Below are 57671 nucleotides of genomic sequence, written 5' to 3' on the forward strand. Positions count from 1 at the left end.
GTGGATCGGGGGCGGGGGAGGTGTGCGGCGTGGTCGGTCCGCTTGCCTTGCCGGCCGCCGGTTCGTTGGTTGGAGCGGGCTGGCTTGCGTTGCCGGCCGACGGTTGCTGACCGGAGAAAGGAGCACCACCGTCGCGGCCGGACGGGACTACACCCGGCTCGTCACCGGCTTCGGGAGTGCGGTCGGCAGGTAGTCAGCCGCCACCAGCTGGGGGCCTCCGTTGCCGGGCGGCGCCCGGAACGACAGCACCCACACCGAGCCCTTCTTGCTCGGCACCTTCTCGCCCCCGTCGACCGGCAGGCGCACGCCGTCCCGGACAGCCAGCCGCTCCACGAGGTCCGGGATCACCCCGCCCTGGCTGCACACCACGGGCGACCCACCCGCCGACACCAGCGCCAGCAGCCGGGCCAGTCCCGCCGCCCGGTCGTTCCAGTAGTGCTCCTCGGCCATCAGGTCCTCGTGCTCCACCGGGACCCCGAGGTCGTCCGCCAGGCCGCGCACCGTCTGCTCGCACCGCAACCGCGGCGCGGCCACCACCCGGTCCGGTCCGAACAGTGGCAGCAGCACCCGCAGCGCCGCCGCCTGGCGAAGGCCGCTCGGGGACAGCGGGCGCAGGTCGTCGTCGCCGCGCCACTCGTCCCGTTTCCCGGCCTTCGCGTGCCGCACGAGCAGCAGTGTCGTCAACCCCGCGGGCAGCGCCTCGAATTCGTCCAGCACCGACCGGTCGCCGTCGTACGTCAGCAGCCCCGCCGCCTCCGCGGGCGGGAGCCACCGCAGCTCGTCGACCTCCTCGTTGGGCTCGAAGGCGCCCGAGACGACCGCCGCGCTGTAGTAGTCGACGGTCTTCGGCCCGGCCTCCACCGTGTACCGCACCGTCTTCAGGTGCCGCCCCAGACGCGCCCGGAACCCGGTCTCCTCCGCGATCTCCCGCACCGCCGCGGCCGGGAGGGTCTCCCCGTCGTCGAGCTTCCCCTTCGGCAGCGACCAGTCGTCGTACCGCGGCCGGTGGGCCACCGCCACCTCGACCCCGCCCGGACCGGTCCGCCACAGCACCGCACCCGCGGCGCGGACACGAACAGAACTCACCCGTTGGCCCCGTGCTTCTTCAACAACTCGTTCTGGTGGTCGCGGACCTGCGAGGTGTCCGCGGGCGAGGGCTGCCACTCGCCGTTGTCGGTCAGCACCCAGCAGCGCGTCGCCGGGTCCAGCGCCGAATCCAGGATGTCGTCCAGTTGCCTGGTCAGTCGCACGTCCTTGACCTGCACCATCGCCTCGATCCGGCGGTCGAGGTTGCGGTGCATCATGTCCGCGCTGCCGATCCAGTAGGTGCGCCCGCCGAGGAAATGGAAGATGCGGGAATGCTCCAGGAACCGCCCGAGAATGGACCGGACGGAAATGTTCTCGGACAGTCCGGGCACGCCGGGTTTCAGGGCGCAAATACCCCGCACCACGATCTCCACCGGAACCCCTTCGGCGGAGGCCCGGTAGAGCGCGTCGATGATTTGCTCGTCGACCAGCGAGTTGCACTTGATGCGGATACCGGCTTCCGCGCCGGCGTGCTTGTGCTCGATCTCCTCGTCGACGAGCCGCAGGATGCCGCGCCGGATCCCGGCCGGCGAGGTGAGGATGTTGCGGTAGGTGTCCTGCCGCGAATACCCGGTCAGCACGTTGAACAGGTCGGTGATGTCCGCGCCGATGTCCGGGTCCGCGGTCAGCAGGCCGACGTCCTCGTACAACCGCGCCGTCTTCGGGTTGTAGTTGCCGGTGCCGATGTGGCAGTAGCGGCGGATGGTCGAGCCCTCCTGGCGCACCACCATCGCGACCTTGCAGTGCGTCTTGAGCCCGACGAGCCCGTAGACCACGTGCACCCCGGCCCGCTCCAGCGCGCGGGCCCAGGTGATGTTGGCCTCCTCGTCGAAGCGGGCCTTGATCTCCACCAGCGCCACGACCTGCTTGCCCGCCTCGGCGGCGTCGATCAGCGCGTTCACGACGGGGGAGTCACCGGAGGTGCGGTACAGCGTCTGCTTGATGGCCAGCACCTTGTCGTCCCTGGCGGCCTGCTCGATGAACCGCTGCACGCTCGTGGAGAACGAGTCGTAGGGGTGGTGCACGAGCACGTCGCCCTCGCGCAGGGTGGCGAAGACGCTCTTGGGCGTCTCGTGCTCACCGAACGCCGGGTGCGTGGCCGGGACGAAAGGGCGGTCCTTCAGTTCCTTGCGGTCCAAACTGGAAAGCTGCATCAGGCACGTCAGGTCCAGCAGGCCCGGCACCTCGACCACGTCGTGCGGGTCGACCTCCAGCTCCCGCAGCAGCAGGTCGAGCACGTGCTCGCTCATGTCGTTGGCGACCTCGAGCCGCACCGGCGGGCCGAACCGGCGCTGCGCCAGCTCCCGCTCCAGCGCCTGCAGCAGGTCCTCGTCGCGGTCCTCGTCCACGTCCACGTCGGCGTTGCGGGTCACCCGGAAAACGTGGTGCTCGGTGACCTCCATGCCGGTGAACAGCTCACCGAGGTGCGCGGCGATCAGTTCCTCCAGCGGCAGGAACGTCGCGACGCGGCTCTCCCGCTGCTGCTCGACGCGGATCAGGCGCGGCACGTTGTTCGGCACCTTGACCCGGGCGAACCGCTCGGTGCCCAGGTCCGGGTCCCGCACGGTGACGGCCAGGTTCAGCGACAGCCCGGAGATGTAGGGGAACGGGTGCGCCGGGTCGACCGCCAGCGGCGTGAGCACCGGGAAGATCTGCTCGGAGAAGTAGTCCGACAGGCGTGCCTGGTCGTCCGGCTCCAGATCGGCCCAGCACACGATCTGGATGTCGTGCTTGGCCAGCTCCGGGCGGACGTGCTCCTCGAACGCGGCGGTGTGCCGCTCGACCAGGTCCTGGTTGCGCTTGGCGATGTAGGCCAGCTGCTCGCGCGGGGTGAGCCCGTCGGCGCTGCGCACCGGCAGCCCGGTCTCGTCGCGGCGCTTCAGCCCGGCCACCCGGACCATGTAGAACTCGTCCAGATTGGACGCGAAGATGGCGAGGAACTTGGCCCGCTCCAGCAGCGGCTGGGAGGCGTCCTCGGCCAGCGCCAGCACCCGGGCGTTGAAGTCCTGCCACGACAGCTCGCGGTTGAAGTACCGGTCGTCGGGCAGGGACGCCGGCGGCAGGTCCGACGACGGGGTCACCGCCGGGGGCGCGGACGGGATGGCGCGGAATCTCGTGGGCGCGGCGGTCTCGCCGGACGCCGGTGGGGTCGTTGCCGGGGGAAGGGTCTCGTCGCTGCTCACACTGGCATTGTTCCTTACTTCGGGCCTGCCTGCCGATACGCCGAGTGAGAGATTGAGCAGTTCACCTGTGCTCTTGAGGACCACCCGGAGCAGTTCGCCCAGCGGCCGGGTGATGTTCACGCCACCTCCTGTGCGCAGAGCAACGCCCGGGTGCGGGCGCCCACGCCCAGCTCGCACGCCTCGTCCAGATCCGCCGGGGTGTCCACGTCCCGGCGCAGCGACGGCACGTCCAGCTCCAGCGGCACCGCGCCGGACCCGGCGTGCGCCGCGGCCGAACCCGGGCCGAACCGCGGATCCAGCGGCGCGCCGGGTGCCGACAGCAGCAGTGTCGTGCCGGTGCCCTCGGCGTCCGCGGTGAACGCCCGCCGCCCGCCCGCCGCGTCGAGCGCGGCGGCCAGGTCCGCGGGACGCAAAGCGGGCAGATCGGCTTGAATCGCTCCGACGACGCCGTCCGGGTCCCGCTCGCGCAGCAGCGCCTCGCCCTGCCGCAGCGCCGCGTTGAGGTCGGCCGGACCGTGCTCGCGGACGATCTCCACACCGGGGCGGCGCAGGCCGGACACCGCGGCCGGATCGGCGGCGACCACCAGCACGCGGCGCACCCCCGCCGCGGTGGCCGCGGCCAGGGTGTCCCAGGCCAGGGCCAGCACGAGCGCCGGGTGGTCGCGCTCGCCGACGGCTCCGCGCAGGCGGGACTTGCCCGCGCGGGGCGGCTTCAGCGGGACGATCAGGCCGGAGATTTCGGCGGGTACGGGCACGCCCCCATCTTTCCGCAATCGTGCACCTAGGATCAGCTACCGGCAGCACACACCACAGCAGGAGGAGTCTTGGCCGGTCGTGAGAAGGGCGGGTTCTGGGTCGGAGCCGCCGCGGTGCTGTTCTACCCGGTGAGCTGGATCGGCAGGCGGGTCTACACCGGCGCCGAGCGCATCCCGCGGGAGGGCCCGGCGCTGGTGGTCATGAACCACGTCTCGCACATGGACCCCGCCGTCGACGCGGTGTTCATCCACCGCCAGAAGCGCGTCCCGCGGTTCCTGGCCAAGGACAGCCTCGCCCGGACGCCGATCTTCGGCAAGATCCTGGTGGGCGCGGGCAGCATCCCGGTCTACCGCGGATCGGCGCAGGCCGGGGACAGCCTCCGCGCCGCGCACCAGGCGCTGCGGGAGGGCAAGGTCGTCGTCATCTACCCCGAGGGCACCATCACCAAGGACCCGAACGGCTGGCCGAAGCGGTCCCACACCGGGGTCGCGCGGCTGGCGCTGGACAACGACGTCCCGGTGATCCCGGTCGCGCGCTGGGGCACCCAGCAGATCCTGGACTTCTACCACAAGAAGGTGCGGCTCATCCCGCGCACGACCGTGACGCACAAGGTCGGCGACCCGGTCGACCTGTCCGCCTACCGCGGCAAGCCGCAGACCGGGCCGCTGCTGCGGGAGGTGACGGAACTGCTCATGGAGCGGGTCACCGAGCTGCTGGCCGAGGTCCGCGGCGAACAGCCGCCGGCGCGCAAGCCCGAGGTGGCGGACTGACGATGGTGCAGCGCATCACCGTGCTCGGCGCGGGTTCGTGGGGCACCGCGTTCGCCAAGGTGCTCGCCGACGCGGGCCGGGACGTGACGATGTGGGCCCGGCGAGCCGAGATGGCCGGGGAGATCCGCGACAAGCACAGCAACAGCGGATACCTCCCGGACATCGAGCTGCCCGCGAACCTGACGGCCACGCACGATCCGGCCGAGGCGCTGGCCGGTGCGGAGGCGGTCGTGCTGGCCGTGCCGAGCCAGAGCCTGCGCGCGAACCTCACCGGCTGGCGGGAGCTCCTGCCCTCCGGCGCGATCCTGGTCAGCCTCGCCAAGGGTGTCGAACTCGGCACGCTCAAGAGGATGAGCGAGGTGATCGCCGAGATCAGCGGGGTGTCCGGGAACGAGATCGTGGTGGTGTCCGGCCCGAACCTGGCGCGCGAGATCGCGCAGGGGCAGCCGGCCGCCGCGGTGCTCGCGTGCACCGACCACGACCGGGCGGTCGCGATCCAGCAGGCCAGCTTCAACTCCTACTTCCGGCCCTACACCAACACCGACGTGGTGGGCTGCGAGGTCGGTGGCGCGGCGAAGAACGTCATCGCGCTGAGCTGCGGCATGGCGGTCGGCATGGGCCTGGGCGCCAACACCACGGCCACGCTCATCACGCGCGGGCTGGCGGAGATCGCGCGCCGGGGCACGAAGCTGGGCGCCGACCCGCTGACCTTCGCCGGGCTCGCCGGGGTCGGCGACCTCGTGGCGACGTGTTCGTCCCCGCTGTCGCGCAACCGCACGTTCGGCGAGCGGCTGGGGCGGGGCGAGACGCTGGAGCAGGCGCAGGCCGCCGGCGGCGGCCAGGTCGCCGAGGGTGTGATGTCGTGCACGTCCATCCGGGAGCTGGCGCGCAAACACGGCGTCGACATGCCGATCACGGACGCGATGCACCGCGTGTGCCACGAGGGCGCCGACCCGCGGCAGGTGGGCGCCGAGCTGCTCGGGCGCAGGCAGAAACACGAGTGGTCCTAGTAGGTGGAACGGAGTTGACGCCCGCCCGGCCCGCTGGTTGGGTGGGCGCCATGACGACGCGTGGCCAGATGACCCGGCGGGATCTCCGCCGTGCGGCCGCGCTGTGTCCTTGTTGTTGTCGCTGACCCAGCCCAGCCTGCCGACAACCCCTTTTACTTCCGAGGACACCTGTTTTCATGTTCGCCGTTCCGGACAACACCATTGCCCTGACCGAAAAGCCCGTCCTGCGCCACCCGGTGCGCGTCGCGCTCGAGTTCGCCGCCGACCGCGACCGCTGGCGGCACCTGCTGCGCTACGACCCGGACACGCGGTTCTCCGCGCTCGTCGAAGCGCGTGCGGACGAGGAGATCTGGCTGATGGGCTGGCTGCCCGGCCAGCACACCGACCTGCACGACCACGGGCATTCGACGGGCGCGTTCACCGTCGTCAGCGGTCGGCTCACCGAAACCGTCGCGCGGCGCGGCGTGACCGAGGTGCACCCGTTGTCGGCGGGGCAGTCGCGGGTCTTCGGGCCCGGGTACGTGCACCAGGTGCGCAACGACGGCCCCGACCCGGCGATCAGCGTGCACGTCTACCGCAGCGGCGGCCGGGTCATGCGGCCGTACCACCTGGATCCGGTCGCCGGACCGGTGCGCGACTGACGTTTCGCCCCTTCGGGAAAGCTCGGCGAAGTGTCGCCGACGGTGCGGTCCCCGGACGGGTCGGTGACCGTCACGATCGCGCCGAACGGTGCGCTGCAACGCCTCGAACCCGGGCACCGCGCGTGCGACCTCGGCCCGGCTCACCGCGGCGATCATGCAGGCCGTGCGGGAGGGGCAGCGGCGGGCCGCGCGGACGGTCGCCGATTCGTTCGTGGTGATCGCCGGTGAGGGCGAATCCGCCGACGTGATCCGGAGTTTCCTGCCGCCGGTCGAGGACGAGCCGGAGGACTTCGCCCAGCCCGAGGCGGAAGCGACACCGCCGGTTCCGCGACGGCCGCGCCCGGGGACGGCCGGGGACGGCCGGGGTGGTCGGCGGGTGCGTCGGCGACATCGGCATCTTCGGGATGGCGGGGCAGATCTTCGGCGCCGGTGTGACGTTGTGGTGCGGCAAGGCCGAGGATCAGCTGAACACGTACTCGGGCACGATCACCGAGTTCGCGGACAACGTGCGCGAAGCCGCGAAGGCCCACGACGCGCACGACTCCGGGACCGCCGCCGGGTTGCTGGGATTCACGGCGTGAGCGAGTACCAGCCCGGGGACGTCGGCCTGCACACGGCCGGGATGGCGCTGGAGACGCTGGGGCTCGTGCTCGACCCGATCGGCGGTTACCTGGAGAACGCCGGGAAGTCGATGAAGGTCGCCGGTGGCCTGGTGGGCGCCTTCCGCGGCATCGTGCGCGACCTGATCGCCATGCTGCTGGCGACGATCATCAAGGGCGCGCTGATCGCGGCGGCGCTGGCGCCGGTGTCGTTCGGGGCGTCGATCGTGGTCTTCATCGGCACCACGATCGGCATGGTGGCGACCGCGCTGGGCAAGATCGGCGCGAAGATCGCCGAGCTGACCCGGAAGCTGGTGGACCTCGCCGGAGCCAAGCCCCCGTCGGCGAAGCCCGGTTCGAACGGCCCGGCGCCGGACCCCAAGACGCACCACTGCTTGTCCGAGCAGATGTCCCAGACGATCAAGGACGAGCTGTCCGAAATCGAGGGTGTCACGCCCGCGATGCTGGAGAGGTTCGACAAGATCAGCAACTTCTCGGTGGCGCAGCTGGGCACGCTGTTCGGCCCGGCGGGCGCCGAGAAGTTCGAGCAGGCGATCAAGTACCTGACGGACCCGTGGTTCGGCTACCGGGGCCTCGCCGGCAAGACGATCATCGACATGATCAAGGGCATCCCGACGAGCGTAGGCGACATCACCGGCGGCGACGAGTGATCCGCGCTCCCCCGCGGAGCACGGCGTCGGCGAGCCCCCGCGCTACCGGCCACGAGCACGCACGTGCGGCGGAATCGGCGCGCCCTCGGGCGTGTACGCGGCCGGCACCGGCTCGCCGAAGGTGGTCTGGACCGGCACCACCCCGGCCCAGATCTCGTGGCTGTCCATGTCCTCCGGATCGTCGATCGGCTCGCCCGCGCGGATCTTCACCGACGCCTCCGCCAGGTCCAGCGCCAGCACCGAAACCGACGCCAGCTCCTTCGCGTTCACCGCCCGCGCGTGGTCCCACGAGCCCGGCGTCAGGTGCTCGGTCACCACGTGCAGCCCGTGCATCTTCTCCTCGCCCGTCACCAGCCGCGCGGTTCCGTGCACCACCGCGCTGCGGTAGTTCATCGAGTGGTTGTTGAGCGAGCGCGCGTACACCAGACCGTCGACCAGCGTGACCGTCACACACACGTCGATGCCCCGCGCCGCCGCGCGCAGGTTCCCCGAACCGGTCGAGCCGTGGAAGTACAGCGTGTCGCCGTCGCGGCCGTACCCGGTGGGCACCACGACGGGCGAGCCGTTCAGCACCAGCCCGAGGTGGCAGATCAGGCCCTCGTCGAGCACCTCGTACAGGCGCTCGCGATCGGTGGCCGCGCGGTCCTTCTTGCGGGTCAGGGTACTGCGCGGGGTCGGCGAGAGTGTGGTCATGCCGTCAGCATGCGGCGTATAGTGGACTTCCAGTAGATCCACTTTCGGAGCAAAACGAAAGGCCACTTCGCGTGTCCCAGCCCGCCACCGCGCTGCCCGTCGCCCTCGACCGCGAGTCCGGGACCCCGCTGGCCGTGCAGCTCGCCGACGCCCTGCGCGACGCGGCCGCGACCGGGCACCTGCGCGGCGGCGACCGGCTGCCGTCCACCCGCGCCCTGGCCGCGCTGCTGGGCGTGAGCCGCACGGTCACCTCGGCCGCCTACGACCAGCTGCACGCCGAAGGCTGGATCACCGGGCGGCACGGCTCGGGCACCTACGTCACCACTTCACCACCGAGCGACCGGCCGGTCCACCGGGCGGTCCCGGGCGAGGTCGCCGAACCGGACGAGCTGCTCGACCTCACCCCGGGCACGCCGTGGGCGGCGGGCATCGACCGTGCCGCCTGGCGCCGGGCCTGGCGCGCCGCCGCCGACACCCCGCCGCTGACCCGCGCGCACCGCGCCGGCCTGCCGGAGTACCGGGCGGCGATCGCCGAGCACCTGCTGCGCCACCGCGGGCTGGCGGTCGGCACCGACTCCGTGCTGGCCACCGGCGGCACCACCGCCGCGGTGTTCGAGCTGGCCGGGGCCGTGTTCCGGGCCGGGGACACGGTCGCCGTCGAGGAGCCCGGCTACCAGCGCGCGGTGGAGGCGTTCCTGAGCGCCGGGCTGAAGGTCGTCGGGGTGCCGGTGGACGGCGAGGGCCTGCGCACCGACGCGATCCCGCCCGGCGTGCGCGGCGTCTACTGCTCGCCGGCGCACCAGTACCCGATGGGGTCGCGGCTCAACGCGGCCCGCCGGGTGGAGCTCGTCGAGCGGGCCCGCGCCGAGAACATGCTCGTCATCGAGGACGACTACGACGGTGAGCTGCGGTTCGACGTCGCCCCGCTGCCGCTGCTGGCCGCGCTCGCGCCGGACGTCGTGGTGCACCTGGGCACGACCAGCAAGATCCTCACGCCCACCCTCGGCGCCGGCTGGATGGTCGCGCCGGGCGCGGTGACGTCGTCGGTGCTGGGGCACCGCGACCGCACCGGAACCCGTCCGTCGCCGGCCGGGCAGCGCGTGCTGATCGAGCTCGCGCGGCACGGTGACCTGGGCCGTCACCTGCGGAAACTGCGCCGTGAGTTGTCCGAGCGGCGGGTGGTGCTGGTGTCGGCCTTGCGGGCGGCCGGGATTCCGGTGCTGGGCGACGACGCGGGCGCGCACCTGGTGGTGCCGTTCACGTCCGCCGAGGCCGAACGGGAGTGCCTCGCGGCGGGACGGATGCGCGGGATCCGTCTCGATGGTTTGGCCCGCCACTTCGCGGGAACGCCCACGGCGTATGGCGTGGCGATCGGTTACGCGGGCTGTTCGCGCGAGGCGCTGGGCGGCGCGCTGGACGAGCTGGTGGGCTTACTGCGCTGATCGGATCAGGGCAAGAGCCCGGTAGGGTGACGGCCCATGAGGAAGACGCGGGTGGCCGTGGTGTTCGGCGGCCGGAGCACCGAGCACACGATCTCGTGCCTGTCGGCGGGCAGCGTGCTGGCTCATCTGGACCGCGACCGCTTCGAGGTCGTGCCCATCGGGATCACCCGCGAGGGCGGCTGGGTGCTGGGCACCGCCGACCCGAAGACCCTCACGATCTCCGACCGGCGGCTGCCCTCCGTCGACGGCGGCCAGTCGCTGGTCCTCGCCGGGGACCCGACGCGGCGCGAGCTGGTCGTGACCGAGCCCGGCGCCGAGGCGCTCGGTGGTGTCGACGTCGTCTTCCCCGTGCTGCACGGCGCCTTCGGTGAGGACGGCACGCTGCAGGGGCTGCTGGAGCTGGCCGGGATCCCGTACGTGGGGCCGGGCGTGCTGGCCAGCGCGGTGGCGATGGACAAGGGCTACGCGAAGAAGCTCCTCGCCGCGGAGGGCCTGCCGGTCGGGCGTTACGTCGAGCTGCGCCGCGGACAGTCCACTCTGGACGAGGCGGACCGGGAACGGCTGGGGCTGCCGGTGTTCGTCAAGCCGTCGCGGGCGGGGTCGTCGATCGGGATCAGCAAGGTGACCGACTGGGCCGACCTGGACGCGGCGATCGCCCTGGCGCGCGAGACCGACCCGAAGGTGCTGGTCGAGGCGGCGGTGCCGGGGCGCGAGGTCGAGTGCGGCGTGCTGGAGTTCCCGGACGGCCGGGTGGAGGCGTCGCTGCCGGCCGAGGTGCGCGTGCTCTCCGACGACGAGTCCGCCTGGTACGACTTCGAGACGAAGTACATCGGCGAGGACGCGGAGCTGGACATCCCCGCCAAGTTGGACGATTCGGTCACCGAGAAGCTGCGCGCGCAGGCGGTGAAGGCGTTCCAGGCGCTCGACTGCCAGGGCCTGGCGCGGGTGGACTTCTTCGTGGGCCCGAACGGCGAACTGACGGTCAACGAGGTCAACACGATGCCCGGCTTCACGGCGACGTCGGCGTACCCGAAGATGTGGCAGGTCACCGGCGTGGATTACCGCACCCTGCTGACGACGCTGATCGACACCGCGCTGGCACGGGGCACCGGGCTGCGCTGAGGCCGCCGGCCGCTGCGCTCAGAAGCGCAGCGGCACAGTGCGCCGGTCGCGCACGGCCCGGACCGGGCTGCATCGGGGCGCGGCCGCTGGTCCTGGCGGAGCCGGGGACCGCGCCGCCACTTCCCGGCCGAGCCAGGGGCCCTGCGCTCAGAAGCGCAGCGGCACAGTGCGCCGGTCGCGCACGGCCCGGACCGGGCTGCATCGGGGCGCGGCCGCTGGTCCTGGCGGAGCCGGGGACCGCGCCGCCACTTCCCGGCCGAGCCAGGGGCCCTGCGCTCAGAAGCGCAGCGGCACCGCGGGCAGCGTGGCCGCCACCGTGTCCGAGATCTGCTGCAGCGGCCCGGTCCCCGCGGAGTCGGGCACCGTCAGCGCCACGTACACCGCCCGGTCGACCACGTACCACGTCGACGAGCCCGGGCCCTCCACCGGCAGCCACTGCACTCCGCTGACCACCCGCAACTGGCTCGTCGGCGTCAGCTCCGGTGGCTTGCCCAACCCGCAGCGCAGCACGATCGACTCCGGGGAGCCCCACGCGATCGTCGCCTCCGGGGCGGGTTCGGCGATCGTCCGGCGGGGTAGCGCGGTGCCCTTCGAGTCCAGCTGCGCCGGCATCGCCGGGATCAGCTGCGCGCACCCGGCCGAACCGGCCTGCGGGGCGTCCACCGGCACCAGCGCCAGCGGGCCCGCCTCGTCACCGGAGCCGCGCACCACCAGCCCGATGACCGCGACCCCGGCCGCCAGCACGACCACCACCACGGCCGCGACCACCAGCAGTGCCCGCGGCGGTGCCCCGGTCTCGGTGTCCGGCATCGCTTACAGGTGCACCACGGGGCAGGTCAGCGTGCGCGTGATGCCCTCGACACCCTGCACCTTCGCGACCACGAGCTGCCCGAGCTGGTCGACGTTGTCGGCTTCGGCGCGCACGATCACGTCGTAGGGGCCGGTCACATCCTCGGAACTGGTGACGCCGGGGATCCCGGCGATCTCCGCCGCGACCGCGGCGGCCTTGCCGACTTCGGTCTGGATGAGGATGTATGCGTGGACCACGGCGCGCCCCTTCGTCTCCGGCGTCGAACTCAAGGTAGGAACGTGGTGAGAACCTACCGCACGAACCACGAATTTAGGTCATCCGACTATCGAGCGACCGAGGTGACGCATGTCAACCCACCAGGCATCCGACTCCGGCACGGTCGCCGGAATGGGTGAGTTCGGCCTCATCCGCGCCGTGACCGAGAACCGAAGACAACCCGCGCCGACCCTCCTCGGACCCGGCGACGACGCCGCGGTCGTGGCCGCGCCCGACGGGCGGGTGGTCGCCACGACCGACGTCCTCGTCCAGGGCGTGCACTTCCGGCTGGACTGGTCCACTCCGGACCAGGTCGGGCGCAAGGCGGTGGCGGAGAACTTCGCCGACGTCGCCGCGATGGGCGCGGTGCCCACGGCCGTCCTCGTCGGGCTCGCCTGCCCGCCGGACACGCCCGCGAAGGTCGTCCGGGAACTCAGCGACGGCCTGTGGGCGGAAGCGCAGCGCGCCGGCGCCGGGGTCGTCGGCGGCGACATGGTGCGCGCCGACCAGCTCGTGGTGAGCATCACCGCGCTCGGTGACCTGCAGGGCCGCGCGCCGGTGACGCGTTCGGGCGCGCGGCCGGGGGACATCGTCGCGGTGTCCGGGCGGCTGGGCTGGGCCGCGGCCGGTCTGGCCACGCTCGGCCGCGGTTTCCGCTCGCCGGTCGCGGTCGTCAACGCCCAGCGCGCGCCCGAACCGGACTACGCCGCCGGCCCCGCGGCCGCGATCGCCGGGGCGACGGCGATGATCGACGTCTCGGACGGCCTGCTCGCCGACCTCGGCCACATCGCGGAGGCGTCCGGCGTGGGCATCGACGTGCTGACCGAGCACCTGGAGGTCGACCAGAAGCTGGTCGACGTGGGCACCGCGCTGGGCGCGGACCCGCTGACCTGGGTGCTGACCGGCGGCGAGGACCACGCGCTGGTCGCCACGTTCCCGTCGTTCGCCGACCTGCCCGAGGGCTGGCGGCGGATCGGCTCGGTCACGCTGGCCGATTCGGGCGTGACGGTCGACGGTGAGCAGTACCACGGCGAAAGTGGCTGGGAGCACTGGCGCTGACCCCGTTACGGTGACCCGTTATGGACCTTCGCGTGGTCGCCTACGACGATCCGGACGCGGTCGAGCTGATCGACGCCGTGCAGCAGGAGTACGTCGTGCGGTACGGCGAAACGGACGCCACCCCGGTCGATCCGGCCGAGTTCGCGCCGCCGCTGGGGTTGTTCGTCGTCGGCTACCTGGACGGGGAGCCGGTCGCCTGCGGTGGCTGGCGTGCCCGCGGTGACGACGAGGTCGAGCTGAAGCGCATGTACGTCGCCGATGCCGCTCGGGGCAAGGGTTTCGCCCGCGCGGTGCTGGCGGAGCTGGAGCGGACGGCGCTCGCGGCCGGGCGACGGCGGCTCGTGCTGGAGACCGGGCTGAAGCAGCCGGAGGCGATCGCGCTGTACCGGTCGGCCGGCTACACCGACGTTCCGGCGTTCGGCCACTACCGGGACGATCCGCTGTCGGTGTACCTGGGCAAGGACTTGGAGGATTCGAGTGGCGATCTACGCGCTGGGTGAGCTGACCCCGTCGATCCACCCGACGGCGTTCGTGCACCCGGACGCCACGGTGATCGGCGACGTGCGGATCGGGCCGGACGCGTCGGTGTGGCCGCAGGCCGTGCTGCGCGGGGACCACGGCTACATCGAGATCGGCGAGCGGTCCAACGTGCAGGACGGGTGCGTGCTGCACTGCACCGCCCAGGACCCGACGATCCTGGGCCCGTCGTCGGCGATCGGGCACGCGGTGCACGTGGAGGGCGCGCGGATCGGCACCGGTTGCCTCATCGCCTCGGGTTCGGTGGTGCTGAACGGCAGCGTGATCGAAGACGGCGCGATGGTCGGCGCCGGGGCGGTGCTGTCGTATTCGGCGCACGTGCCGTCCGGGCACATCGCGCTCGGGGTGCCGGCCAAGGTGCGGGAGAACACGTCGTTCGGGCCGGACAAGATCCAGCGCGTGGTGGACGGCTACGTCGAGCGGGCGCAATGGTTCCGCACCGCCCTGCGACGGCTGGATTAGGGACGGCCGATCAGGAGAGTTGCCGTGCGCGGGCCGGGGCGCCCGGGCCGGCCGCCTGAGCGGCGGCAGCGATTCGGCGCGGCGCCGCTCGGTGCCGGGCCCGGCCGCTTCGGGCGATGGTGCGGCCCGCCGGAACGGGAGCCGTGGCGGCGAGCGGGGCAGCGGCACGCCGCCCCTCGCCTGGGCTAGGGCGGTGTTTCCTGAACGAGGAAGCCACTCGTGATTGCCATGAGGTGGACGGTTGCCTCGTAGCGGCCGGCGAGCTTGTCGTACCGGGTGGCGTGACAGCGGCTTTTGGCCCTGTTCGATGGCCAGATGCAGCTTGGCGGTCCATCCACACCGCGAGCACCAGGCCGTGATCAGCCGGCTCGCGCTGCCCGACTCCGCTGGTGATCAGGCCGCCGCGTCCGCACGCGCTTGCAACGCCGCCAGGATCAGCCTCCACACTCCGGCGCGCTGCCAGCGCCGGAACAGGCCGTTCACGGCCAGGTCGGCTCGCCCCGTGGCCGCTCGACCTAGGGCAGCTTCCAGTCCACCGGCTCGGCGCCCTGCCGCTGCAGCAGCTCGTTCGCGCGGCTGAAGGGCTTCGACCCGAAGAAGCCGTTGCGGGCGGACAGCGGGCTCGGGTGCACCGACTCGATGCACGGCACCCCGCCGAGCAGCGGCTTCAGGCTGCGCGCGTTGCTGCCCCACAGGATCGCCACCATCGGCTTGCCGCGGGCGGCCAGCGCGCGGATCGCCTGCTCGGTGACCTCTTCCCAGCCCTTGCCCTTGTGCGAATTGGGCGAACCGGGGCGCACGGTCAGCGACCTGTTGAGCAGCAGCACGCCCTGTTCGGTCCACGGCGTGAGGTCACCGTTGGACGGCGCCGGGTAGCCGAGGTCGTCGCAGTACTCCTGGTAGATGTTGATCAGGCTCTTCGGCAGCGGCCGCACCTCCGGCGCCACCGCGAAGCTCAGCCCGATCGGGTGGCCCGGCGTCGGGTACGGGTCCTGGCCGACGATCAGCACCTTGACGTCGTCGAAGGGCTGCTGGAACGCCCGCAGCACGTGCTCGCCCGCCGGGAGATACTTGCGACCCGCGGCGATCTCCGCGCGCAGGAACTCACCCATCGCGGCGATCCGGTCGGCGACCGGGTCCAGCGCCTTCGCCCAGCCGGCCTCAACGACTTCGTGCAACGGTTTCGCAGCCACGGCGGCGTACTCTAGCGCCACCCCGGGCACGCGAAAACGGCGGATGCCGCAGGGCACCCGCCGTTTCCGATGAAGTCTGCAGCGATCAGCCGCGAACGACCTTGCCGGCCTTCAGGCACGAGGTGCAGACGTTCAGCCGCTTGCGCTGGGACACGCCGATCTTGGCGTGCACGGTCTGGATGTTCGGGTTCCAGCGGCGGTTGGTACGCCGGTGGGAGTGCGAGACGGACTTGCCGAAGCCCGGTCCCTTGCCACAGACGTCGCACACGGCAGCCACGTCGAACTCCTTTGACGATCAGGGAAGACAAAACACGCCCGGCGCGGGCCGGACACTCGGACCATAGTAAACGACGGTCCTTCGCCCTCCGGCGACCGGGTCGCTACCCTGGCCTGACCAGGGAGGAGGTCGGCGGTGCGGGCTCTGGACGAGCATGCCATCACAGCGTGGGCGGCGGCCTGCGTGCACAGCCTGGAGGTGCTGTGCCCGGCCATCAACGGCATCAACGTCTACCCGGTCGCCGACTCCGACACCGGCTCCAACCTGCTGCACACCATGTCCGGCGCGCACGCCCGCCTGATCGCCGAACCCGCCACGGACAGCGCGGCGACGGCACTGTCCGTGCTCGCCCGGGGCGCCGTCCTCGCCGCGCGCGGCAACTCCGGCGTGATCCTCTCGCAGGTCCTGCGCGGTCTCGCCGAAACCGCCGCCGCCGCGAGCGAGCTGGACGGGCCCACCCTGGCCAAGGCCCTGGCGAACGCGCACCGCACCGCCACCGACGCGGTCGCCCGCCCGGTCCAGGGCACGATGCTCAGCGTCCTGCAGGCCGTGGCCCAGGCGGTCACGCAGCCCGGTGACCTCGCCGACGTCGTCGCGATCGCCGCCAAGGCCGCTTCGGAAGCCCTCGAGCAGACCCCGCACCAGCTGCCGGTCCTCGCCGCGGCCGGGGTCGTGGACGCGGGCGCGCGCGGGCTCGTCGCGGTCTTCGACGCCCTGGCCGGCGTGGTCACCGGCACCGAGACCCAGATCGCGCACTCCTGCGAGGCGCACACCCGCGGCGAACCGGACGCCGAGCCGGCCCCCTACGCGTGGGAGGTCATGTACCTGCTGGACGGCGTCGCCGACGCGGACGTCCCGGTCCTGCGCCGGGCGCTGTCCGAACTGGGGGACAGCGTCACCGTGGCCGGGGACGGCAGCGGGGGACACGCCGTCCACGTGCACTGCGCGGACATCGGTGCCGCGATCGAGGCCGGTCTGCGGGCGGGCACGCCGAGCAACATCCGCGTCGAACCGCTGATCACACCGACCCCGATCGAACCGCCGTCCGGCCCGGACCGCGCGGTGGTCGCCGTCGTGCACGGCGAGGAGCTGGCCGCGCTGCTGCGGGAGGAGGGCGTCGCGGTGCTCGCGGTGCCCGACCACGCCACGCCGAGCGTCGAGGAGATGCTCGGCCTGATCACCGAGCGGGCGGCCGGTCACATCACCGTCCTCGCCGGCGGCGCGAGCCTGACCAGGGCCGCCGACGACGCCGCCGGCCACCCGATGATCGGCGACCGGGACGTGGTGGTCATCCCGTGCGCGTCGCCGGTCCAGGTGCTGTCCGCGCTGGCCGTGCACGACGTGCAGCGCCGCGCGAACGACGACGTCGTGGCCATGGCCGAGGCGGCCGCGGCAACGCGGCGTGGCGAGCTCGTGGTCGCCGCCGAGGAGTCGATAACCTGGGTGGGACGGGCCCACGCCGGTGACCTGATCGGTTTCGTCGACGGCGAGGTCGTGCTCGTCGAACCGGCCGGCGCCGAGCCCGCCGAGGCGGCGCTGGGTGTGCTGAACCGGATGCTGGCCGTCGGCGGCGAGCTGGTCACCGTGCTGACCGGGACCGAGGCGCCGCCGGGCCTGACCGACGAGCTGCGGGAGCGGTTGCGGGCGCAGCGACCGGAGGTGGAGTTCGTGGATTACCCCGGCGGCCAGGCCGACGCCGTGCTGCTGATCGGTGTGGAGTGAACGCGTGACCGGACTGCGTGACAAGCTGCCCCCGCTGCTGGGCGCCAGGACCGCGAAGGCGCTCGCCGAGTCGCTGGACATCCACACCGTCGCGGACCTGCTGCGGCACTACCCGCGCCGCTACGCCGAGCGCGGTGAGCTGACCGACATCGCCGGGCTGGAGATCGGCGAGCACGCGACCGTCATGGCGCGCGTGGAGAAGGTCAACATGCGCCGCATGCGCAACAAGCCGGGGCACATCCTGGAACTGGTCATCACCGACGGCCACCGCAGGCTGTCGTGCGCGTTCTTCGGCCGCCCGCACCAGCACGAGCGGCAGCTGCGGCTGGGTCGCACCGGGTTGTTCGCCGGCAAGGTCACCGCGTTCCGCAACACGCTCCAGCTCGCCAACCCCGAGTACCAGATGCTCGACGGCGACGACGACAGCGCGATGGACGACTTCGTGGGCGCGATCATCCCGGTCTACCCGGCCGCGGCCGGGATGCCGTCGTGGTCCATCGCGCGGTGCGTGCGCCAGGTGCTGGACACCCTGGAGCGCGAAGAGGACCCGATGCCGCGCGAGTTGCTCGACAGCCGCCAGCTCATGGACCTGTTCGACGCGCTGCACAACATCCACCGCCCCAAGGACCGCGACGCGCTGGAGGCCGCGCGGGACCGGCTGAAGTGGGACGAGGCCATGGCGGTGCAGCTGATCTTCGCGCAACGCCGGTACTCCGCGGTGTCCCGGCCGGCGCCCGCGTGCGCGCGCACGACGGACGGCCTGCTGGACGCCTTCGACCAGCGGCTGCCGTTCGAGCTGACCGAGGGCCAGCGCGCGGTGGGCGAGGACATCGCCGCCGACCTCGCCAGCGAGCACCCGATGAACCGGCTGCTGCAGGGCGAGGTCGGCAGCGGCAAGACGGTCGTCGCGCTGCGGGCGATGCTCCAGGTGGTCGACTCCGGCCGCCAGGCCGCGATGCTCGCGCCCACCGAGGTGCTCGCCGCGCAGCACGCCCGGTCGCTGCGCGAGATGCTCGGCGACCTGGGGCAGGCCGGTGAGCTGGGCGCCGCGGAGAACGCGACGAAGGTGACGCTGCTGACCGGGTCGATGTCGACGAAGGAACGCAAGCAGGCGCTGCTGGACACCGCCAGCGGCGGCCCGGGGATCGTCGTCGGCACGCACGCGCTGATCCAGGACACGGTGTCCTTCGCCGATCTGGGCCTGGTGGTGGTGGACGAGCAGCACCGGTTCGGCGTCGAGCAGCGGGACGCGCTGCGTTCCCGCGCGGCGAACGGCGGCAGCCCGCACGTGCTGGTCATGACCGCGACGCCGATCCCGCGCACGGTCGCGATGACGGTCTACGGCGACCTGGAAACCTCGGCGCTGCGGCACATGCCGGTCGGGCGGTCGCCGATCAAGACGAGCGTGGTGCCGGTCGCGGAGAAGCCGGCGTGGCTGGACCGGGCGTGGCAGCGGCTGGTCGAGGAGGTCCGCAAGGGCCACCAGGCGTACGTGGTGTGCCCGCGGATCGGGGACGAGCCGGCGTCGAACAACAGCGACCGCCGTCCGCCGCTGGCGGTGCTCGACGTCGCCGCCGAGCTGGAGAACGGGCCGCTGTCGGAGCTGCGCCTGGGGATTCTGCACGGCCGGATGCCGCCCGACGACAAGGACGCCGTGATGCGCGCGTTCGCGGCGGGCAAGCTGGACGTGCTGGTCGCGACCACGGTGATCGAGGTCGGCGTGAACGTGCCGAACGCGACGATGATGGTGATCATGGACGCCGACCGGTTCGGGGTCAGCCAGCTGCACCAGCTGCGTGGCCGGGTGGGCCGGGGCAGCGTGCCCGGGCTGTGCCTGCTGGTCACCGAGACGCTGGACGGCACCGCGACGCGCGAGCGACTGGCGGCGGTGGAGTCCACAACGGACGGGTTCGAACTGTCCCGGTTGGACCTGGAGCTGCGGCGCGAGGGCGACATCCTGGGCGCGACCCAGTCCGGCAAGCGCTCCAGCCTCAAGCTGCTTTCGCTGCTGCGCGACGAAGACGTCATCGCGGCCGCGCGGGAGCGGGCGCAGGAGATCGTCAGCGGCGACCCGGCGCTGGACCGGCATCCGGGCCTGGCGCACATGGTGTCCGACCTGGTCGATTCCGAGCGCGCCGAGTACCTCGAGAAGTCCTGACGCACGATCGGGCGACGGCCCGAGTTGTGCGTGATCTCCGGCGGCGCAACGCTGAGGCGTGCTCAAGACTGGATTACGCGCGGTCATCGGTTCGGCACTGCTCGTCCTCGCCGCCGTGGCGCCGGCTTCGGCCGCGCCCGGTGCGCAGCAGAACCCGCCGAGCTGGGCCCTGGACCGGATCGACCAGCGCGGCAAGGCCGGCGACCAGACCTACCACTACGACAGCACCGGCGAGGGCGTCACGGTGTACGTGATCGACACCGGGGTCGACGCGGCGCTGCCGGACCTGGCCGGGCGGGTGGACCCGGGCAAGGACTTCGTCGGCGGCACCGACAACCCGGCCGACGGCAACGGCGACGGCACGCGGATGGCCGGGATCGTGGCCGGCACGGAGTTCGGCGTCGCGAAGGCCGCGCGGATCGTGCCGGTCAAGGTGCTCGACGACAAGGGCAACGGGCGGCTCAACAACATCATCTCGGGCATCGACTGGGTCACCCAGAACGCGAAGCAGCCCGCCGTCGCGGTGATCGGTTTCGGCGGGCCCGCGTCCGACGGCCTGGACAACGCGGTGCGGCGGCTGATCGGCGTGATGCCGGTGGTCGCGGCGGCCGGGTGGTCGGGGGTGGACTCGTCGTTCTCCTCGCCCGCGCGGATCCCGGAGCTGCTGACCGTGGGAGCGGTGGACAAGGCGGACGCCTTCGCGCCGAAGTCGAACTTCGGGCTGGGGGTGGACCTGCTGGCGCCGGGGGTGGACGTGCCGTCGACCGCGCCGGGGGCGACCGCCGCGACGCCGTTCTCGGGCACCTCGATGGCGGCGGCGTTCGTCGCGGGCGCCGCGGCGCTCTACCGGGCCCAGTACCCCGACAAGACGCCCCAGCAGGTGATGGACGCCCTGATCAACAACTCGACGCCGGACGTGCTGACCGGCCTGCCGCAGGGCACACCGAACCGGCTGCTGTACACGCGGTTCGAGAAGGAGAACGCGGCGAGCTGAATTGCAGAAGCCCGTGACGGCGGCTGAAGGCGCCGAAGTCGCGCCCGGTGCAGGGCAACCTCATTCCGGTGTCGCGGAGGCACTCGGTGAGGTTGCCCGCACTGACCTCGGTGACCTTCCCGTTGCCGCAAGCACGGGCGAGGAGCCACACCGTTTCCGTGCACAGGCAGACCGTAGGCGCGCCCGACCCTTACCGCGTCGCGATCGTCGGTGACAGCGATGCCGCCTTGTCGCTCCACGACGGCAAAGACGCTGGGCTCCCCGAGGTTGCGAGGTTCTTCGCGAAACAGGACGTCGAGGCGTTCTGCAAGTGCGAAGTGACTCGGACAGGTCGTGTCGAAGGCGAGCATCGATCAGGGCGCCGACTCGGCTTCGTTGCGCAGAGGCAGATCCTCGATCGTGATCTGACCGTGCAGCAGTTCGACGGCTCGGTTCGAGGTGATCTTGTCGAACCTCCAGGCTTGGATCACCGCGTGTGCGAAGGTGGGCGGAACCGTCACCGAGGTCAGACCGGGCTGCGGAGCCCATCCGAGGGCTTCGAGTATCTCGGCGCGTGTCGGTGTGCGCCATCGACGGGCCGTGCTCCCGTCGATGACCTTTGCGTGTTGCGCTTGTCTGAGCGCTGTCGACCAGGACGTCCGATAGCGTGCGGCGAGTTCGATCAGATATTCGCGGGCCACGCTCTCGTCTCGCGGCCAGCCGTCGGTGATCACCGCGACCGGCAACAGCAGTTCGGCGGCGAACGCGCCGATGGCTCGCTCTCTTTCCTCGCGCGAAGCCGCGACACCGAGATCCGTCGAATACTCATCGCCCAGAACGAGGTGGCCCAGCTCGTGAGCGGCAGTGGCACGGCGACGACCGGGGTCGGCCGCACTGTTCACGACCGCCACTGCCAGCCCGTCGTCCGTCAGCGAAGCACCGTCCCCAGTCAGCTCAGTGACGAGCAGGAACTGTCCGGCGCGCTCGCATACCGACATCATCGTGTCAATGGGCCTGGTGCCAAGGTCCAGGTGCTCACGTAGCCAGGATGCAGCTTCCCGCGCCGCTGGTAGCCCGTCGACCTTGCCCGGAAAAATCACCACATCCAGGGGCGGTAGCTGTCCGAGGTCCACCAGTTGGCGGACGTCCCGTAGCCACTCGAACAAGGCGGCTTCCAGGCGTGACTCAGCGCGCCCGGAGTTCGTTCCGGTGTCGTCCAAGGGAAGGCTGCTGCGCCGGGAGACCACCGCCGGGCGCGCGTCCAGGAAGTACCCGATCGACACTGAGAGTGCCTCGGCGAGACGCGCCAGCTCAAGGGCGTCCAGACGTCGCGCTCCACGCTCGATTTTCACGACCATCGTGCGGTCCAGACCGATCTCGGCGGCCAGCTCGGCCTGGGACAGCCCAGCGCCCAAGCGCGCCTCACGCACGCGCTCGCCGATCTCGGTCCATTCCACACAGCCACGGTTAGTGCGATTTTCGCACATGTCAAGCGTGGTTGGTTCTATCGACGCAATCGAGGAAGCTGCATTACCCCGCACCACTGTGCGGCATGCGCACGTTCCGGATGATGTCCATCACCCGGGACTGAACTCCCGATGAGCGGGATCGGCAAGGTAACGTCACAGCACTACCGATCCGTGAACAGGGAAGGACCGGGCATGTTTCGCAAGGTGCTGGTCGCCAACCGCGGGGAAATCGCCATCCGGGCGTTCCGCGCGGGCTACGAGCTGGGCGCGGGCACAGTGGCGGTGTTCCCCCACGAGGACCGCAACTCGCTGCACCGTCTGAAGGCCGACGAGGCCTACGAGATCGGCGAACCGGGACACCCGGTCCGCGCCTACCTCGACGTGGAAGAGATCGTCGGCGCCGCGCGGAAAGCCGGTGCGGACGCGGTGTACCCCGGCTACGGATTCCTGTCCGAGAACCCCGATCTCGCGCGCGCGTGCGAGGAAGCCGGCATCACCTTCGTCGGCCCGAGCGCGGAAATCCTGGAACTGACCGGTAACAAGGCGCGCGCCGTCGCGGCCGCGCGTGAGGCCGGGGTGCCGGTGCTCGGCTCGTCGCAGCCGTCCACGAACGTCGACGAGCTGACCGCCGCGGCCGAGGAGATCGGGTTCCCCGTCTTCGTCAAGGCCGTCGCCGGTGGTGGCGGCCGCGGCATGCGCCGCGTCAACGATCCCGCGCACCTGCGCGAGTCGATCGAGGCCGCGATGCGCGAGGCCGAGTCGGCCTTCGGCGACCCCACCGTGTTCCTGGAAAAGGCCGTCGTCGACCCGCGGCACATCGAGGTCCAGATCCTCGCCGACGGCGCCGGCAACGTCATCCACCTCTTCGAGCGCGACTGCTCCGTCCAGCGGCGGCACCAGAAGGTCATCGAGCTGGCGCCCGCCCCCAACCTCGACCCCGAGCTGCGCGACCGCATCTGCAACGACGCCGTCGCGTTCGCCCGCAAGATCGGCTACCGCAACGCGGGCACCGTCGAGTTCCTGCTCGACCGGGACGGCAACCACGTCTTCATCGAGATGAACCCGCGCATCCAGGTCGAGCACACGGTGACCGAGGAGGTCACCGACGTCGACCTGGTGCAGTCGCAGCTGCGCATCGCCTCCGGCGAGACGCTCGCCGACCTCGGCCTGTCGCAGGAGAAGGTCTACCTGCGCGGCGCCGCGATGCAGTGCCGCATCACCACCGAGGACCCGGCCAACGGGTTCCGCCCGGACACGGGCATGATCAGCGCCTACCGCTCGCCCGGCGGTTCGGGCATCCGCCTCGACGGCGGCACCGCGTTCGCCGGCACCGAGATCAGCGCGCACTTCGACTCGATGCTGGTGAAGCTCACCTGCCGCGGCCGGGACTTCAAGACCGCGGTGGGCCGCGCCCGCCGCGCGCTCGCCGAGTTCCGCATCCGCGGCGTGTCCACGAACATCCCGTTCCTGCAGGCCGTGCTCGACGACCCGGACTTCGCCGCCGGGCGCGTCACCACCTCGTTCATCGAGGAGCGGCCGCACCTGCTGACCGCGCGGCACTCCGCCGACCGCGGCACCCGGCTGCTGACCTACCTCGCCGACGTCACGGTCAACAAGCCGCACGGCGAGCGGCCGCGCCTGATCGACCCGGCCACGAAGCTGCCGTCGCTGCCCTCGGCCGAGCCGCAGGCGGGGTCGAAGCAGAAGCTGGCCGAGCTGGGCCCGGAGGGATTCGCGCGGTGGCTGCGCGAGTCGCCGACGCTGGGTGTCACGGACACGACCTTCCGCGACGCGCACCAGTCGCTGCTGGCGACCCGCGTGCGCACCAAGGACCTGCTGGCCGTCGCGCCGGTCGTGGCGCACACGCTGCCGCAGCTGCTGTCCCTGGAGTGCTGGGGCGGCGCGACCTACGACGTCGCGCTGCGGTTCCTCGCCGAGGACCCGTGGGAGCGGCTGGCGAAGCTGCGCGAGGCCGTGCCGAACATCTGCCTGCAGATGCTGCTGCGCGGCCGGAACACGGTCGGCTACACGCCGTACCCGACCGAGGTGACCAACGCCTTCGTCGAGGAGGCCACCAACACCGGCATCGACATCTTCCGCATCTTCGACGCCCTCAACGACGTCGAGCAGATGCGCCCGGCCATCGAGGCCGTGCGGGAGACCGGGAAGGCCGTCGCCGAGGTCGCGCTCTGCTACACCTCGGACCTGTCCGACCCCGGCGAGAAGCTCTACACGCTGGACTACTACCTCAAGCTGGCCGAGCAGATCGTCGGCGCCGGGGCGCACGTCCTGGCGATCAAGGACATGGCCGGCCTGCTGCGCGCGCCGGCCGCGGAGAAGCTGGTCTCCGCGCTGCGCAAGGAGTTCGACCTCCCGGTGCACATCCACACCCACGACACCGCGGGTGGTCAGCTGGGCACCTACCTGGCGGCGATCGGCGCCGGGGCGGACGCGGTGGACGGCGCCGTCGCGTCGATGGCGGGCACCACCTCGCAGCCGTCGCTGTCGGCGATCGTCGCGGCCACCGACCACTCGCCGCGGCCGTCCGGGCTGAGCCTGCGGGCGGTCGGCGACCTGGAGCCGTACTGGGAGATCGTGCGCAAGATCTACGCGCCGTTCGAGGCGGGCCTGGCCTCGCCGACCGGCCGCGTGTACGACCACGAGATCCCCGGCGGTCAGCTGTCCAACCTGCGCACGCAGGCCAAGGCGCTCGGGCTGGGCGACCGCTTCGAGGAGATCGAGGCGATGTACGCGGCGGCCGACCGCATCCTGGGCCACCTGGTCAAGGTCACGCCGTCGTCCAAGGTGGTCGGCGACCTGGCGCTGCACCTGGTGGGCGCGGGGGTCGAGCCGGAGAAGTTCGAGGCCGAGCCGAACCGCTACGACATCCCGGACTCGGTGATCGGCTTCCTGCGCGGCGAGCTGGGCGACCCGCCCGGCGGCTGGCCGGAGCCGTTCCGCACCAAGGCGCTCGAGGGCCGCGCCGAACCGAAGCCGGAGACCGAGCTGTCCGCCGAGGACCGCGAGGGCCTGGCGAAGGACCGCCGCGCGACGCTCAACCGGCTGCTGTTCCCCGGGCCGACCAAGGAGTTCGAGGAGCACCGCCGCGCCTACGGCGACACCAGCGTGCTGTCCAGCAAGGACTTCTTCTACGGTCTGCGCCCGGGCGAGGAGTACGCGGTCGACCTGGAGCCGGGCGTGCGGCTGCTGTTCGAGCTGGAGGCCGTCGGTGAGGCCGACGAGCGCGGCATGCGGACGGTGATGGCGACGCTGAACGGGCAGCTGCGGCCGATCCAGGTGCGCGACCGGTCGGTGGCCTCGGACCTGCCGGCGGCGGAGAAGGCCGACAAGTCCAACCCGAAGCACGTCGCCGCGCCGTTCGCCGGTGTGGTCACGCTGTCGGTGGCCGAGGGCGACGAGGTCGCCGCGGGCGCCACGGTCGCGACCATCGAGGCGATGAAGATGGAGGCGGCGATCACCGCGTCCGAATCGGGCAAGGTGGTGCGCCTGGCGATCAACTCGGTGCAGCAGGTCGAGGGCGGTGACCTGCTGATCGTGCTGGAGTAACACCCGAACGCAGAACTCGCGCACGGGAACGCAGGACTCGCGCACCGGCACGCAGAACTCGCGCACCGGAACGCAGAACTCGCGCACCGGGACGTGGGACTCGCGCGGAAGCCGACAGCCCGCGAGTCCCACGCTCACGCTCGCGAGTCCCACGCTCACGCTCGCGAGTCCCACGCTCACGCCCGCGAGTCCCACACTCGTGCTCGCGAGTCCCACACTCGTGCTCGCGAGTTCTGCGCTCGTGAGCGCGAGTTCGGCGGGCGGGGAAATCCGCGTGCGGCGGCCCCCGTGCCGTCGTTAGGGTCGGTGCGTGCTGATCCAAGCGGTACCGCAGTGGCAAGGGGCCCGGACACCCCGGGCGGGCGATCTGCCCGCGGGGTGCCGGGCCCTTTCCGCGTTGGCGGCGGAGGTTCTCGGGGCGCCGGTGCGCGAGGTGCGTCTGGAGGCGGGCGAAACGCCGGTCGTGGACGGGATCGCGAACCGGGAAGCGTTGCTGGACAACCGGAAGCGGCACGCCGAGGCCCTCGCCGACGGACCGGTGCTCACCATCGGCGGTGACTGCGCCGCCGACCTGGTGCCCGTCGCCGCCGCCCGGGCCCGGCACGGCGAACGCTTCGGCGTGGCGTGGTTCGACGCGCACGGCGACCTCAACACCCCGGCCGGCTCGCCGTCCGGCGCCTTCCACGGGATGGTGCTGCGGTCGCTGCTCGGCGACGGCGATCCGGCGTTCGCGGCCGTGCCCGCGGTCGAGCCGGGCCGTGCGGTGCTCGTCGGGGCGCGGGCGCTGGATCCGGCGGAACGGGACGAAATCGAGGCGGGCCGGGTCCGGCTGGTTTCGGGGGAACCGTCGCGGATTGTCGCCGAAGTCCGGGATGCCGGTATCGAACGGCTGTACGTGCACGTCGATCTCGATGTCCTGGACCCGTCCGCGTTCGCCGGAATGGACTACCCGGAACCCGATGGGATGACCGTGTCGAAGCTCGTCGACGGGCTGCGTGCGCTCGCGGAGTTCGAGGTCGTGGGCGCGGGCATCACCGAATGCGTTTCCGGCAAACGGGATGATCTGGTGATTCTGGCACCTGTGCTGCACACCATTGGTGAATTACTTCGCTGATACAAGCGATTTCGCCGCGCGCGTGCTTGAATGAAGTTCGTGGGTAGCGCAGGTGGAGTCGCCGGCGCCGTAGGGGAACTCCTGCACACGGCGCTCGGTCAGAACGTCCCGATCCGGATTCGTTGCTGGGACGGCAGTGAAACCGGGCCGCCGGACGCGCCGGTGCTGCACCTCAAACACCGCCGCGCGTTGCGGCGCCTGCTGTGGGCGCCGAACGAGCTGGGCGTGACGCGGGCGCACGTCGCCGGCGAGCTCGACGTCGAGGGGCCGTTCGTGGAAGCCCTGGAGCGGCTGCACGATCTGGTCTACGACGTCGACTTCGACGTGGACCTCACCTGGGCGGTGCGGCGCGACCTGGCCAAGGCGGCGCTGAAGCTGGGCATCGTGGGGTTCCCGCCGAAACCGCCGCCGGAGGAGATCAAGCTCGCCGGGCGCATGCACTCCCGGCGCCGTGACGCGGCCGCCATCTCGCACCACTACGACGTGGGCAACGACTTCTACGCGCTCGTGCTCGGGCCGTCGATGACGTACTCGTGCGCGGTGTGGCCGAAGCCGGAGACCACGCTGGAGGAGGCGCAGACCGCGAAGGTCGACCTGGTGGCGCGCAAGCTCGGGTTGCGCGAGGGGATGCGGGTGCTCGACGTCGGCTGCGGCTGGGGCACCTTCGTCATCCACGCCGCCAAGGAGTACGGCGCGCACGCGGTCGGCGTCACGCTGTCGCAGGCGCAGGCGGACTTCGCGCGCAAGCGGGTCGCCGAGGAGGGGCTGTCGGACCTGGTGGAGATCCGGGTGCAGGACTACCGCGAGGTGTCCGACGGGCCGTTCGACGCGATCTCCAGCATCGGGATGGCCGAGCACGTGGGCGCGTCGATGCTGCCGGTGTACGCGAAGTCGCTGTTCGACCTGCTGCGGCCGGAGGGGCGGTTGCTCAACCACGCCATCTCGCGGCACCCGTCGGTGCCGCCGCGGAACCAGAAGACGTCGTTCATCGACCGGTACGTCTTCCCGGACGGCGAGCTGGAGCCGGTGAGCGTGATGGCCGCGGCGATCGAGGAGGCCGGCTTCGAGGTGCGGGACGTGGAGGCGCTGCGCGAGCACTACGGGCGCACGCTGCGCGCGTGGGTGGCGAACCTGGAGGCGAACTGGGCCGAGGCGGTCCGCCTGGGCGGCGCGGGACGGGCGCGGGTGTGGCGGCTGTACATGGCCGCGTGCGCGCTGAGCTTCGAAAGCGGGGCCATCGGGGTGAACCAGATCCTGGCGGTGAAGCCGACGGCCCGCGGCGGCAGCGGGATGCCGCCGGTGCGGAGCGCCTGGCTGTCCTGAACCGAGCGGCGAGGCCGGGCGGGCGGTTGCGGCCTGCCCGGCGCAGCGCGGGTGGCTTGGGAATTCAGGGTCGCTGCGGAGCTGCGCCTGGAGCCGAAGGCTGCGGCGCGCGCGGGTTCTGCGCGTGCGCCCGGCCGGTTCTCGCGTGGGCCGGCAGCAGGATGCCGCCGGTGCGGTCGGCGGGCTCAGTGTGGGGTGGCGCGGGCTGGTTCTCGTGTGGCCGGCGGCGGGATGCCGCCGGTGCGGAGCGCTTGGCGGTCCTAGCCGCGGGCGCGGCCGGAGGCTGCGGTGCGGCGGGCGGGTTAACGGAGGCCGCCCGGCCCGCCGCGCGGGTCCGGGCTCAACGCGGCGGGCCGTTGGCCATCACGGGCGAGGCCGGACGCTAGCGGGTTGGCGGAGGCCGCCCGACCTGCCGCGCCGGGCTTGGGCTCAGGCGTGGGTGAGGTCGGCCACCAGCTCGTAGGAGCGCAGCCGGTCGGCCTCGCCGTGGACCATCGTCGTGATCATGATCTCATCGGCGCCGGTGTCGCTGACCAGCGTCTCCAGGCCCTTGCGGACCGTCGACGGTGAGCCGTGGATCGTCGTGCCCAGGCGTTCGTCCACGAAGTGCCGGTCGATCTCCGAGTACGGGTACCCGGCGGCCTCCTCGGGCGTCGGCAGCGGGATCGGGTTGCCGCGCCGCAGCTGGAGGAACTGCAGGCCGCTCGGCCCGGCCAGCCACCGCGCCCGGTCGTCGGTCTCCGCGCAGATCACCGCCGCGCCGAGCATCACGTAGGGCTCGGGCAGCGCCTCCGACGGCTGGAACGACTCGCGGTACAGCTCCACCGCCGGGATCGTGTTGCGGGCGCTGAAGTGGTGCGCGAACGCGAACGGCAGCCCGAGCGACCCGGCCAGCCGCGCGCTGAACCCGCTCGACCCGAGCAGCCACACCGGCGGCTTGTACCTCGGCACCGCCCGCACCGCGCCCTCGCCGTCGAAGTAGCCCATCAGCTCGGACAGCTGCTGAAGGAAGTCGTCCGCGCCCAGCGCCTGCGCCGAACCACGCAACGCGATCGCCGTGCGCTGGTCGGTGCCCGGTGCCCGGCCGATGCCGAGGTCGATGCGGCCGGGGTGGAACGCCTCCAGCATCCCGAACTGCTCGGCCACCACCAGCGGCGCGTGGTTGGGCAGCATGATGCCGCCGGAGCCGACGCGGATGCTTTCGGTCGCCGCCGCGACGTGGCTCATCAGGACCGTCGTGGCCGAACTCGCGATGCCCGGCATGTTGTGGTGCTCGGCGACCCAGAACCGCCGGTAGCCGAGCCGCTCGGTCTGCCGGGCCAGCTCGACGGTGTTGCGGAGCGCGGTGCGCGCGTCCGCGCCGCTCGGAATGGGGGACAGGTCCAGCACGGACAGCGCGACGTCGGATAGCGGCTTCACGGCAACGTCCAACGCGCACCCGGCCGCACGTCTTCCCGCGCGAACGCAGAACTCGCCTGCGGGAGCGTGGGACTCGCGGCTCCGAATGTGGAACTCCCGCGCCGGAACACAGGACGCGCGGGCCGAGCGCGGGACGCGCGGCTCCGAGCGCAGGACTCGCGCGCCGGAGCGTGGGACTCGCGCGCCGGAGCGTGGGACTCGCGCGGGCGAGAGGTCAGTGCGGCAGGTTCAGGGCGGGGCAGGAGCCGTCCACGGCCGCCCGGCGGAGTTCGTCCCCGGGCACGCCGGGGAACTGGACCTGGGGGCAGTCGTGGGCCGGCGGTAGCACGAGTGCGCCTTCCGCGCCTACGAGCCCCGCCCTGCTTCGCCTCACCGCCAAGACCGCGCCCGTCCACAACTCCATGACGGTGGGCGACTACTAGGAGCCGCACGGCACCCGGCCACCCGAGTGCGGAACTCGCGCGCCGGAGCGCAGAACTCTTGCGCCGGAACGCGGAACTCGCGCGCCGGAGCGTGGGACTCGCGGGGCGGAGCGTGGGACTCGCGGGGCGGAGCGTGGGACTCGCGTGGCTATGAGCCGGGGACTGAGCCGATCGCTGGTGGGGACGGGGGTGCGCCGGTCACCACCGTGCCCAGCGTCTCCTGCCAGGCGCGCTGCCACAGCCCGGCGGCCTCGATCTTGCGCAGCCAGTCGTTGACGAACCGCTTGAACGTGTCGTCGTCGAGCTTGAGGCCGATGCCGTACGGCTCGCTGGTGAACGGCTGCCCGCTGATCTGCAGCTTCGAGTCCAGTTGCGCCTCGCCCGCCAGCACGGTCAGATCGTGCACGTACGCGTCGCCCTTGCCCTGCTCCAGCGCCTGCACGCACTCCTCGGCCGTGCCGAACGTGGTGATCTTCGCGCCGGGCGCGCGCTGCTGGATCGCCGCCACGCTGGTCGTCCCGGCCACCGCCAGGACGGTCTTGCCGTTGAGGTCGGCGGGGTCGTCGATGCCGGTGGTGCCCTTGAGCGTGGCGATCGCCTGCCCGGACAGCAGGTACGGCCCGGCGAACGCGACCCGCTGCGCCCGTTCCGCCGTGATCGTGTAGATCCGGATCACCGCGTCCACGGTGCCCGTTTTCAACATCGCTTCGCGCGTTTCCGGTGTGGTCGTCACGATGTTGACGTTCGGCCGGCCGATGATGTATTTCGCCAGCATTTTTCCGAGTGTCGCGTCGAATCCGTCGGTGCTCCCGGTGATCGGATTCCGCTGCGACAGCAGGGGCAGGTTCTCGTCGCCGCCGACGATCAGCGTGCCGCGGGCCCGGATCGCCTGGGCGGTCGGGCTGGCCGCCAGCTCCGCCTCACTGGCCACCGGAGCCTCACCGATAACTCCCTGACCAGTGGAAACTTCACCACCAGTGCTCGCGGTCTCGTCGCCGGTACAGGCGACGCCCGTCGTGAGCAGCGCCGCGACGAGGCCGATCGAGGCCGCCGTACGGCGCGCAGCACGCACCCAACCTGCCATGAGGTGCTCCATCCACAGTCCCGGACATCACGAAGAGACGATCGGTCTCGCCGTGCATGGTAATTGCCCGGGAAATGATGGAGGCTGACGAAGACGTCGCTTTTTTCGTGATTTATTCCGCAGGCAGCCACTCGTCGTCGGAGGCCACGACGGTCAGTTGCTGGGTCGCGCGGGTCAGTGCGACGTAGAGCACGCGGCGCCCGGTGAGCGACTCGGTGATCAGCTCGGTCGGCTCGACCAGCACGACGGCGTCGTACTCCAGGCCCTTGGCGTCCAGGCTGCCGACGACCTTGAGCCGCTCGTCCGCCTGGCCCCGCACCCACGTGCCGACCTCGGCGACCCGGTCCATGGCGCACACCACACCGACCGTGCCCTCGACCGCGTCCAGCAGCTCCTTCGCCGCGGCCTGCACCGCGCTCTCCACGCTGCCGGGCTCGACCAGCCGCACGTCCGGCTCGATCCCGGTGGTCCGCACCGCGTGCGGCAGCTCACCCTCGGCGGCGTGCCCGGCGACCACCCGCGCGGGCAGGTCGAAGATCTCCGCCGAGTTCCGGTAGTTGGTGCGCAGCGTGTACCGGCGGATCGGGGTGCGCGCGCCGAACACCTGCGTCCGGGCCTGCGCCGCCTCCGCCGGATCCGGCCACGAGCTCTGCACCGGGTCGCCGACCACCGTCCAGCTGGCGTACTTGCCCCGCCGCCCGACCATCCGCCACTGCATCGGCGAGAGGTCCTGCGACTCGTCGACCACGATGTGCGAGTACTCGTCGTAGTGCTCCGGCCGGTGCGGTTTGCCGACCGACCCGCGCTCCGGCGGCGCCGCGTCCAGCTCGACCTGCTGCGCGCGGCGGCGGCGCTTGGGCGGCGGCCCGACCAGCACGCGCAGCTCGTCCAGCAGCGCCACGTCGGCGACCGTCCATTCGCGCTCCCGGTCGGCGAACGACGCGGCCAGCAGGTCGACCTCGTCCGGGGTCAGCACACCCCGCGCGGCCTTGGTCAGCCGCTTCGGATCACCCAGCCAGCGCAGGATCTCGCCGGGGTACAGCACCGGCCACCACACCACCAGGAAGCGGTGGAAGTCGATCCGCTCGCCCAGGTCGTGGATCAGCTCGGCGCGCTCGATCGTCCGGCAGTCGGCGCGGGCGTTCTCCTCGGCGCGGTCGGCCAGCGCCTCCAGCAGCGCCTCGGCCGCGCGCACCCGCGAGCGGTTCGGCGGCCCGCCGTGGCCGTGCACCTTGCGGCGGACCTTCTCCAGTTCCTTGCGGGTGAGCTTGAGGACCTCGCCCTTGTAGACGATCCGCATCTCGCCGGGCACGTCCGGCGGGGTGTCGCGCAACGCCTTGAGCAGCACCTTGCGCATCCGCAGCGACCCCTTGATCGCGGCCAGCGGCGCCGGGTCCTGCCGGTCGGTCTCGATGCCGTCGAGCACCGCGCCCAGCGCCCGCAGCTCGACGTTCGTCTCACCCATCGACGGCAGCACGCGGGAGATGTAGTTGGTGAACACCCCGGACGGGCCGACCACCAGCACGCCGGCCCCGCCGAGCTGGCGGCGGTAGCGGTAGAGCAGGTAGGCCGCGCGGTGCAGCGCCACGGCGGTCTTGCCGGTGCCCGGGCCGCCGGTGATTTCGGTGACACCGCGCCACGGCGCCCGGATGACCTCGTCCTGTTCCTTCTGGATGGTGGCGACGATGTCGCGCATCTTGTCGCCACGCGACCGGCCCAGCGCGGCCATCAGCGCGCCCTCGCCGACCACCTGCATGTCGTCGCCGACCGCGTCCGGGATCAGCACGTCGTCATCCACGTCGAGCACGGTCTGGCCGGAGCAGCGGATGACGCGGCGGCGCACCACGTCCATCGGTTCCTCGGCGGTGGCCTGGTAGAACGCGGCGGCCGCGGGGGCGCGCCAGTCGGTGACCAGGTTGTCGAACTCGGCGTCGCGGATGCCGAGGCGCCCGACGTAGATCGTCTCCCGGCTGGTGTGGTCGAGGCGGCCGAAGACCAGGCCCTCGTACTCGGCGTCCAGGGTCTGCAGCGTCTGGGTCGCGTGGTGGACCATCATGTCGCGCTCGAACAGCATCGAGGCCTGCTCGAAAACGGCTTCGCGCTGGGCGCCGTGGCCGATCTCGTAGCCCTTGGCACGCATCGCCTCCGCCTGCGCCCGGAGTTCGGCGAGCCGGGTGTAGACGCGGTCCACGTGGTGTTGTTCGATGGCGATCTCGGCCCGTCTGACCCGAGGTTCCGACACGCAGCGCTCCTACAGCTCACTCGCCGGCAACAGGAAGATTGACTCTACGCGTGCCCCGCGCGCTGTTCACCGGGTCCTGGGCAAAACACCGCGTAGAACACAGCGCGATGATGGGGGTGTGACGACGAGGATCGTGGCCGGGGCGGCGAGCGGGCGGCGGCTCAAGGTGCCCGCGCAGGGCACCCGGCCGACCTCCGAGCGCGTGCGGGAGGCGTTGTTCAACGCGCTGGAGGCGGCGGGCGAGCTGACCGACGCGCGGGTCCTGGACCTCTACGCCGGTTCCGGCGCCCTGGGCCTGGAGGCGCTCTCGCGTGGCGCGGCGGACGCGGTGTTCGTCGAGTCCGACCGGCGGGCCGTGCAGGTGCTCAAGGCCAACGTGAGCGCGCTCGGGCTGGGCGGATCGGTGCGCTCCGGCCCGGTGGAGACGGTGCTGGCGCAGCCCGCCGACGAGCCGTTCGACCTCGTGCTGGCCGATCCGCCGTACTCGCTGGGGGCGGACCGGATCGGCGCGGTGCTGACCGTCCTGGCCGCCGGCGGCTGGATCGCCGGGCAGGTGCTGGTGATCGTGGAACGCGCGCTGCGCGACGGCGAACCCGCCTGGCCGGCCGGGTTCGAACCGGTGCGCACGTCGCGGTACGGCGACACGGCGTTGTACTGGGCGGAGTACGTCACTTCACCGCGCCACGACGGGTAGAGCTTGATAGCGTCCGCGGCATGCGGCGTGCGGTGTGTCCTGGCTCCTACGACCCGGTGACCAACGGCCACCTCGACATCATCGAGCGGGCGGCGAAGCTGTTCGACGAGGTCGTGGTCGCGGTCATGATCAACAAGTCCAAGAAGGGCATGTTCTCCATCGAGGAGCGCCTGGAGATGCTGCGGGAGATCACCGCGCACCTGCCCAACGTGCGGGTGGACTCCTGGCACGGGCTGCTCGTGGAGTACTGCAAGCAGAACGGCATCGCGGCGATCGCCAAGGGCCTGCGCTCGGTCAGCGACTTCGACTACGAGCTGCAGATGGCGCAGATGAACCGCGAGCTCTCCGGGGTGGAGACGCTGCTGATGTCCAACAACCCCGCCTACGGCTTCGTGTCCAGCTCGCTGGTCAAGGAGGTCGCCACCTACGGCGGCGACGTGAAGAACCTGGTGCCGGGCGTGGTTTTCGAGCGGCTGACCGCGAAGCTCGCCGAACGCGCCTGATCGGGCGACGACTTTCGTCGGGACTTCGGGCGCGTTCACCTGACGGCCTCCTGCGGGTAACGCGATCGGGCTACGGTCCGAAAATGACCAACACCATGATATCCCGGGTGGCCGGGGTGCTGCTCGCGTTCGTCCTCACGTTGTTCACGGGCCTCGGCCTGGTCGCGCCCGCCTCGGCCGCGCCGGCGTCCCTCGCCCAGGCCGAGTGCGGCGACACCTCCGGCTTCACGGAGGTCGCGCTGAGCGACCTGCCCGCGGAGGCCACCGACACCTACGAGCTGATCCAGCAGGGCGGCCCGTACCCGTACGAGCAGGACGGGACGGTTTTCCAGAACCGCGAAGGGCTGCTGCCCGCCTGCGCGAGCGGCTACTACCACGAGTACACCGTGGAGACCCCCGGCAGCGACGACCGCGGCGCGCGGCGGATCGTCACCGGCTCGGCGGGGGAGTACTTCTACACCGGCGACCACTACGCGAGCTTCGACCTGGTGGACGTGAATTCCTGACGGAACTCCTTGACACGCCCGCCCGTCGCCCACCACCACCCTCAACGGAAACGCTTCGCGTTGCTGACACGCCCGCCCGTCGCCCACCACCACCCTCAACGGAAACGCTTCGCGTTGCTGACACGCCCGCCCGTCGCCCACCACCACCCTCAACGGAAACGCTTCGCGTCACTGACACGCCCGCCCGTCGCCCACCACCACCCTCAACGGAAACGCTTCGCGTTGCTGACACGCCCGGTAACGCAGCGCTCCCGCCGTTTCACGCGAGAAGCGGGCAGACTGGTGGTCAAGCCGGATGGGGAAAGGCCACCTAGGGAGTCGCTGTGTACCGGGTGTTCGAGGCGCTGGACGAACTCGTCACGATCGTGGAAGAGGCACGCGGGGTGCCGATGACATCCAGCTGCGTGGTTCCCCGCGGGGACGTCCTCGAACTGCTCGACGACGTGCGTGACGCGCTGCCCCGCGAGGTCGATGACGCGCAGGACGTGCTCGACCAGCGCGACGAGCTGATCACCAAGGCGCGCGACCAGGCCGAGACCACGGTCAACGACGCCAACGCCGAGGCCGAGCGGGTCACCTCCGAGGCCGCCGCGGAGGCGGAGCGCATGATCGCCGACGCGCAGGCGCGCGCCGAGCAGGTCATGGCCGACGCCCGGGCCGAGGCGGAGCGGATGATCGCCGCGGGCCAGGCCGAGTACCACAACCTGACCGAGCGGGCCCGCGCCGAGGCCGAGCGCATGATGCAGGCCGGCCGCGACGCCTACGAGCGGGCCGTCGAGGACGGCCGCCACGAGCAGTCCCGGCTGGTGTCCCAGACCGAGGTCGTGCAGGCCGCGAACGCCGCATCGGCGCGGATCGTGGACGAGGCCCACGCCGAGGCCGACCGCCAGCGCGCCGACTGCGACGCCTACGTCGACGGCAAGCTCGCCGAGTTCTCCGAGCTGCTGTCCACCACGCTGCGCACGGTCGACTCCGGCCGCAACCACCTGCGCGCGCCGTCGACCCTCGGCCAGCGGCCCACGCCCCTGTACGACTTCCAGCCCTGAACGGGTGAGGGCGTAGAGTGGTGAGGTTGCCTTCCGCCCTCTACTCAACGGACCGATGTCTCAGCACAATGACTCTTCCGACGCCCGCAACCCGTGGGTCGTCGACACGCGCGAGCTCGGCCGCCGCGCCGGCCTGAGCCGCACCGTCCAGCGCACGGCGCCCACCGGCGTCGAGTGGGGCGTGCCCGACGTGATCGTGGTGCCCAAGGGCACCGAGGTCGAGCTCGACCTGCTGCTCGAGTCGGTGGTCGAGGGCGTGCTGGTCAGCGGTTCCGCCGTCGCGCCGACGACGGGCGCCTGCTCGCGCTGCCTCGACCCGATCTCCGACGAGGTCGAGGTCGACCTGACCGAGCTGTTCGCCTACCCGGACTCGACCACGGACGAGACGACCGACGAGGACGAGGTCATGCGCCTGGTCGACGACCGGATCGACCTCGAACCGCTGGTCCGCGACGCCGTCGTGCTGGCCCTGCCGCAGGTCCCGCTGTGCCGCGAGGACTGCCCCGGGCTGTGCCCCGAATGCGGCGGGAAGTGGGCCGATCTCGAGCCCGGACACGGGCATGAGACGATAGACCCTCGGTGGGCCGCGCTGGTCGAGCGTTTCGACGACTCGTCCCCGGGCGGGCCCGGCCGGCAAGCCTGACGGGCATCAGCTCGTAAGCATTGAGTAAGCACGCTCGCGCCCGCGTGAGCGAACCGTGGATGAGGAGATTCAGTCGTGGCCGTCCCGAAGCGGAAGATGTCGCGCTCCAACACGCGCCACCGTCGTGCGCAGTGGAAGGCGACGCCCGTGCAGCTGGTGCCCTGCCAGAACCGGGCCTGCCGGCAGCCGAAGCCGCAGCACGTGGCCTGCCCGACCTGCGGCCAGTACGACGGTCGTCAGGTCGTCGAGCCCGCCTGAGGTCGCTGACCAGGATGGGGGGCAGGTCGAGATCGGGAGGGCCGGCCGCCGACCCGAAACCGTTGCTCGAAGCGCTCGGCGTCGAACTCGACGCCGAGCTGCTCACGTTGGCGCTCACCCACCGCTCGTACGCGTACGAGAACGGTGGGCTGCCGCCCAACGAGCGGCTCGAGTTCCTCGGTGACGCCGTGCTCGGTCTGGTCGTCACCGACCACCTGTACCGCACGCACCCCGAGCTTCCGGAGGGACAGCTCGCGAAGCTGCGGGCCAGCGTGGTCAACATGCACGCCCTGGCCGGGGTGGCGCGCGGGCTGGGCCCCGGCGGCCTCGGCGCGCACCTGCTGCTGGGCAAGGGCGAGGAGCTGACCGGGGGCCGTGACAAGGCGAGCATCCTCGCCGACGGGCTCGAAGCCGTGATCGGTGCGGCGTACCTGGCGCACGGCATCGACGCGGCGCGCGATCTGGTGCACCGGCTGTTCGACGCGCTGCTGGCGGAGGCGCCGCTGCGCGGGGCCGGGCTGGACTGGAAGACGAGCCTGCAGGAGCTGACCGCCTCGGCCGGGCTGGGTGTGCCCGAGTACAAGGTGGAGGACACCGGTCCGGACCACCGCAAGGAGTTCAGTGCGACGGTGCTGGTCGCCGGTCGCGATCTGGGCAACGGCTCGGGCACCACGAAGAAGGAAGCCGAGCAGAAGGCCGCCGAGACCGCCTGGCGGGCTCTTTCCGAGGAGCTGAAGCCGGAGGGCTCGGAGTAGTTCCGCTGTCCCGGAAGCCGGGTCGCTGCCTCGCCGCGGCGGCCCGGTTTTCGTCGTTCCGGTGGATCCGGGCGTCACTGTCGGTCGTCGTGATGTGACCCGGTCGGACGCCGGGAATTGTCGGTGGTCGTGGTTAGGGTGGTGGAGTGCCGGAGCTTCCCGAAGTAGAAGTGGTGCGCCGCGGGCTGCAGGCCCACGTGGCGGGCCGCGCGATCGCGCGCGTCGAAGTGCTGCACCCGCGGGCGATCCGCCGTCACGAGCTGGGCCCGGACGACTTCACCGGCCGCCTGGCGGGGGCGCGCGTCGAGGCGGCGCGGCGCCGCGGCAAGTACCTGTGGCTGGAGCTGTCCGACAAGGAGGCGATCCTCGCGCACCTGGGCATGAGCGGCCAGATGCTCGTCCAGCCCGAGGGCGCCCCCGACGAGAAGCACCTGCGCGTCCGCATCCGCTTCGACGACGGCGGGCCCGAGTTGCGGTTCGTCGACCAGCGCACGTTCGGCGGACTCGCGCTCGCCGACCTGGTCACCTCCGACGGCACGCTGCTGCCCGCCCCGATCGCGCACATCGCCCGCGATCCGATGGACCCGGCGTTCGACCCGGCCCAGGCGGTCAAGGCGCTGCGCTCGCGCCGCACCGAGATCAAACGCGCCCTGCTCGACCAGACCCTGGTGTCCGGCGTCGGCAACATCTACGCCGACGAGTCGCTCTGGCGCGCCCGCCTGCACTGGGCCCGCCCCACCGAGAAGCTCACCCGCGCCCAGGGCGCGGCCGTGCTCGAAGCGGCCACCGAGGTGATGAACGAGGCCCTCCAGGCCGGGGGCACGTCCTTCGACGCCTTGTACGTCAACGTCAACGGCCAGTCCGGCTACTTCGACCGCTCGCTGAACGTCTACGGCCAGGGTGACCGCCCCTGCCGCCGCTGCGGCACGGCCATCCGCCGCGAGCCGTTCATGAACCGGTCGTCCTACTTCTGCCCGCGCTGCCAGCCCCGGCCGCGCCGCTCCCACTGACACGGAAGGCAGGGCACGTGGCCCAGGAAGAACTCGTGGTGCTGCTCGACGAGCGCTTCGACCCCATCGGCACCGCGCCCAAGCGCACGGTGCACGACGCGCACACCCCGCTGCACCTGGCGTTCTCGTGCTACGTCTTCGACCGCGCCGGTCGCGTGCTGCTGACCCGGCGGGCGATCGGCAAGAAGACGTGGCCGGGCGTGTGGACCAACTCGTTCTGCGGCCACCCCGGCCCGGGCGAGGACATGGCGGAGGCCATCGGACGGCGCGCGAAGCAGGAGCTGGGCCTGGAGGTCACCGGCCTGCGGAAGGTGCTGCCGGACTTCCGCTACACCGCGACCGACGCCGGTGGCGTGGTGGAGAACGAGTTCTGCCCGGTGTGGGTCGCCGAGGCCGCGGCCGACCCGCTGCCCGAGCCGGACGAGGTGTGCGAGTGGCGGTGGTCGGCGTGGACCGACCTCGTGGAGAGCATGAGCCGCACGCCGTTCGTGTTCAGCCCGTGGTCGCAGCTGCAGGTTCCGCGCCTGGCGGAAGCCCTTTCCGCGGGGGCGCGGCGGTAGCCGTGTGACCGCATCAGGACATCGCCTTTGACGGTCACCGCCCGTCCGCGGTTACCTCGGGAGGTGCGGATGGGACGGGCGCGGTGGTGGACGCTGGGCGGCGCGGCGGTCGCGTCGATCGCGGTGGTCGTGCTGCTCCTGGTGTACGTGTTCGACGACGATCCCGGGGACGCCGCGGACGACATCGCCACGGCGCTCACCGGCGAGGACCGCGCCGCCTACCGGGACCTGACCTGCGCCGGCCTGCCGCCCGTCGACGAGGTCGACCTGCCCGGCCAGGGACGGGTTTCGGCGTTCACCATCGGCGACATCTCCGTCTACGAGGTGCGCCAGAACGCCGAAGACTTCGCCGTCGCCGTGTTCGTGGCCGACGGGACGTCCAGCTTCGTCGTCGGCCAGCTCACCGAGGACGACGGCTGGTGCCTGCTCGACCTGTTCGCCTGTCCCGCCGCGGCGCAGCCGGCCACGAGCGGCTTCCGGACCGACTGGGCGCAGCTGAGGAGGGAAACCGTGTGCGGGTACGTCCTGTCGGACTCCCGCAACTGAGAAAGCCCCGAGCCGGACCGGCTCGGGGCTCTTCCTCAGGTGACTCAGTTGAACACGTGCGCCCGCGCGGCGAGGTTCGCCAGCAGCTCGCGGCCCTTCTCGGCGTTGCGGGGCTGGCTCAGCACGTCGTAGCGGCGCGCGACCAGCTGCGTCTGCGACACGAAGTCCCGGCGGCCGCGGGTGGCGCCGTAGCTGATGGCCGCGAACACCATGCTGAACGCGACACCGGCGACGAGACCGAACAGGATCGGCAGCAACCCGGCGCCCGGCGTGAACATCGTCAGCAACAGGCCGACGAAGACACCGAACCAGGCACCCGACATGGCCGCGCCACCGAGTACCCGCCCCCAGCTGAGCTTGCCGGCGACGCGCTCGACCAGCATCGGCTCGACTCCGACGATCGTGACGTCCGCCACGGGGAAGTCGTTGTCGGCGAGGTGGTCGACCGCCCGCTGGGCCTCTTCGTAGGACTCGTAGGACCCGATCGGCCAGCCGGTGGGCAGGGTCGGGAGCTGCGGGTTCGTCCGGGCGTTGGTGAACGCGGTCTGCGTGAATGCTTGGGTCATCTTTCCTCACCTCTCCTGACCAGTCCAACGCTCACGCATACCCACTTGTGCCCGATGTCCGAACCTCACAGGCATTTTTCAGGTGGCGGCCTGCGGGGCGGTGCGGGTAGCGGCCCCTCCCGCCAGCCCGCCACCGCCCCTGGTGGACGCGCTTCGCGCGACAGTGCCATCAACCACGTCGGCGCTGTCCTCGCGAGAGGCCGCCCGCCCGTCGCCCGCCACCGCCCTCAACGGACGCGCTCCGCGCGGCAGATCCGACTCGAAACCCGCGGCGGTGCAAGCTGCTCATGCGGTGCTTCGAAGCACCGATCAGACTCGCAGCTCCGGCCGGTAGATGTCGAACCAGTGGTGCAGGTCCAGCAGCCGGTCCAGACCGTGGCGCGTCAGCGAGTCCATCGCGGCCGGGTCCTGGCCCACCGCGTCCGTTGCCCACTCGCGGGAGGCCAGCTCGAACACCGGGTCGCCGGGTGAGGCGAGCACCTCCTTCGCCTGCTGCTGCAACGCCGCGGCGTACCCGGGGTCCTGCGTGGACGGGTACGGGCTCTTCACCCGGTCCACAACGGACCGCGGCAGCACGTGCTTGGTCGCGTGCCGCAGCAGGCTCTTCTCCCGGCCGTCGAACGTCTTCAGCGACCACGGCGTGTTGTAGACGTACTCGACGAGCCGGTGGTCGCAGAACGGCACCCGCACCTCCAACCCGACCGCCATCGACGCGCGGTCCTTGCGGTCCAGCAGCGCCCGCACCATCCGGGTCAGGTGCAGGTGGCACACCTCGCGCATCCGGCGCTCCTCCGCGGACACCCCGTCCAGGTGCTCGACCCGCGCCAGCGCGGTGCGGTACTGGTCCGCGATGTAGCCGTCCAGGTCCAGCGTCCGGGACACGTCGCCGCGCAGCAGGTTGCCGCCGTCCTGGACGCCGGTGCGGAACGCCAGCCACGGGAAGGTGTCGGCGTTGCGGGCGGTCTCGTCGTGGAACCACCGGTACCCCCCGAACACCTCGTCGGCCGACTCGCCGGACAGCGCCACCGTCGACTCCGCGCGGATCGCCTTGAACAGCAGGTACAGCGAGGTGTCCATGTCGCCCATGCCGGCCGGGATGTCCCGCGCGGTCAGCACCGCCCGCCGCACCGCCGGGTCGGTCAGCGCGGCCGGGTCGAGCACGACGTCCTGGTGCGCCGACCCGACCAGCTTCGCCACGTCCCGGATGAACGGCGAGTCCGGGGTGTCGCGCATCTCGTCGGGCTTGAAGTTCTCCTCCTGGCCCACGAAGTCCACCGAGAACGTGCGCAGCTGCTCGCCCTCTTCCCGCAGCCGCGCGGCCGCCAGACCGGTGATCGCGCTGGAGTCCAGGCCGCCCGACAGCAGCACGCAGCGCGGCACGTCGGCGACCAGCTGCCGGTGCACGATGTCGGTCATCAGCTCGCGCACCCGCGCGACGGTCGTCTCCTGGTCGTCGGTGTGCTCGCGCGCCTCCAGCTTCCAGTAGGTGCGGGTGTGCACGCCGTCCCGGTCCACCCGGACGATCGTGCCCGGCTCCACTTCGGACATGCCGTGCCACAGCGACCAGCCCGGCTGCTTGGTGAAGGAGAACAGCTCCCGCAGCCCGTCCGCGTCCACGATCCGCTCGGCCGCGGGGTTGGCCAGGATCGCCTTCGGCTCGGAGCCGAACAGCACGCCGTCCCGCGTCGGGTAGTAGTAGAACGGCTTGATGCCCATCCGGTCGCGGATCATGACGAGCTTCTCGTCACGCGCGTCCCAGATCGCGAAGGCGTACATGCCGTTGAGGTGGTCGGCGACGGACTCGCCCCACTCCAGGTAGCCGCGCAGCACGACCTCGGTGTCGCTGTCGGTGCGGAAGGCGTGGCCCTTGCCCGCCAGTTCGCGGCGCAGCTCGGTGAAGTTGTAGGCCTCACCGCTGTAGACCATGGCGACCTCGCCGGACGGCGTGGTCACCGACATCGGCTGCCGCCCGCCGGGCAGGTCGATGATCGCCAGCCGCCGGTGGCCGAGGGCGGCGTGCCGGGCGATCCAGGTCCCGGAGTCGTCGGGGCCACGGCAGGCCATGGTCCCGGTCATGGCGTCGAGCACTTCGCGCCGCTGGGTGAGGTCGGTCTCGAAGGAGACCCAGCCGGTGATGCCGCACATGCGTACTACCCTCCCGATGCTTAGCAAGTACAACTATGCGTAACACCGTGGTAACACAACTCACCGGTAACTGTCTGCCCGATCTGACCGCTGTGACCGGATGGATTTCACGGAGTGTGGCCGGTCGCACACGCACCTCAAGAACACGTAAACGCCGTCCGATGCCGCGTCAAGGCGCCGTCAGACCGCGCGGGGAACGGGACATCCCGAGCGCAGGCTGTCACCGGAGCGGTCACCGATCGGGTGACCCGTGCTGGAAGGTGTGAAGTGGCGGATCTGCTGTACGCCGTGCTGCTGATCGCGGTGTTCGCGGTGCTGGCGCTGACGTTGCGCGGACTGGAGAAGCTGTGAGCGGCGCCGGGGTGGTCGCCAACGTCGCCGGTGGGGTGCTGGCGCTGGGCCTGATCGTCTACCTGTTCATCGCACTCATCAAGCCGGAGAGGTTCTGATGTCGGACCTCGCCTCCGGTCTGGTCACGGCCGGCATCCTCGTCGCCGCGCTGGCCCTGGTGCACAAGCCGCTGGGCGACTACATGGCGCGCGTGTTCACCAGCGAGCGGCACCTGAAGCTGGAGCGCGGCCTGTACCGCGCGTTCCGGGTGGACCCGTCCTCCGAGCAGCGCTGGCCCACCTACGCGCTGGGCGTGCTCGGCTTCTCGCTGGTGTCCATCGTCTTCCTGTACCTGCTGCAGCGCCTGCAGTCGCTGCTGCCGCTGAGCCTCGGCCGCGGCCCGGTCGACCCGGGCGTCGCGTTCAACACCGCGGTCAGCTTCGTGACCAACACGAACTGGCAGTCCTACGTCCCCGAGACGACCATGGGCCACCTCGTCCAGATGGCCGGGCTGACGGTGCAGAACTTCCTGTCCGCGGCCGTGGGCCTGTCCGTCGCGATGGCGCTGGTCCGCGGGTTCACGCGGTCGAGGACCGACCGGCTCGGCAACTTCTGGGTCGACCTGACCCGCGGCACCGTGCGGATCCTGCTGCCGATGGCGGTGCTGTTCGCGATCGTGCTCGTCGCGCTCGGCGTCACGCAGAGCCTGCGGGCGGGGGTCACGGCCACCGGACTGGACGGCACGCGGAGCACGATCTCCCTGGCCCCCACGGCGAGCCAGGAGGTCGTCAAGGAACTGGGCACCAACGGCGGCGGCATCTTCAACGCCAACTCCGCGCACCCGTTCGAGAACCCGAACGCCTGGACCAACCTGATCGAGATCTTCCTGATCCTGGTGATCCCGGTGTCGCTGACCCGGACGTTCGGCAGGCTCGCCGGCAACCCGAAGCAGGGGTACGTCCTGCTGTCGGTGATGGGTCTGCTGTGGACGTTCGTGCTCGCCGTGACCTGGTGGGCCGAGACGCACCCGAACGGGCCCGCCGCGCTGCTGGCCGGGGCGAACCTGGAGGGCAAGGAGCAGCGGTTCGGCATCGGCGCGTCGTCGCTGTTCGCCACCAGCACCACCGGCACCTCGACCGGCGCGGTGAACTCGATGCACGACAGCTACAGCGGTCTCGGCGGCGGGATGACGTTGCTGCACATGCTGTTCAGCGAGGTCTCGCCCGGCGGGGTCGGCACCGGTCTGTACGGCATCCTGGTGATGGCGATCATCGCGATGTTCCTGGCCGGCCTGATGGTCGGGCGCACGCCGGAGTACCTGGGCAAGAAGCTCGGCAGGCGCGAGGTCACCGCGTCCGCGATCGCGATGCTGGCGATGCCCACGGTCGTGCTGCTCGGCGCCGGTGCGGCCCTGCTCATGCCGGGCACCGCGGGCGCGCTGGGCAACAGCGGCGCGCACGGGCTGTCCGAGGTGCTCTACGCCTACACCTCGACCGGCAACAACAACGGCAGCGCCTTCGGCGGCATCACCGTGACGAACGACTGGTTCCAGTCGTCGCTGTCGGTGGCGATGCTCATCGGGCGGTTCGTGCCGATCATCGCGGTCCTGTGCCTGGCCGGTTCGCTGGCCGCGCAGAAGAAGGTGCCGGAGACCGCGGGCACCTTGCCGACGACCGGGCCGCTGTTCGGCTCCGTGCTCGCCGGAACCATCCTTCTCGTCGCGGCGCTGACCTTCGTCCCCGCGCTCGCGCTCGGTCCCATCGCGGAGGCCATGGCATGACTGTCACGCAGGACAAACCCGTCGAAACCCAGGCGGCGCACCCGAACCGCGTCGGCGCGGGGGTGTTCGACGCCCGCCAGCTGCTGACCTCGCTGCCGGACGCGCTGCGCAAGCTCGACCCGCGCCACCAGGTCCGCAACCCGGTCATGTTCGTGGTGTGGGTGGGTTCGGTCCTCACCACGGTCTTCGCGATCACCGGCCCGAGCGTGTTCACGATCCTGATCGCGGTGTGGCTGTGGTTCACGGTCGTGTTCGCGAACCTGGCCGAGGCCGTCGCCGAGGGCCGGGGCAAGGCGCAGGCGGAGTCGTTGCGCCGCACCAAGAAGGAGACCGTCGCCCGGCGGATCACCCCGGACGGCGAGGTGCGCGTGCCGGGTGCCGAGCTGCGGGTGGGTGACCTGGTGGTCGTCGAGGCCGGGGAGACCATCCCGGGCGACGGCGACGTGGTCGAGGGCATCGCGACGGTCGACGAGTCGGCCATCACCGGCGAGTCCGCGCCGGTGATCCGCGAGTCCGGCGGCGACCGCTCGGCCGTCACCGGCGGCACGACCGTGCTCAGCGACCGGATCGTCGTGCGCATCACCACCAAGCCCGGCGAGTCCTTCGTGGACCGCATGATCGCGCTGGTCGAAGGCGCCTCGCGGCAGAAGACGCCGAACGAGGTCGCCCTGACGATCCTGCTGTCCACGCTGACGATCATCTTCCTGCTCGCCGTCGTCGCGCTGCAGCCGATGGCCGCCTACTCCGGCAGCGAGCAGTCGGTGATCGTGCTGACCGCGCTGCTGGTGTGCCTGATCCCGACGACGATCGGGGCGCTGCTGTCGGCGATCGGCATCGCCGGGATGGACCGGCTGGTGCAGCGCAACGTGCTCGCCACGTCCGGCCGCGCGGTCGAGGCCGCCGGGGACGTGTCGACGCTGCTGCTGGACAAGACCGGCACCATCACCTTCGGCAACCGGCGCGCGACCGAGCTGATCCCGGTCGGCGGGACGACCCCGGAGCGGCTGGCCGAGGCCGCGCGGCTGTCCAGCCTGGCCGACGGCACGCCGGAGGGCCGCAGCGTCGTCGAGCTGACCGAGGGCACGACGGTTCCCGAGGGCGGTGAGTTCGTCCCGTTCACCGCGCAGACCCGGATGAGCGGCGTCGACCTGCCCGGCCGCCAGGTCCGCAAGGGCGCGGCCGGCGCGGTCCGCGAGTGGGTGCGCGAGCACGGCGGGACCTTCCCGGACGAGACCGAGCGGATCGTGGACGAGATCAGCGAGCAGGGCGGCACCCCGCTGGTGGTCGCCGAGCTGACCGGGGGCAACGCGGTCGTGCGCGGCGTGATCCGGCTGTCCGACGTGGTCAAGCCGGGCATGCGGGAGCGCTTCGCCGAGCTGCGCCGGATGGGCATCAAGACGGTGATGATCACCGGGGACAACCCGCGCACCGCACGGGCCATCGCCGAGGACGCCGGGGTCGACGACTACCTCGCCGAGGCCAAGCCCGAGGACAAGATGGCCCTGATCCACAAGGAGCAGGAGGGTGGCCGGCTGGTCGCGATGACCGGCGACGGCACGAACGACGCCCCGGCGCTGGCCGCCTCGGACGTCGGGGTCGCGATGAACACCGGCACGTCGGCCGCGAAGGAGGCCGGCAACATGGTCGACCTCGACTCCGACCCGACGAAGCTGATCGAGATCGTGGAGATCGGCAAGCAGCTGCTGATCACCCGCGGCGCCCTGACCACGTTCAGCATCGCCAACGACCTCGCGAAGTACTTCGCGATCCTGCCCGCCATGTTCGTGGCGATCTTCCCGCAGCTGGCCGCGCTGAACATCCTGCACCTGGCGACCCCGCGGTCGGCGATCCTGTCCGCGGTGATCTTCAACGCGCTGGTCATCGTGGCGCTGATCCCGCTCGCGCTGCGGGGTGTGCGGTACCAGCCGTCGAGCGCGTCGGCGCTGCTGCGGCGCAACCTGTTGATCTACGGGGTCGGCGGCATCGTGACGCCGTTCCTCGGCATCTGGCTCGTGGACCTGGTGGTCCGCGTCATCCCTGGAATCGGGTAGTGATGATCAGAACTCTGGTGAAGCAGACCGGCGCCGGCCTGCGGGTGCTGCTGGTGTTCACGGTGCTGCTGGGGGTGGTCTACCCGCTCGGCGTGTGGGCGGTGTCCCGGATCCCGGGGCTGCACGACCACGCCGAGGGGTCGCTGGTGACGGTGAACGGGCAGGTCGTGGGCTCGTCGCTGATCGGGATCGACCCGGTCCCCGCCGACCCGGCGCGCGACCCGTACTTCCACACCCGGCCCTCGGCGACCGGCGACCCGTCGGTGTCCGGCGGTTCGAACAAGGGCGGGTTCAACCCCGACCTGGTCGCCGCCGTCGAGGAGCGCAAGGCGGCGGTCGCGCAACGCGAGGGCGTGTCGCCGGACGCGGTGCCGGCCGACGCGGTGACGGCCTCGGCGTCCGGCCTGGACCCGACGATCAGCGTCGCCTACGCCGAGCTGCAGGTGCCGCGGGTGGCGCGCAACACCGGGCTCACCGAGGAGCGCGTGCGGCAGCTGGTGGAGGCGAACACGACCGGTCACGGCATCGGCGTCCCGGGGGTGAACGTGTTGCGGCTCAACCTCGCGATCGGCCGGGCAGGAGCACACTGAACAGGTGGAACCGGAGAAGGAGCCGCCGCGCCGGGGAGAGCTGCGCATCTACCTCGGCGCGGCGCCCGGCGTGGGCAAGACCTACGCGATGCTCGGCGAGGCGCGGCGCCGCCTCGACCGCGGCACCGACGTGGTCGCCGGCCTGGTCGAGACCCACGGCCGGGCCAAGACCGCGGCCCTGCTGGAGGGCATCGAAACCGTGCCGCGGCGGCGGATGACCTACCGCGGGCGCGATTTCGACGAGCTGGACGTGGACGCGGTGCTCGCCCGCGCTCCCGAGGTGGCCATTGTGGACGAGCTGGCGCACACCAACGTGCCCGGCTCGCGCAACGAGAAGCGCTGGCAGGACATCGAGGAGCTGCTCGACGCCGGGATCGACGTGCTGTCCACGGTCAACGTGCAGCACCTGGAGAGCCTGAGCGACGTCGTCGAGCGCATCACCGGCGTCGCGCAGCAGGAGACCGTGCCCGACGACGTGGTGCGCCGGGCCGAGCAGGTGGAGCTGGTCGACATCACGCCCCAGGCGCTGCGGCGGCGGCTCGCGCACGGCAACGTCTACCCGGCCGAGCGGATCGACGCGGCGCTGGGCAACTACTTCCGCACCGGCAACCTCACCGCCCTGCGCGAGCTGGCGCTGCTGTGGGTGGCCGACCAGGTGGACGTGGCGTTGCAGCGCTACCGCGCCGAGCAGCGGATCACCGACACGTGGGAGACGCGGGAGCGGGTGGTCGTCGCGATCACCGGCGGCCCGGAGAGCGAGACGCTGATCCGGCGAGGCAGCCGCATCGCCACCCGGGCCGGGGCTGAGCTGCTGGTGCTGCACGTCCTGCGCGGCGACGGGCTGTCCCCGCTCGGGCACGTCGAAACCGGCCGGTACCGCAAGCTCACCGATCAGCTCGGCGGCACGTTCCACACGGTCGTCGGCGACGACGTGCCGACCGCGCTGCTGGACTTCGCCCGCGGCGTCAACGCGACCCAGCTCGTGCTCGGCACCTCGCGCCGGTCGCGGATCGCGCGGCTGTTCGACGAGGGCATCGGCGCGACGGTGGTGCAGCGGTCCGGGCAGATCGACGTGCACATGGTGACCCACGACGAGGCGGGCGGGCGGCTGCGGTCGTGGCTGGGCCGGCGCAGCCCGCTCGCGCCGTCGCGGCTGCTGATCGGCTGGGTGCTGGCGTTCCTCGCGCCCGCACTGGCCACGCTGACCGGGGTGCTGCTGCGGCACGAGCTGGACTTCTCCACCGACGTGGTGGACTACTTCCTCGCCACGGTGGTGGTCGCGCTGGTCGGCGGGCTCGGTCCGGCGCTGGTGGCGGCGTTGCTGTCGGCCGGGCTGCTGAACTTCTTCTTCACCGAACCGCTCTACACGCTGACCGTGCACGCGCAGAGCAACGTGATCACGCTGATCGCGATGGTCCTGGTCGGGGTGCTGGTCGCGCTGGTCGTGGACCGGGCGGCGCGGCGGGCGACTCAGGCGGCGCAGGCGCGCACGGAGGCGGCGTTGCTGGCTTCCTACGCACGGACGGTCCTGACGAGCGCCGAGCCGTTGCCGCGGTTGCTGGAGAAGGTGCGCGAGAACTTCGGCATGGAATGCGTGGTGCTGCTGGAGAAGCGCGGCGGCAAGTGGCAGGCGGTCGAGCACGCCGGGGTCAACCCGTGCGGCAAGCCGGACGAGGCCGATGTGGACATCCCGGTCACCGCCGACGTGCACCTGACCCTGCGGGGCAGGGCGTTGCCCGCGGCGGACCGGCGGGCGCTGGAGGCGGCGGCCGGGCAGGCGCTGCTGGCGTTGCGGCAGCAGCGGCTGGCGGCGGCGCAGGCCGTAGCCGAGCGCCAGGCCGAGGCGACGCAGCTGCGCACGGCGCTGCTGTCCGCGCTGGGGCACGACCTGCGCACGCCGCTGACCTCGATCAAGGCCGCGATCGGCAGCCTGCGGGCGCAGGACATCGACCTCTCGCCGGAGGACACCGAGGAGCTGCTGGAGGCGGCGGAGGAATCCACCGACCGGCTCGCGCGCCTGGTGAACAACCTGCTCGACTCGTCGCGGCTGGCGGCCGGGGCCGTGCGCACGCACCTGCGGCCGGTCGGCTACGACGAGGTGGTGGCGCACGCGCTGTCGAATGTGGACGGTTCGGAGTCGGTGGCGGTCGAGGTGGACGAGCGGCTGCCCGCGGTGATGGCCGACCCCGGGCTGCTGGAGCGGGTGATCGCGAACGTGCTGGACAACGCGTTGCGGCACGGCGGGGCGCCGGTGGCGGTGCGGGGGTCGGCGTACGCGGAGTGGGTGGAGCTGCGGATCGTGGACCACGGGCGCGGGTTGAAGAAGGGTGCGGCGGAGGCGGCGTTCGCGCCGTTCCAAAGGCTGGGGGACCGGGACGCGACGCCCGGGGTCGGGCTCGGGTTGTCCGTCGCGAAAGGATTCACCGAGGCCATGGGCGGCACGATCCGGGCGGAGGACACGCCCGGTGGCGGGCTCACGGTGGTGGTGGCGCTCAAGGCGTGCCAGGCTCCGGACGTGGTGCCGGTGGTGCTGAAGGAGGTGGCTTCGTGACCGAGCAGACCGGCACGGTCCTGGTGGTCGACGACGAGCCGCAGATCGTGCGCGCCCTGCGGATCAACCTGGCCGCGCGCGGGTACAAGGTGGTGACCGCGCACGACGGGGCGGCGGCGTTGCGGGCGGTGGCCGAGACGAAACCCGACGTCGTGGTGCTGGACCTGGGGTTGCCGGACATCGACGGCACCGACGTGATCACCGGGCTGCGCGGGTGGACCACGGTGCCGATCATCGTGCTGTCCGCCCGCGGTGAGTCGCCCGACAAGGTCAAGGCGCTCGACCTCGGCGCGGACGACTACGTGACGAAGCCGTTCGGGATGGACGAGCTGCTGGCCAGGCTGCGCGCGGCCCTGCGGCGCTCGGCGGTGCCGTCGGCCGAGGGCGATGCGGTGATCGAGACGGAGTCGTTCACGCTGGACCTGCTGGCGAAGAAGGTGCACCGGGACGGGGCCGAGGTGCACCTGACGAAGACCGAGTGGGGGGTGCTGGAGCTGCTGGTGCGCAACCGGGGCCGGCTGGTGGCGCAGAAACAGCTGCTGCGCGAGGTGTGGGGCCCCGGCTACGAGAACGAGTCGCACTACCTGCGGGTGTACCTGGCGCAGCTGCGCCGGAAACTGGAGAAGGAGCCGTCCCGGCCGCGGCACCTGATCACCGAGCCGGGAATGGGCTACCGCTTCGAAGCCTGATCGTTCTGCGGCGACGCCGGGTGTCAACATCGGGCGACTCGCGGCCAGGGACGAAATCCGGGCGGCACCCGATGTCCGGGGCGGCCGGGAGCGGCAGCCTCGGGAGCATGCTCAAGGGATGGCGGCACGCGGCCGTCTGGCTGCACATCATCACGTCCGTCGGCTGGATGGCCGAGGCGCTCACGTTGTTCGCGCTCATGCTGATCGGCTCGGGCGGCGACCCCGGCCGCCGGGCGAGCGCGATGTCCATGGCCCACGCGATCGACCTGCACCTGCTCGCGCCGCTGGCGAACGCGTCGGCGTTCACCGGGTTCCTGCTCGCGGCGGCCACGCCGTGGGGGTTCTTCCGGCACTGGTGGGTGTTCGGCAAGTTCACCATCACCGTGGTGCAGTTCCACGTCGCGATCCTCGTGCTGTCCCCGGCGCTGGCCGACGCGGAACGGGCCGCGCTGGCGGGGGAGCCTCCACCCGGGGCACTCGTCGCGGGCACGGTGCTCATGGCGAGCGCGATCGCGTTCCAGGCCTGGCTTTCCGTGGCGAAACCGTGGAAGCGCACGCCGTGGGCCGGCGCCGCGAAGCCACCGACCGGGCCGCTGTGGGTGTTCGTGGCCGCGGTGTGCGCGCCGGTCGCCGACGCCGGGATCGGCCTGGTGCTGGGCTTTCCGTTGCCGCTGCTGTCGCTGGTCGCGCTGGTGACGCGACTGCTCACCCGGCGGCGGTCAGGTGGTCGGGTTCGAGCTGTCGCTGCCGCTTGACGTCGAGCTGTCGTCGGGGGAGCTGCTCGTCGGCGCGGTGCTGCTGGTCGGCGTGGTCGGATCCGTGGTCGGCGAAGTCGTGTCGGGCGTGCTGGTCGGCGTGCTGCTCGACGACGGTTTCGGCGTCCGCGTCGCGGGGGTGTCGTTGCGCGGGGGAGTGGTCGTGGTGCCCGGGGGCAGCGTGGTGCCGGGCGGGATGACCGTGCCGGGTGGCAGCGGGGTGCCCGGCGGCAGCACGATCGGCGCCTCGTCCGAGCCCTCGGCCGGAAGCAGCGTCACGACCTGCGTCCCGTCCGGGTTGGTCGTCACCACGGCCGTGCGGGTGCCCGCGGGGATCGCCACGCCGTCGACGGTCACCGGTGTCTGGCCGGGAGCCGGGTAGCCGGGGACGAGCTGCGCTCCCGGGGTCGAGTTGGTGCCGCCCGGCACCGCGACCTTCGGTGAGTCGCCCGGCGCGATGATCGAGGCGAGCCCCCCGAACGCGGTGGCGAGCACGACACCGCTGACCGCGAGCAGTACGTAGCCGCTGCGCTGGCTGCGGGTGGCGGAGTCGCGCGGCGGGGACACCTCGGTCCGACGACCCATGTGGGCCATTTGTCGCTCCTTGACTGGCGGGGAAACCGGCTTGAGCACACCCGGGCGAGTGAGCCCGAATGGTGGCGCCTGCCGGGGAGATTAGCACTAAGAGTGAATGTCGATCTGGCCAGGAGCACCGGCGTGATCACCCTCCGCAGTCGGAAAGGTTCCGGCAGGATGGGGGACGTGACGGGTGAAAAGGACGCCGTCCGGCTCACGGCGTGGGTCAGCGGACGGGTGCAGGGAGTGGGTTTCCGCTGGTGGACCCGGTGCCGGGCGCTGGAACTCGGCCTGGTGGGCAGCGCGCGCAACCTCGACGACGGCCGTGTTCGGGTGTTGGCGGAGGGTAGTGAGGGCCACTGTCAGCAGCTACTGGACCTGCTTCGCTCACCATCGTCACCCGGTCGTGTGGATCAAGTGGTCGAGCACTGGTCCCCGGCGCAGGGCGGGCTTACGGGCTTCGTCGAGGAGTGACACCTGGGACGATCGAGACGCCTGAGGCTCGCGGGGACAACACGCCCACGGTCATGACCGGGACGTTCACCCGCCCCGGATAGACTTCCCGGATCACTCAGGCGTTGAAGGGTCCCGCCACGTGCATCTCAAGAGCTTGACGCTGAAGGGCTTCAAGTCCTTCGCCTCGGCTACCACCCTGCGGTTCGAACCGGGCATCACCTGCGTCGTCGGCCCCAACGGGTCGGGGAAGTCGAACGTGCTCGACGCGCTGCGCTGGGTGATGGGCACGCAGGGCGCGAAGGACCTGCGCGGCGGCAAGATGGAGGACGTCATCTTCGCCGGCACCTCCGGCCGCGCGCCGCTGGGCCGCGCCGAGGTCACGCTGACCATCGACAACGCCGACGGCGCCTTGCCGATCGAGTACAGCGAGGTCTCGATCACGCGCCGGATGTTCCGCGACGGCGCCAGCGAGTACGAGATCAACGGCAGCTCGTGCCGCCTGCTGGACATCCAGGAGCTGCTGTCGGACTCCGGCATCGGCCGCGAGATGCACGTCATCGTCGGCCAGGGCCAGCTGGCGCAGATCCTGGAGTCGAAGCCGGAGGAGCGCCGCGCCTTCATCGAGGAGGCCGCGGGTGTGCTCAAGCACCGCAAGCGCAAGGAAAAGGCGCTGCGCAAGCTCACCGCGATGCAGGCGAACCTGGACCGCCTCAACGACCTCACCGCGGAGCTGCGCCGCCAGCTCAAGCCGCTGGGCAAGCAGGCCGAGATCGCCCGCAAGGCGCAGTCCGTGCAGGCCGAGCTGCGGGACGCGCGCCTGCGCCTGCTGGCCGACGACCTGGTCACGCAGCGCGCCGCGATCGCGCGTGAGGAGGCGGACGAGAACGCCGCCCGTGCCCGCCGCGCCGAGGTGGAGCAGGCTCTCGAACTCGCCGGCGCCGAGGAGGCCCAGCTGGAGGCGATGGTCGCGGAGGACGCGCCGCGCCTCAACGCCGCGCAGGACACCTGGTTCAAGCTGTCCGCGCTGGGCTAGCGGCTGCGCGGCACCGTGCGGCTGGCCGTGGAGCGGCAGCGGCACCTGTCCGCCGACGTCGACACCGCGACCGGCGGCCGGGATCCGGAGGAGCTGCTGGCCGAGGCCGAGCAGGTCGCCGAGCGCGAGGCCGAGCTGAACGAGGCGGTCATGGTCGCCCGCGAGACGCTCGCCGAGGCCGTGCTGCGCCGCGAGGAGCTGGAGCACGAGGTCCAGGCCGCGGAGAAGGCGCACATGGCCGCGGTGCGGGCGATCGCCGACCGGCGCGAGGGCCTGGCGAAGCTCACCGGCCAGGTCGAGGCGCTGCGCAGCAAGAACAGCGCGACCTCCGACGAGATCGACCGCCTCACCGCCGCCATCGACGAGGCCGCCGCGCGTGCCGAGCTGGCCGTCGAGGAGCTGGAGGAGGCCAGGGCCGAGGGCGGGGTCGAGGAGTCCGACGACGCCGGCCTGCAGGACCGGCACGACCGCGCGGTCCAGGCCAACCAGGCCGCGAAGGCGCGCGTCGAGGAGCTGGTCAAGGCCGAGCGGCAGGCCGAGCGCGAGATCGCGTCGGAGAAGGCGCGGGTGGACGCGCTGTCGATGGGCCTGCGGCGCAAGGACGGCGCCGGTGAGCTGCTCGGCGCGGGAGACCGGCTGCCCGGGCTGCTCGGGTCGGTCGCCGCGCTGCTGTCGGTCGAGGCCGGCTACGAGGTCGCGCTCGCCGCGGCGCTCGGCCCGGTCGCCGACGCGGTCGCGGTGCAGGGCGGCGACGAGGCCATCGCCGCGCTGAAGTTCCTGAAGGACAACGACTCCGGCCGCGCCGGGGTGCTGCTCGGCGGCGCTCCGTACACAGTGGACACTTCGGCCTGGCCGTCGCTGCCGGACGGCGCGCGCTGGGCCAGGGACGTGGTCACCGCGCCGGAGCCGCTGCGGCCCGCGGTGGAGCGCGCGCTCGACCGGATCGCGGTGGTGGACACGCTGGAGGCGGCGCGGCAGCTGGTCGCGGCGCACCCCGAGGTCAGCGCGGTGACGGCCGAGGGTGACGTGTTCGGCTCGCACTGGGCCGTCGGTGGCTCGGGCCGCAGCGAGAGCGTCATCGAGGTGCAGGCCGCGGTCGACGAGGCGCGGGACCGGCTGATGGCCGCGGAGCGCCGGCTGGAGCAGACGGCCGCCGAGCTGGAGGGCGCCCGCGCCGAGCAGCAGGCCCGGCGCGAGGAAGTGGCCCAGGCCAAGGAAGCGCTGTCCGAGGCGAAGGTCCGCAAGGCCCGGTCGTCGGAGCGGCTGAACCGGATGCAGCAGGCCGCGCGGTCGGCCGAGGCCGAGGTGACGCGGTTGCGGGACCAGCGCGCGAAGGTCGAGGCCAGCCGCGAGCAGGCGCTGGCCAGCCTGGCGGAGCTGGAGGAGCGGCTGGCGGCGGTGGCCGAGCAGCCGGTGGACGAGGACCCGGACACCAGCGCCCGCGACGAGGCCGCGGAACGGCTGGCGGCGGTGCGTCAGGAGGAGGTCGAGTCGCGGCTGGCGCTGCGGACCTCCGAGGAGCGGGCACGCAGCATCGCGGGCCGGGCCGATTCGCTGCGGCGTGCCGCCCACGCGGAGCGCGCGGCGCGGGAGCGGGCGGAGAAGGCGCGGGCGGCGCGTGCCCGTGGCGCGGCGATCGCGGCGGCCGTGGTCGACGCGGGTGAGGTGGCGCTGGAGCGGATCGAGCTGTCGGTGCAGCGGGCCGCCGCCGAGCGCGACGAGGCACAGGCGGTGCGCCAGCAGCGTGAGGCGGCGCTGGCGCAGGTGCGCAACCGGGTGCGCGAGCTGACCCACGAGCTGGAGAAGCTGACCGACGCGGTGCACCGGGACGAGGTGTTGCGCGCCGAGCAGCGGCTGCGGCTGGAGCAGCTGGAGACGAAGATCGCCGAGGATTTCGGGATCGGCCTGGAGGACCTGGTCGCCGAGTACGGCCCGGACGTGCCGGTGCCGCCGAGCGCGCAGGAGATGGCCGAGTACGAGGAGGCCAAGGCGAACGGCGAGCAGGTCAGCGCCCCGCCGGCCATCCCGTACGACCGGAGCACGCAGGAGCGGCGGGCCAAGCGCGCCGAGCGGGACCTCGCGACGCTGGGCAAGGTCAACCCGCTGGCGCTGGAGGAGTTCGCCGCGCTGGAGGAGCGGTACAAGTTCCTGTCCACCCAGCTGGAGGACCTGAAGGCGACGCGCAAGGACCTGCTGACGGTCATCAAGGAGGTGGACGACAAGATCCTCGAGGTCTTCACGTCCGCCTACTACGACGTCGCCCGCGAGTTCGAGACGGTGTTCTCGGTGCTCTTCCCCGGCGGCGAGGGCCGGATGGTGCTGACCGAGCCGGACGACATGCTCGCGACCGGGGTGGACGTGGAGGCGCGCCCGCCGGGCAAGAAGGTGAAGCGCCTGTCGCTGCTGTCCGGTGGGGAGAAGTCGCTGGTCGCGGTGGCGATGCTGGTCGCGATCTTCCGCGCGCGCCCGTCGCCGTTCTACGTGATGGACGAGGTCGAGGCCGCGCTGGACGACACCAACATGCGAAGGCTCATCGGCCTGCTGGAGCAGCTGCGGGAGTCCAGCCAGCTGATCATCATCACGCACCAGAAGCCGACGATGGAGATCGCGGACGCACTCTACGGAGTAAGCATGCAGGGCGACGGCATCACGAAGGTGATCAGCCAACGCCTACGCCAGGAGGCGTAGAAGCGGCAGCCCTGCGAACCGCCGCCCGGCAACGCAAGCAGATCGGCACTCGGCTGACCGCGCGGCAGCCCTGCGAACCGCAAGCCGGCAACGCAAGCCGACCGACCACGCCCCAGACCTCCCCCGCCCCCGATCCACAGCCGATCTTTGGTCGCCGACCAGGCGTGTCAAGGTACTCTTTCCCGCCTTGACACGCCTGCTCGGCGACCGAAACACAATTCAGGAGCGGGGGCGGGGGAGGTCCACCCAAGGTGACCGTTCGGCGCCGTAGGCGCCTTTGACCCTGCGCGAAGCGCAGGAAAAGATCAAAAGATGTCCTCGCCGGACGGGCAGGCGACGGGATGGCCACCCAGCTCCGGTGGTCTGGTCCCGCTTCCCTCGAAAGTGTCCGTTTCAGACACTCCTGCCCGGTAATAACCCTCAGTGTTCGATCAGTAACCACCCATGTGGCGCTAGACACACCGGCGCCACCACCCGCTAAGTTCAGAAATCGATTACTCGCGCGCCAGCGCGGGGCGGTCCGTCCAGGCTGGGGGTCCTCACTGTGCCCAAAAGTTCCTTTGTCGCGCCCAAAAACCGCTCCGTGCTCGTCGTGCTCGGGATGGTTCTCGCGCTCGTCGTGGGTGTGCCTGCCGGTGCCGCGCCGGCTCCCGGCGCGAGCGACAAGGGACCCGTGGGCTGGGACGTCTACCGATCGATCGACGGCCTCGCCCGCATGCGGCCCGGTGAGCAGGTCAAACAGTTCTCCAGCTTCGACCGCACCGGCAACAACGACGACGGCTTCGTCGGCACCTACTCGTGCCTGCGCCAGGAACCGAACGGCGACTGCCTGCTCGCCGACGCGCGCGGGGCGGGTGAGATCTCCTCGATCTGGTTCACCTACCAGTCGACCTCCGTCGCCGCGATCGGGCGGATCACGATCGAGCTGGACGGGCGGGTCGTGCTGCAGGGGTCGTTGCAGGACATCGTCAACGGCTCGAAGGGCGCGCCGTTCGTGTGGCCGCTGGTGGGCAACTCGGCCGACACCATGGGCGGCGCGGTGATCAAGGTGCCCATGCCGTACACGACCTCGATGCGGATCACCACCGAGAACAACCCGCACTTCTACCACGTCACCTACCGCCAGTTCGCCGACGCGGCGGGCGTGCGCACCTTCAACCCGGGCGACCGGGCCACCGACGTGATCCAGCGCCTGCGCGGCTTCGGCGTGCGCGACCCGAAACCGGCCGCGCCCGGGGCGCGTGCCCAGGCGGCCGCGGTCGACGTCCCGGCCGGATCGGCCGTCGCGATCCCGCTCCAGTCCGGCACGCGGCGGATCACGCAGCTCAACCTCCGGTTGCCGCAGGTCATCGCGGCCCCGGGACTGGCCGACGACGGTCGCGCCTACGGTGCCGGAGGCAGCTCGTTCACCGCGGCCGTCGCGCCGGACAACGACGGTGTGCGGATCACCCGCCGCATCGACGCGGGCATCGGCGAGCAACGCGCGGACCTGCTGGTCGGCGGCCGTTCCGTCGGTCAGCTCTACAGCGGCCCGGCCCGCGCCGGCGGCGGCTGGATGGACCAGGTCGTCGACGTGCCGGCCGACCTGACCCGCAACCGCTCCCAGCTGCAGGTCGCGACCAGGTTCGTCTCCTCCAGCGAGGACGTCAACGAGTTCCGCTACGAGGTGCACAGCTTGGTCGGCGGCCGGTGGGTGCGCACCGACGTGCTCGACCTCGGCCACAACCACCCCAACGAGGAAGCGGTGCACGGGTACCGGGTGGACGGTCAGCGGTGGTCCGGCCTGCGGCGTTTCCGCTACCCGGCGGACCCCGGGCAGGCCATGGCCTCCGAGGCCGTGCTGGAGGGCCTGCGGCTGCGGCTGACCTTCGACGGCCAGA

Annotated in this window: 50 protein-coding genes and 1 pseudogene (1 of these 51 running past the window's edge); 36 read left to right on the forward strand and 15 right to left on the reverse strand. The window is 71.7% G+C overall.

Annotation, left to right across the window (positions count from 1 at the left end):
- Positions 1–147 precede the first annotated feature (147 nt).
- From D0D28_RS13440 to cofC, 3 genes are all read right to left on the reverse strand, one after another.
- Positions 148–1086, reverse strand: a complete 939-nt coding sequence (locus D0D28_RS13440) for an NUDIX hydrolase (RefSeq protein WP_116110802.1) — start codon at positions 1084–1086, stop codon at positions 148–150.
- Positions 1083–3269, reverse strand: a complete 2187-nt coding sequence (locus D0D28_RS13445; RefSeq protein ID WP_116110803.1) for an RNA degradosome polyphosphate kinase — start codon at positions 3267–3269, stop codon at positions 1083–1085. The genes D0D28_RS13440 and D0D28_RS13445 overlap by 4 nt, the downstream gene beginning before the upstream one ends.
- A gap of 116 nt (positions 3270–3385) precedes the next feature.
- Positions 3386–4024 (reverse strand): 2-phospho-L-lactate guanylyltransferase, encoded by a 639-nt coding sequence (gene cofC / locus D0D28_RS13450; protein WP_116110804.1) that lies wholly within the window; start codon positions 4022–4024, stop codon positions 3386–3388.
- A 69-nt stretch (positions 4025–4093) separates the two neighbouring features.
- Between cofC and D0D28_RS13455 the strand changes: the two genes are divergently transcribed.
- The 5 genes from D0D28_RS13455 (at position 4094) to D0D28_RS35610 (ending at position 7716) form a co-directional block, all read left to right on the forward strand.
- The gene (locus D0D28_RS13455) at positions 4094–4795 is read left to right on the forward strand and encodes a lysophospholipid acyltransferase family protein (RefSeq protein ID WP_116110805.1); all 702 of its coding nucleotides are present in this window, start codon (positions 4094–4096) and stop codon (positions 4793–4795) included.
- 2 nt (positions 4796–4797) lie between these two features.
- Positions 4798–5805 (forward strand): NAD(P)H-dependent glycerol-3-phosphate dehydrogenase, encoded by a 1008-nt coding sequence (locus D0D28_RS13460; protein WP_116110806.1) that lies wholly within the window; start codon positions 4798–4800, stop codon positions 5803–5805.
- Positions 5806–5981: 176 nt separating this feature from the next.
- Entirely contained in the window at positions 5982–6446 is a 465-nt protein-coding gene (locus D0D28_RS13465) for a cysteine dioxygenase (RefSeq protein WP_116110807.1), read from the forward strand.
- Between the two features lie 365 nt (positions 6447–6811).
- On the forward strand, positions 6812–7027 hold the full coding sequence (locus D0D28_RS13475) for a hypothetical protein (RefSeq protein ID WP_240323202.1): 216 nt from the start codon (positions 6812–6814) through the stop codon (positions 7025–7027).
- A complete protein-coding gene (locus D0D28_RS35610) occupies positions 7024–7716 on the forward strand; it encodes a hypothetical protein (protein ID WP_162831055.1) in 693 nt (230 codons plus the stop codon). Before D0D28_RS13475 ends, D0D28_RS35610 begins: the two co-directional genes overlap by 4 nt.
- A 42-nt stretch (positions 7717–7758) precedes the next feature.
- Here the strand turns inward: D0D28_RS35610 and D0D28_RS13480 are convergent, their stop codons facing one another.
- Positions 7759–8409 carry a pyridoxamine 5'-phosphate oxidase family protein gene (locus D0D28_RS13480; RefSeq protein WP_094007368.1) on the reverse strand — a complete coding sequence of 217 codons (651 nt, stop codon included), beginning with the start codon at positions 8407–8409 and terminating at the stop codon, positions 7759–7761.
- Between the two features lie 71 nt (positions 8410–8480).
- Between D0D28_RS13480 and D0D28_RS13485 the strand changes: the two genes are divergently transcribed.
- Both D0D28_RS13485 and D0D28_RS13490 read left to right on the forward strand, forming a co-directional pair.
- Positions 8481–9851, forward strand: coding sequence for a PLP-dependent aminotransferase family protein (locus D0D28_RS13485; protein ID WP_116110808.1), 1371 nt, complete (start codon positions 8481–8483; stop codon positions 9849–9851).
- Positions 9852–9887: 36 nt separating this feature from the next.
- The gene (locus D0D28_RS13490) at positions 9888–10973 is read left to right on the forward strand and encodes a D-alanine--D-alanine ligase family protein (protein WP_094007366.1); all 1086 of its coding nucleotides are present in this window, start codon (positions 9888–9890) and stop codon (positions 10971–10973) included.
- Between the two features lie 276 nt (positions 10974–11249).
- Here the strand turns inward: D0D28_RS13490 and D0D28_RS13495 are convergent, their stop codons facing one another.
- Complete coding sequence (locus D0D28_RS13495) at positions 11250–11783, reverse strand: DUF3515 domain-containing protein (protein ID WP_116110809.1); 534 nt, start codon at positions 11781–11783, stop codon at positions 11250–11252.
- A 3-nt stretch (positions 11784–11786) separates the two neighbouring features.
- Positions 11787–12020, reverse strand: a complete 234-nt coding sequence (locus D0D28_RS13500) for an Lrp/AsnC ligand binding domain-containing protein (RefSeq protein ID WP_017987495.1) — start codon at positions 12018–12020, stop codon at positions 11787–11789.
- A gap of 109 nt (positions 12021–12129) precedes the next feature.
- Between D0D28_RS13500 and D0D28_RS13505 the strand changes: the two genes are divergently transcribed.
- Genes D0D28_RS13505 through D0D28_RS13515 form a run of 3 tightly spaced genes read left to right on the forward strand, consistent with a single transcriptional unit; the run spans position 12130 to position 14097 of the window.
- Positions 12130–13098, forward strand: a complete 969-nt coding sequence (locus D0D28_RS13505; protein ID WP_094007364.1) for a thiamine-phosphate kinase — start codon at positions 12130–12132, stop codon at positions 13096–13098.
- A 20-nt stretch (positions 13099–13118) separates the two neighbouring features.
- A complete protein-coding gene (locus tag D0D28_RS13510) occupies positions 13119–13598 on the forward strand; it encodes a GNAT family N-acetyltransferase (protein WP_094007363.1) in 480 nt (159 codons plus the stop codon).
- Positions 13576–14097 (forward strand): gamma carbonic anhydrase family protein, encoded by a 522-nt coding sequence (locus D0D28_RS13515; protein ID WP_094007362.1) that lies wholly within the window; start codon positions 13576–13578, stop codon positions 14095–14097. The genes D0D28_RS13510 and D0D28_RS13515 overlap by 23 nt, the downstream gene beginning before the upstream one ends.
- A 515-nt stretch (positions 14098–14612) precedes the next feature.
- Here the strand turns inward: D0D28_RS13515 and D0D28_RS13520 are convergent.
- Both D0D28_RS13520 and rpmB read right to left on the reverse strand, forming a co-directional pair.
- Complete coding sequence (locus D0D28_RS13520; RefSeq protein WP_116110850.1) at positions 14613–15290, reverse strand: uracil-DNA glycosylase; 678 nt, start codon at positions 15288–15290, stop codon at positions 14613–14615.
- 85 nt (positions 15291–15375) lie between these two features.
- Complete coding sequence (gene rpmB, locus D0D28_RS13525) at positions 15376–15567, reverse strand: 50S ribosomal protein L28 (RefSeq protein ID WP_017987500.1); 192 nt, start codon at positions 15565–15567, stop codon at positions 15376–15378.
- Between the two features lie 135 nt (positions 15568–15702).
- Between rpmB and D0D28_RS13530 the strand changes: the two genes are divergently transcribed.
- Genes D0D28_RS13530 through D0D28_RS13540 form a run of 3 tightly spaced genes read left to right on the forward strand, consistent with a single transcriptional unit; the run spans position 15703 to position 20441 of the window.
- Positions 15703–17289 carry a DAK2 domain-containing protein gene (locus D0D28_RS13530; RefSeq protein WP_094007361.1) on the forward strand — a complete coding sequence of 529 codons (1587 nt, stop codon included), beginning with the start codon at positions 15703–15705 and terminating at the stop codon, positions 17287–17289.
- A gap of 4 nt (positions 17290–17293) precedes the next feature.
- Positions 17294–19447 carry an ATP-dependent DNA helicase RecG gene (recG, locus tag D0D28_RS13535; protein WP_116110810.1) on the forward strand — a complete coding sequence of 718 codons (2154 nt, stop codon included), beginning with the start codon at positions 17294–17296 and terminating at the stop codon, positions 19445–19447.
- Positions 19448–19505: 58 nt separating this feature from the next.
- Positions 19506–20441 (forward strand): S8 family peptidase, encoded by a 936-nt coding sequence (locus tag D0D28_RS13540; RefSeq protein WP_116110811.1) that lies wholly within the window; start codon positions 19506–19508, stop codon positions 20439–20441.
- Positions 20442–20794: 353 nt separating this feature from the next.
- Here D0D28_RS13540 and D0D28_RS13545 read toward each other — a convergent pair whose 3' ends face one another.
- Complete coding sequence (locus D0D28_RS13545) at positions 20795–21877, reverse strand: helix-turn-helix domain-containing protein (RefSeq protein WP_205413254.1); 1083 nt, start codon at positions 21875–21877, stop codon at positions 20795–20797.
- A gap of 204 nt (positions 21878–22081) precedes the next feature.
- On the opposite strand from D0D28_RS13545, the gene D0D28_RS13550 reads away from it, so the two are divergent.
- The 3 genes from D0D28_RS13550 (at position 22082) to D0D28_RS13560 (ending at position 27893) form a co-directional block, all read left to right on the forward strand.
- Complete coding sequence (locus tag D0D28_RS13550) at positions 22082–25456, forward strand: pyruvate carboxylase (protein WP_116110813.1); 3375 nt, start codon at positions 22082–22084, stop codon at positions 25454–25456.
- A 310-nt stretch (positions 25457–25766) separates the two neighbouring features.
- Positions 25767–26570: an arginase family protein gene (locus tag D0D28_RS13555; RefSeq protein WP_116110814.1), complete on the forward strand. Its 804-nt coding sequence runs from the start codon at positions 25767–25769 to the stop codon at positions 26568–26570.
- A gap of 30 nt (positions 26571–26600) precedes the next feature.
- Positions 26601–27893 carry a class I SAM-dependent methyltransferase gene (locus D0D28_RS13560; RefSeq protein WP_346009482.1) on the forward strand — a complete coding sequence of 431 codons (1293 nt, stop codon included), beginning with the start codon at positions 26601–26603 and terminating at the stop codon, positions 27891–27893.
- 429 nt (positions 27894–28322) lie between these two features.
- Here D0D28_RS13560 and D0D28_RS13565 read toward each other — a convergent pair whose 3' ends face one another.
- The 3 genes from D0D28_RS13565 to D0D28_RS13585 all read right to left on the reverse strand — a co-directional run bounded on the left by D0D28_RS13565 (position 28323) and on the right by D0D28_RS13585 (position 33060).
- Complete coding sequence (locus tag D0D28_RS13565; RefSeq protein WP_116110815.1) at positions 28323–29312, reverse strand: LLM class flavin-dependent oxidoreductase; 990 nt, start codon at positions 29310–29312, stop codon at positions 28323–28325.
- Between the two features lie 570 nt (positions 29313–29882).
- Positions 29883–30818: a glutamate ABC transporter substrate-binding protein gene (locus tag D0D28_RS13580; RefSeq protein WP_116110851.1), complete on the reverse strand. Its 936-nt coding sequence runs from the start codon at positions 30816–30818 to the stop codon at positions 29883–29885.
- Positions 30819–30930: 112 nt separating this feature from the next.
- Complete coding sequence (locus D0D28_RS13585) at positions 30931–33060, reverse strand: HelD family protein (protein ID WP_116110817.1); 2130 nt, start codon at positions 33058–33060, stop codon at positions 30931–30933.
- A 118-nt stretch (positions 33061–33178) separates the two neighbouring features.
- On the opposite strand from D0D28_RS13585, the gene rsmD reads away from it, so the two are divergent.
- The 10 genes from rsmD to D0D28_RS13640 all read left to right on the forward strand — a co-directional run bounded on the left by rsmD (position 33179) and on the right by D0D28_RS13640 (position 39581).
- A complete protein-coding gene (gene rsmD / locus D0D28_RS13590; RefSeq protein WP_205413255.1) occupies positions 33179–33754 on the forward strand; it encodes a 16S rRNA (guanine(966)-N(2))-methyltransferase RsmD in 576 nt (191 codons plus the stop codon).
- A 20-nt stretch (positions 33755–33774) separates the two neighbouring features.
- Positions 33775–34257, forward strand: a complete 483-nt coding sequence (coaD, locus tag D0D28_RS13595) for a pantetheine-phosphate adenylyltransferase (RefSeq protein WP_094007353.1) — start codon at positions 33775–33777, stop codon at positions 34255–34257.
- 83 nt (positions 34258–34340) lie between these two features.
- Positions 34341–34763, forward strand: a complete 423-nt coding sequence (locus D0D28_RS13600) for a ribonuclease domain-containing protein (protein WP_116110818.1) — start codon at positions 34341–34343, stop codon at positions 34761–34763.
- Between the two features lie 323 nt (positions 34764–35086).
- Positions 35087–35809 (forward strand): DivIVA domain-containing protein, encoded by a 723-nt coding sequence (locus tag D0D28_RS13610; protein ID WP_116110819.1) that lies wholly within the window; start codon positions 35087–35089, stop codon positions 35807–35809.
- 55 nt (positions 35810–35864) lie between these two features.
- Entirely contained in the window at positions 35865–36452 is a 588-nt protein-coding gene (locus tag D0D28_RS13615; RefSeq protein ID WP_094007349.1) for a YceD family protein, read from the forward strand.
- A gap of 75 nt (positions 36453–36527) precedes the next feature.
- Positions 36528–36710 (forward strand): 50S ribosomal protein L32, encoded by a 183-nt coding sequence (gene rpmF / locus D0D28_RS13620; RefSeq protein ID WP_017987516.1) that lies wholly within the window; start codon positions 36528–36530, stop codon positions 36708–36710.
- A 14-nt stretch (positions 36711–36724) separates the two neighbouring features.
- On the forward strand, positions 36725–37465 hold the full coding sequence (gene rnc / locus D0D28_RS13625) for a ribonuclease III (protein WP_094007348.1): 741 nt from the start codon (positions 36725–36727) through the stop codon (positions 37463–37465).
- 146 nt (positions 37466–37611) lie between these two features.
- Complete coding sequence (gene mutM / locus D0D28_RS13630) at positions 37612–38475, forward strand: bifunctional DNA-formamidopyrimidine glycosylase/DNA-(apurinic or apyrimidinic site) lyase (protein WP_094007347.1); 864 nt, start codon at positions 37612–37614, stop codon at positions 38473–38475.
- 17 nt (positions 38476–38492) lie between these two features.
- The gene (gene idi, locus D0D28_RS13635; protein WP_094007346.1) at positions 38493–39035 is read left to right on the forward strand and encodes an isopentenyl-diphosphate Delta-isomerase; all 543 of its coding nucleotides are present in this window, start codon (positions 38493–38495) and stop codon (positions 39033–39035) included.
- Between the two features lie 69 nt (positions 39036–39104).
- Positions 39105–39581: a hypothetical protein gene (locus tag D0D28_RS13640; RefSeq protein ID WP_116110820.1), complete on the forward strand. Its 477-nt coding sequence runs from the start codon at positions 39105–39107 to the stop codon at positions 39579–39581.
- Between the two features lie 44 nt (positions 39582–39625).
- Here D0D28_RS13640 and D0D28_RS13645 read toward each other — a convergent pair whose 3' ends face one another.
- Both D0D28_RS13645 and asnB read right to left on the reverse strand, forming a co-directional pair.
- Positions 39626–40147 carry a general stress protein gene (locus D0D28_RS13645; RefSeq protein WP_116110821.1) on the reverse strand — a complete coding sequence of 174 codons (522 nt, stop codon included), beginning with the start codon at positions 40145–40147 and terminating at the stop codon, positions 39626–39628.
- 309 nt (positions 40148–40456) lie between these two features.
- Entirely contained in the window at positions 40457–42292 is a 1836-nt protein-coding gene (gene asnB / locus D0D28_RS13650; RefSeq protein ID WP_116110822.1) for an asparagine synthase (glutamine-hydrolyzing), read from the reverse strand.
- A gap of 347 nt (positions 42293–42639) precedes the next feature.
- On the opposite strand from asnB, the gene kdpF reads away from it, so the two are divergent.
- The 7 genes from kdpF to D0D28_RS13685 all read left to right on the forward strand — a co-directional run bounded on the left by kdpF (position 42640) and on the right by D0D28_RS13685 (position 51038).
- Positions 42640–42741 (forward strand): K(+)-transporting ATPase subunit F, encoded by a 102-nt coding sequence (gene kdpF, locus D0D28_RS13655; protein ID WP_094007342.1) that lies wholly within the window; start codon positions 42640–42642, stop codon positions 42739–42741.
- Complete coding sequence (gene kdpA, locus D0D28_RS13660) at positions 42741–44402, forward strand: potassium-transporting ATPase subunit KdpA (RefSeq protein ID WP_116110823.1); 1662 nt, start codon at positions 42741–42743, stop codon at positions 44400–44402. Before kdpF ends, kdpA begins: the two co-directional genes overlap by 1 nt.
- Positions 44399–46453: a potassium-transporting ATPase subunit KdpB gene (gene kdpB, locus D0D28_RS13665; protein ID WP_094007340.1), complete on the forward strand. Its 2055-nt coding sequence runs from the start codon at positions 44399–44401 to the stop codon at positions 46451–46453. The genes kdpA and kdpB overlap by 4 nt, the downstream gene beginning before the upstream one ends.
- Before the next feature lie 2 nt (positions 46454–46455).
- Positions 46456–47043 carry a potassium-transporting ATPase subunit C gene (locus D0D28_RS13670; RefSeq protein ID WP_094007382.1) on the forward strand — a complete coding sequence of 196 codons (588 nt, stop codon included), beginning with the start codon at positions 46456–46458 and terminating at the stop codon, positions 47041–47043.
- A gap of 4 nt (positions 47044–47047) precedes the next feature.
- Positions 47048–49594 carry a sensor histidine kinase gene (locus tag D0D28_RS13675; RefSeq protein ID WP_116110824.1) on the forward strand — a complete coding sequence of 849 codons (2547 nt, stop codon included), beginning with the start codon at positions 47048–47050 and terminating at the stop codon, positions 49592–49594.
- Complete coding sequence (locus D0D28_RS13680; RefSeq protein ID WP_094007338.1) at positions 49591–50283, forward strand: response regulator; 693 nt, start codon at positions 49591–49593, stop codon at positions 50281–50283. The genes D0D28_RS13675 and D0D28_RS13680 overlap by 4 nt, the downstream gene beginning before the upstream one ends.
- Before the next feature lie 107 nt (positions 50284–50390).
- Positions 50391–51038, forward strand: coding sequence for a hypothetical protein (locus D0D28_RS13685; RefSeq protein WP_094007381.1), 648 nt, complete (start codon positions 50391–50393; stop codon positions 51036–51038).
- Here D0D28_RS13685 and D0D28_RS37340 read toward each other — a convergent pair.
- On the reverse strand, positions 51003–51632 hold the full coding sequence (locus tag D0D28_RS37340; protein ID WP_094007337.1) for a hypothetical protein: 630 nt from the start codon (positions 51630–51632) through the stop codon (positions 51003–51005). The two genes, D0D28_RS13685 and D0D28_RS37340, sit on opposite strands and share 36 nt — an antisense overlap.
- Before the next feature lie 159 nt (positions 51633–51791).
- On the opposite strand from D0D28_RS37340, the gene D0D28_RS13695 reads away from it, so the two are divergent.
- The 3 genes and pseudogenes from D0D28_RS13695 to D0D28_RS13705 form a co-directional block, all read left to right on the forward strand.
- Positions 51792–52088: an acylphosphatase gene (locus D0D28_RS13695; protein ID WP_167481454.1), complete on the forward strand. Its 297-nt coding sequence runs from the start codon at positions 51792–51794 to the stop codon at positions 52086–52088.
- Positions 52089–52209: 121 nt separating this feature from the next.
- Positions 52210–55791: pseudogene (gene smc, locus D0D28_RS13700) on the forward strand (chromosome segregation protein SMC).
- Between the two features lie 583 nt (positions 55792–56374).
- Positions 56375–57671, forward strand: partial view of a glycoside hydrolase family 172 protein gene (locus tag D0D28_RS13705; protein ID WP_116110826.1) — the 5' portion only. It continues 1202 nt past the right edge of the window; 1297 of the gene's 2499 nt are visible here — the first part of the coding sequence; the start codon lies at positions 56375–56377; the stop codon falls past the right edge of the window.

Origin of the sequence: Amycolatopsis ruanii (genome assembly GCF_003385175.1) — a bacterium.
In the GTDB taxonomy this organism is placed as follows: domain Bacteria; phylum Actinomycetota; class Actinomycetes; order Mycobacteriales; family Pseudonocardiaceae; genus Amycolatopsis_E; species Amycolatopsis_E thermalba.

Excerpts from the sequence above, each read along its gene's own strand:
- D0D28_RS13460 (WP_116110806.1), top strand. The coding sequence starts at position 4,798 with ATGGTGCAGCGCATCACCGTGCTCGGCGCGGGTTCGTGGGGCACCGCG.
- D0D28_RS13465 (WP_116110807.1), top strand. The coding sequence starts at position 5,982 with ATGTTCGCCGTTCCGGACAACACCATTGCCCTGACCGAAAAGCCCGTC.
- D0D28_RS13480 (WP_094007368.1), bottom strand. The coding sequence starts at position 8,409 with ATGACCACACTCTCGCCGACCCCGCGCAGTACCCTGACCCGCAAGAAG.
- D0D28_RS13490 (WP_094007366.1), top strand. The coding sequence starts at position 9,888 with ATGAGGAAGACGCGGGTGGCCGTGGTGTTCGGCGGCCGGAGCACCGAG.
- D0D28_RS13495 (WP_116110809.1), bottom strand. The coding sequence starts at position 11,783 with ATGCCGGACACCGAGACCGGGGCACCGCCGCGGGCACTGCTGGTGGTC.
- D0D28_RS13505 (WP_094007364.1), top strand. The coding sequence starts at position 12,130 with ATGTCAACCCACCAGGCATCCGACTCCGGCACGGTCGCCGGAATGGGT.
- D0D28_RS13510 (WP_094007363.1), top strand. The coding sequence starts at position 13,119 with ATGGACCTTCGCGTGGTCGCCTACGACGATCCGGACGCGGTCGAGCTG.
- D0D28_RS13550 (WP_116110813.1), top strand. The coding sequence starts at position 22,082 with ATGTTTCGCAAGGTGCTGGTCGCCAACCGCGGGGAAATCGCCATCCGG.
- D0D28_RS13560 (WP_346009482.1), top strand. The coding sequence starts at position 26,601 with ATGAAGTTCGTGGGTAGCGCAGGTGGAGTCGCCGGCGCCGTAGGGGAA.
- D0D28_RS13580 (WP_116110851.1), bottom strand. The coding sequence starts at position 30,818 with ATGGCAGGTTGGGTGCGTGCTGCGCGCCGTACGGCGGCCTCGATCGGC.
- coaD (WP_094007353.1), top strand. The coding sequence starts at position 33,775 with ATGCGGCGTGCGGTGTGTCCTGGCTCCTACGACCCGGTGACCAACGGC.
- D0D28_RS13600 (WP_116110818.1), top strand. The coding sequence starts at position 34,341 with ATGACCAACACCATGATATCCCGGGTGGCCGGGGTGCTGCTCGCGTTC.
- D0D28_RS13615 (WP_094007349.1), top strand. The coding sequence starts at position 35,865 with ATGTCTCAGCACAATGACTCTTCCGACGCCCGCAACCCGTGGGTCGTC.
- rnc (WP_094007348.1), top strand. The coding sequence starts at position 36,725 with ATGGGGGGCAGGTCGAGATCGGGAGGGCCGGCCGCCGACCCGAAACCG.
- D0D28_RS13640 (WP_116110820.1), top strand. The coding sequence starts at position 39,105 with ATGGGACGGGCGCGGTGGTGGACGCTGGGCGGCGCGGCGGTCGCGTCG.
- D0D28_RS13645 (WP_116110821.1), bottom strand. The coding sequence starts at position 40,147 with ATGACCCAAGCATTCACGCAGACCGCGTTCACCAACGCCCGGACGAAC.
- asnB (WP_116110822.1), bottom strand. The coding sequence starts at position 42,292 with ATGTGCGGCATCACCGGCTGGGTCTCCTTCGAGACCGACCTCACCCAG.
- kdpA (WP_116110823.1), top strand. The coding sequence starts at position 42,741 with ATGTCGGACCTCGCCTCCGGTCTGGTCACGGCCGGCATCCTCGTCGCC.
- kdpB (WP_094007340.1), top strand. The coding sequence starts at position 44,399 with ATGACTGTCACGCAGGACAAACCCGTCGAAACCCAGGCGGCGCACCCG.
- D0D28_RS13670 (WP_094007382.1), top strand. The coding sequence starts at position 46,456 with ATGATCAGAACTCTGGTGAAGCAGACCGGCGCCGGCCTGCGGGTGCTG.
- D0D28_RS13685 (WP_094007381.1), top strand. The coding sequence starts at position 50,391 with ATGCTCAAGGGATGGCGGCACGCGGCCGTCTGGCTGCACATCATCACG.
- D0D28_RS37340 (WP_094007337.1), bottom strand. The coding sequence starts at position 51,632 with ATGGCCCACATGGGTCGTCGGACCGAGGTGTCCCCGCCGCGCGACTCC.
- D0D28_RS13695 (WP_167481454.1), top strand. The coding sequence starts at position 51,792 with ATGGGGGACGTGACGGGTGAAAAGGACGCCGTCCGGCTCACGGCGTGG.